This window comes from Cryobacterium sp. TMN-39-2, assembly GCF_004402745.1.
Classification (GTDB): Bacteria; Actinomycetota; Actinomycetes; order Actinomycetales; family Microbacteriaceae; genus Cryobacterium; species Cryobacterium zongtaii.
In genome coordinates this window covers 55,090-98,794 of the sequence record NZ_SOFX01000008.1, presented here as the reverse complement: position 1 = coordinate 98,794, position 43,705 = coordinate 55,090, and the positions used below count along the sequence as shown (strand labels likewise).

The 43,705-nt window shown below is 69.1% G+C and carries 47 protein-coding genes, 2 tRNA genes and 1 pseudogene (1 of these 50 cut by a window edge); 21 read left to right on the top strand and 29 right to left on the bottom strand.

The genetic code is table 11. From position 1 onward, the window contains the following. A partial coding sequence (locus E3O57_RS02085) for an amino acid adenylation domain-containing protein (protein WP_370289740.1) occupies positions 1-2,748 on the bottom strand: 2,748 nt, incomplete at its 3' end. 214 nt (positions 2,749-2,962) lie between these two features. On the opposite strand from E3O57_RS02085, the gene E3O57_RS02080 reads away from it, so the two are divergent. Then, on the top strand, positions 2,963-4,165 hold the full coding sequence (locus E3O57_RS02080) for a TerC family protein (RefSeq protein WP_103459255.1): 1,203 nt from the start codon (positions 2,963-2,965) through the stop codon (positions 4,163-4,165). A gap of 38 nt (positions 4,166-4,203) precedes the next feature. Here E3O57_RS02080 and E3O57_RS02075 read toward each other — a convergent pair whose 3' ends face one another. Then, a complete protein-coding gene (locus E3O57_RS02075; RefSeq protein ID WP_198416781.1) occupies positions 4,204-5,130 on the bottom strand; it encodes a DMT family transporter in 927 nt (308 codons plus the stop codon). On the opposite strand from E3O57_RS02075, the gene E3O57_RS02070 reads away from it, so the two are divergent. Beyond that, complete coding sequence (locus E3O57_RS02070) at positions 5,129-6,562, top strand: PLP-dependent aminotransferase family protein (protein ID WP_241990264.1); 1,434 nt, start codon at positions 5,129-5,131, stop codon at positions 6,560-6,562. The genes E3O57_RS02075 and E3O57_RS02070 overlap by 2 nt on opposite strands. Here E3O57_RS02070 and E3O57_RS02065 read toward each other — a convergent pair. Next, the gene (locus E3O57_RS02065) at positions 6,559-7,146 is read right to left on the bottom strand and encodes a hypothetical protein (RefSeq protein WP_103459252.1); all 588 of its coding nucleotides are present in this window, start codon (positions 7,144-7,146) and stop codon (positions 6,559-6,561) included. The two genes, E3O57_RS02070 and E3O57_RS02065, sit on opposite strands and share 4 nt — an antisense overlap. A 122-nt stretch (positions 7,147-7,268) precedes the next feature. Here E3O57_RS02065 and E3O57_RS02060 point away from each other — a divergent pair, with 122 nt between their 5' ends. Further along, the gene (locus E3O57_RS02060) at positions 7,269-7,571 is read left to right on the top strand and encodes a hypothetical protein (protein WP_103478957.1); all 303 of its coding nucleotides are present in this window, start codon (positions 7,269-7,271) and stop codon (positions 7,569-7,571) included. 138 nt (positions 7,572-7,709) lie between these two features. Further along, positions 7,710-7,919: a hypothetical protein gene (locus tag E3O57_RS02055; RefSeq protein WP_103459250.1), complete on the top strand. Its 210-nt coding sequence runs from the start codon at positions 7,710-7,712 to the stop codon at positions 7,917-7,919. Positions 7,920-7,951: 32 nt separating this feature from the next. Here the strand turns inward: E3O57_RS02055 and E3O57_RS02050 are convergent, their stop codons facing one another. Next, positions 7,952-8,155, bottom strand: a complete 204-nt coding sequence (locus E3O57_RS02050) for a hypothetical protein (protein WP_088457014.1) — start codon at positions 8,153-8,155, stop codon at positions 7,952-7,954. Between the two features lie 178 nt (positions 8,156-8,333). Between E3O57_RS02050 and E3O57_RS02045 the strand changes: the two genes are divergently transcribed. From E3O57_RS02045 to E3O57_RS02035, 3 genes are all read left to right on the top strand, one after another. Further along, the gene (locus tag E3O57_RS02045; protein WP_088457015.1) at positions 8,334-8,936 is read left to right on the top strand and encodes a hypothetical protein; all 603 of its coding nucleotides are present in this window, start codon (positions 8,334-8,336) and stop codon (positions 8,934-8,936) included. Between the two features lie 66 nt (positions 8,937-9,002). Continuing rightward, positions 9,003-9,890: a hypothetical protein gene (locus E3O57_RS02040; protein WP_103478956.1), complete on the top strand. Its 888-nt coding sequence runs from the start codon at positions 9,003-9,005 to the stop codon at positions 9,888-9,890. 160 nt (positions 9,891-10,050) lie between these two features. Continuing rightward, positions 10,051-10,992, top strand: a complete 942-nt coding sequence (locus E3O57_RS02035) for a S1C family serine protease (protein ID WP_241990263.1) — start codon at positions 10,051-10,053, stop codon at positions 10,990-10,992. Positions 10,993-11,015: 23 nt separating this feature from the next. On the opposite strand, the gene E3O57_RS02030 is transcribed toward E3O57_RS02035, so the two are convergent. Then, positions 11,016-11,288, bottom strand: a complete 273-nt coding sequence (locus tag E3O57_RS02030) for a DUF2277 domain-containing protein (RefSeq protein WP_103459246.1) — start codon at positions 11,286-11,288, stop codon at positions 11,016-11,018. Between the two features lie 427 nt (positions 11,289-11,715). Here E3O57_RS02030 and E3O57_RS02025 point away from each other — a divergent pair, with 427 nt between their 5' ends. After that, positions 11,716-11,985 (top strand): hypothetical protein, encoded by a 270-nt coding sequence (locus tag E3O57_RS02025; RefSeq protein ID WP_133159737.1) that lies wholly within the window; start codon positions 11,716-11,718, stop codon positions 11,983-11,985. 122 nt (positions 11,986-12,107) lie between these two features. On the opposite strand, the gene E3O57_RS19190 is transcribed toward E3O57_RS02025, so the two are convergent. The 6 genes from E3O57_RS19190 to E3O57_RS01995 all read right to left on the bottom strand — a co-directional run bounded on the left by E3O57_RS19190 (position 12,108) and on the right by E3O57_RS01995 (position 17,340). Beyond that, the gene (locus tag E3O57_RS19190; RefSeq protein ID WP_103478955.1) at positions 12,108-13,103 is read right to left on the bottom strand and encodes a Gfo/Idh/MocA family protein; all 996 of its coding nucleotides are present in this window, start codon (positions 13,101-13,103) and stop codon (positions 12,108-12,110) included. A gap of 73 nt (positions 13,104-13,176) precedes the next feature. Beyond that, positions 13,177-13,248 (bottom strand) — tRNA-Arg (locus tag E3O57_RS02015). Between the two features lie 90 nt (positions 13,249-13,338). Next, positions 13,339-14,520 (bottom strand): CHAP domain-containing protein, encoded by a 1,182-nt coding sequence (locus tag E3O57_RS02010; RefSeq protein ID WP_103478954.1) that lies wholly within the window; start codon positions 14,518-14,520, stop codon positions 13,339-13,341. A gap of 146 nt (positions 14,521-14,666) precedes the next feature. After that, entirely contained in the window at positions 14,667-15,167 is a 501-nt protein-coding gene (locus E3O57_RS02005; protein WP_088457022.1) for an HNH endonuclease, read from the bottom strand. Positions 15,168-15,533: 366 nt separating this feature from the next. Next, positions 15,534-16,211, bottom strand: a complete 678-nt coding sequence (locus tag E3O57_RS02000) for a C40 family peptidase (RefSeq protein WP_133159736.1) — start codon at positions 16,209-16,211, stop codon at positions 15,534-15,536. A 421-nt stretch (positions 16,212-16,632) separates the two neighbouring features. Further along, entirely contained in the window at positions 16,633-17,340 is a 708-nt protein-coding gene (locus tag E3O57_RS01995) for a metal-dependent transcriptional regulator (RefSeq protein WP_088457024.1), read from the bottom strand. A gap of 74 nt (positions 17,341-17,414) precedes the next feature. Here E3O57_RS01995 and serC point away from each other — a divergent pair, with 74 nt between their 5' ends. Next, on the top strand, positions 17,415-18,530 hold the full coding sequence (gene serC, locus E3O57_RS01990; protein ID WP_088457025.1) for a phosphoserine transaminase: 1,116 nt from the start codon (positions 17,415-17,417) through the stop codon (positions 18,528-18,530). 6 nt (positions 18,531-18,536) lie between these two features. After that, positions 18,537-18,707, top strand: a pseudogene (locus tag E3O57_RS19010) (DUF2530 domain-containing protein); the annotation flags it as partial. Here E3O57_RS19010 and E3O57_RS01985 read toward each other — a convergent pair. Continuing rightward, positions 18,633-19,460 carry a DUF3027 domain-containing protein gene (locus E3O57_RS01985; protein ID WP_103478953.1) on the bottom strand — a complete coding sequence of 276 codons (828 nt, stop codon included), beginning with the start codon at positions 19,458-19,460 and terminating at the stop codon, positions 18,633-18,635. The pseudogene E3O57_RS19010 and the gene E3O57_RS01985 sit on opposite strands and share 75 nt — an antisense overlap. Continuing rightward, positions 19,453-19,833: a cold-shock protein gene (locus tag E3O57_RS01980; protein WP_088457027.1), complete on the bottom strand. Its 381-nt coding sequence runs from the start codon at positions 19,831-19,833 to the stop codon at positions 19,453-19,455. Before E3O57_RS01980 ends, E3O57_RS01985 begins: the two co-directional genes overlap by 8 nt. Positions 19,834-19,927: 94 nt before the next feature. Here E3O57_RS01980 and E3O57_RS01975 point away from each other — a divergent pair, with 94 nt between their 5' ends. The 3 genes from E3O57_RS01975 to E3O57_RS01965 all read left to right on the top strand — a co-directional run bounded on the left by E3O57_RS01975 (position 19,928) and on the right by E3O57_RS01965 (position 23,791). Continuing rightward, positions 19,928-20,203: a hypothetical protein gene (locus tag E3O57_RS01975; RefSeq protein WP_088457028.1), complete on the top strand. Its 276-nt coding sequence runs from the start codon at positions 19,928-19,930 to the stop codon at positions 20,201-20,203. 5 nt (positions 20,204-20,208) lie between these two features. Then, positions 20,209-22,056, top strand: coding sequence for a helicase-associated domain-containing protein (locus tag E3O57_RS01970; protein WP_103478952.1), 1,848 nt, complete (start codon positions 20,209-20,211; stop codon positions 22,054-22,056). A 76-nt stretch (positions 22,057-22,132) separates the two neighbouring features. After that, entirely contained in the window at positions 22,133-23,791 is a 1,659-nt protein-coding gene (locus E3O57_RS01965) for a DNA repair helicase XPB (protein WP_103478951.1), read from the top strand. Positions 23,792-23,830: 39 nt separating this feature from the next. Here E3O57_RS01965 and E3O57_RS01960 read toward each other — a convergent pair whose 3' ends face one another. Both E3O57_RS01960 and folP read right to left on the bottom strand, forming a co-directional pair. Then, the gene (locus tag E3O57_RS01960) at positions 23,831-24,550 is read right to left on the bottom strand and encodes a pyrimidine reductase family protein (RefSeq protein ID WP_103478950.1); all 720 of its coding nucleotides are present in this window, start codon (positions 24,548-24,550) and stop codon (positions 23,831-23,833) included. Beyond that, entirely contained in the window at positions 24,550-25,458 is a 909-nt protein-coding gene (gene folP, locus E3O57_RS01955; protein ID WP_103478949.1) for a dihydropteroate synthase, read from the bottom strand. The genes E3O57_RS01960 and folP overlap by 1 nt, the downstream gene beginning before the upstream one ends. A gap of 238 nt (positions 25,459-25,696) precedes the next feature. Here folP and E3O57_RS01950 point away from each other — a divergent pair, with 238 nt between their 5' ends. The 3 genes from E3O57_RS01950 to E3O57_RS01940 all read left to right on the top strand — a co-directional run bounded on the left by E3O57_RS01950 (position 25,697) and on the right by E3O57_RS01940 (position 28,643). Beyond that, entirely contained in the window at positions 25,697-26,389 is a 693-nt protein-coding gene (locus E3O57_RS01950; protein WP_066597326.1) for a response regulator transcription factor, read from the top strand. A 29-nt stretch (positions 26,390-26,418) separates the two neighbouring features. After that, positions 26,419-28,200: a cell wall metabolism sensor histidine kinase WalK gene (locus E3O57_RS01945; RefSeq protein WP_103459237.1), complete on the top strand. Its 1,782-nt coding sequence runs from the start codon at positions 26,419-26,421 to the stop codon at positions 28,198-28,200. Positions 28,201-28,352: 152 nt separating this feature from the next. Beyond that, positions 28,353-28,643, top strand: a complete 291-nt coding sequence (locus E3O57_RS01940; protein WP_103478948.1) for a WXG100 family type VII secretion target — start codon at positions 28,353-28,355, stop codon at positions 28,641-28,643. An 86-nt stretch (positions 28,644-28,729) separates the two neighbouring features. On the opposite strand, the gene groL is transcribed toward E3O57_RS01940, so the two are convergent. From groL to E3O57_RS01915, 5 genes are all read right to left on the bottom strand, one after another. Beyond that, entirely contained in the window at positions 28,730-30,358 is a 1,629-nt protein-coding gene (groL, locus tag E3O57_RS01935; protein ID WP_088457035.1) for a chaperonin GroEL, read from the bottom strand. Positions 30,359-30,498: 140 nt separating this feature from the next. Further along, positions 30,499-31,464, bottom strand: coding sequence for a DUF3048 domain-containing protein (locus tag E3O57_RS01930; protein WP_133159735.1), 966 nt, complete (start codon positions 31,462-31,464; stop codon positions 30,499-30,501). Positions 31,465-31,727: 263 nt separating this feature from the next. Beyond that, positions 31,728-31,931, bottom strand: coding sequence for a cold-shock protein (locus tag E3O57_RS01925; RefSeq protein ID WP_088457037.1), 204 nt, complete (start codon positions 31,929-31,931; stop codon positions 31,728-31,730). Positions 31,932-32,155: 224 nt separating this feature from the next. Continuing rightward, the gene (locus tag E3O57_RS01920; RefSeq protein ID WP_103430959.1) at positions 32,156-32,716 is read right to left on the bottom strand and encodes a LytR C-terminal domain-containing protein; all 561 of its coding nucleotides are present in this window, start codon (positions 32,714-32,716) and stop codon (positions 32,156-32,158) included. 50 nt (positions 32,717-32,766) lie between these two features. Then, a complete protein-coding gene (locus tag E3O57_RS01915) occupies positions 32,767-33,066 on the bottom strand; it encodes a DUF3263 domain-containing protein (protein ID WP_198415021.1) in 300 nt (99 codons plus the stop codon). A 195-nt stretch (positions 33,067-33,261) separates the two neighbouring features. Between E3O57_RS01915 and msrB the strand changes: the two genes are divergently transcribed. Then, positions 33,262-33,663 carry a peptide-methionine (R)-S-oxide reductase MsrB gene (msrB, locus tag E3O57_RS01910; RefSeq protein ID WP_088457040.1) on the top strand — a complete coding sequence of 134 codons (402 nt, stop codon included), beginning with the start codon at positions 33,262-33,264 and terminating at the stop codon, positions 33,661-33,663. Positions 33,664-33,771: 108 nt separating this feature from the next. Here the strand turns inward: msrB and E3O57_RS01905 are convergent, their stop codons facing one another. Together E3O57_RS01905 and E3O57_RS01900 are read right to left on the bottom strand one after the other, a co-directional pair. Continuing rightward, complete coding sequence (locus E3O57_RS01905; RefSeq protein ID WP_103478946.1) at positions 33,772-33,978, bottom strand: helix-hairpin-helix domain-containing protein; 207 nt, start codon at positions 33,976-33,978, stop codon at positions 33,772-33,774. A 58-nt stretch (positions 33,979-34,036) separates the two neighbouring features. Next, the gene (locus tag E3O57_RS01900) at positions 34,037-35,011 is read right to left on the bottom strand and encodes an SDR family NAD(P)-dependent oxidoreductase (protein ID WP_103459233.1); all 975 of its coding nucleotides are present in this window, start codon (positions 35,009-35,011) and stop codon (positions 34,037-34,039) included. Positions 35,012-35,125: 114 nt separating this feature from the next. Here E3O57_RS01900 and E3O57_RS01895 point away from each other — a divergent pair, with 114 nt between their 5' ends. Continuing rightward, complete coding sequence (locus tag E3O57_RS01895; RefSeq protein WP_103459232.1) at positions 35,126-35,353, top strand: SHOCT domain-containing protein; 228 nt, start codon at positions 35,126-35,128, stop codon at positions 35,351-35,353. Between the two features lie 48 nt (positions 35,354-35,401). On the opposite strand, the gene E3O57_RS01890 is transcribed toward E3O57_RS01895, so the two are convergent. Next, entirely contained in the window at positions 35,402-36,025 is a 624-nt protein-coding gene (locus E3O57_RS01890) for a sugar O-acetyltransferase (RefSeq protein ID WP_240632253.1), read from the bottom strand. A gap of 32 nt (positions 36,026-36,057) precedes the next feature. After that, positions 36,058-36,456, bottom strand: a complete 399-nt coding sequence (locus E3O57_RS01885; protein ID WP_103459231.1) for a PLD nuclease N-terminal domain-containing protein — start codon at positions 36,454-36,456, stop codon at positions 36,058-36,060. Positions 36,457-36,632: 176 nt separating this feature from the next. Between E3O57_RS01885 and E3O57_RS01880 the strand changes: the two genes are divergently transcribed. Beyond that, positions 36,633-37,994, top strand: coding sequence for a chloride channel protein (locus E3O57_RS01880; protein ID WP_103478945.1), 1,362 nt, complete (start codon positions 36,633-36,635; stop codon positions 37,992-37,994). A gap of 16 nt (positions 37,995-38,010) precedes the next feature. Here E3O57_RS01880 and E3O57_RS01875 read toward each other — a convergent pair whose 3' ends face one another. The 4 genes from E3O57_RS01875 to E3O57_RS01860 form a co-directional block, all read right to left on the bottom strand. Beyond that, positions 38,011-38,538 (bottom strand): nucleoside deaminase, encoded by a 528-nt coding sequence (locus E3O57_RS01875; protein WP_241990262.1) that lies wholly within the window; start codon positions 38,536-38,538, stop codon positions 38,011-38,013. Then, positions 38,535-38,819: a hypothetical protein gene (locus E3O57_RS01870; protein ID WP_103459229.1), complete on the bottom strand. Its 285-nt coding sequence runs from the start codon at positions 38,817-38,819 to the stop codon at positions 38,535-38,537. Before E3O57_RS01870 ends, E3O57_RS01875 begins: the two co-directional genes overlap by 4 nt. An 85-nt stretch (positions 38,820-38,904) precedes the next feature. Then, a tRNA-Thr gene (locus E3O57_RS01865) sits at positions 38,905-38,980 on the bottom strand. A 103-nt stretch (positions 38,981-39,083) separates the two neighbouring features. Further along, the gene (locus E3O57_RS01860; protein WP_103459228.1) at positions 39,084-40,001 is read right to left on the bottom strand and encodes a thioredoxin domain-containing protein; all 918 of its coding nucleotides are present in this window, start codon (positions 39,999-40,001) and stop codon (positions 39,084-39,086) included. A gap of 283 nt (positions 40,002-40,284) precedes the next feature. Between E3O57_RS01860 and E3O57_RS01855 the strand changes: the two genes are divergently transcribed. Continuing rightward, a complete protein-coding gene (locus tag E3O57_RS01855) occupies positions 40,285-41,382 on the top strand; it encodes an ABC transporter ATP-binding protein (RefSeq protein ID WP_088457049.1) in 1,098 nt (365 codons plus the stop codon). Between the two features lie 153 nt (positions 41,383-41,535). Continuing rightward, positions 41,536-42,846, top strand: coding sequence for a DUF4032 domain-containing protein (locus E3O57_RS01850; RefSeq protein ID WP_103459227.1), 1,311 nt, complete (start codon positions 41,536-41,538; stop codon positions 42,844-42,846). A 329-nt stretch (positions 42,847-43,175) separates the two neighbouring features. Here E3O57_RS01850 and rlmB read toward each other — a convergent pair whose 3' ends face one another. Continuing rightward, positions 43,176-43,705 carry the final stretch of a 23S rRNA (guanosine(2251)-2'-O)-methyltransferase RlmB gene (gene rlmB, locus E3O57_RS01845; RefSeq protein ID WP_088457051.1) on the bottom strand. 568 nt of this gene lie beyond the right edge of the window, so 530 of the gene's 1,098 nt are visible here — the last part of the coding sequence; its start codon lies beyond the right edge, outside the window; the stop codon is at positions 43,176-43,178.

Here is a 43,705-nt window from a genome sequence, read left to right as displayed (position 1 = left end):
GGCCGCGGCGCCGAGGGTGCCGGCGTCGCCGATCACCACGCCCACGATGAGCACGCCGAGCAGCACCGCCACGGTGGGAATGGCGGTGAGTCCCACCGAGCCGGCGCCGTAGGCGAGCAGCCAGCGGCGGGCGTTCGCCGGCCGTTCCGCGGGCCAGGCGCGGCGGGCCGAGCCGACCCGGGTGGCCGGTGAGCCGGCCCAGCGCTCGCCTCGTGGCACCCGGCCGGAGACGGCGGAGCCCGGTTCGATCTCGGCGCCGTCGCCGATCTTGGCGCCGCCGAGCAAGGTGCTGCGGGAGCCGATCACGGCCTCCGCGCCGATGCGCACCCGGCCGATCCGCAGGGTGTCGCCGTCGAGCCAGTAGCCGGCCAGGTCCACCTCGGGTTCGATCGCGGCGCGCTCGCCGATGCTGAGCAGCCCGGTGACCGGCGGCACCGAGTGCAGGTCGACGCCGGGGGCGATGGTGGCGCCGAGCAGCCGGGCGTAGTAGCTGATCCACGGCGCCCCGGCCAGGCTGGCCGCGTCGACGAAGGTGGCCACCTGTTCGGCCAGCCAGAGTCGCAGGTGCACCGAGCCGCCGCGCGGGTAGTTGCCCGGTTTCACGCCCTTGAGCAGCAGCCGGGCGGCGGCAACGGAGATGCCCATCTTGCCCAGTGGGGTGACCAGCAGCACAAATCCGGCCAGCACCGCCCACCATGACACCGTGGGGGCGAAGGATGCGCCGGCGGCGGCGAGCAGATTGTTGGCCGCGGCCAGGTACACCAGCCACTTGGCACCCACGAGCAGGTGCAACGGCACGCTGAGGAGGCCCTGCAGCAGCCCGGTGCGGGCCGGGGTGGGCAGCACCTGCCGCGTGGCGCGGGCCACCGTCGGAGTGCGACCGTCGAGTTCGTCGGCGAGGGAGCCGATCCGCGGGTGGTCGTAGATGTCGCTGATACGGGTGTTCGGGTGGCGCTCCCGAATCGCGGACACGAATTGGGCGGCCGAGAGGGAGCCGCCGCCGTAGGCGAAGAAGTCGCTGTCGGCGTCGGCGACGGGCACACCGAGGATCGCGGCCCAATGCCCGGCGAGCCAAGCGGCGGTCGGGCTGAGCGCATCCGCGCCGGCCGTCTCGGCGCCGGCCAGGCCGGGCAGCGGCCAGGGCAGTGCGGCACGGTCGACCTTGCCGGAGGTGCGGGTGGGGATGGACTCCACGACGGTGAGCAGCGGCACGAGGGCGGCGGGCAACGCCACCCGGAGGGCCGCGGTGGCCGCGGGCAAGTCGAAGGATCCGGCCGCCTCATCGGCGAGCGCGAGGTAACCCACCAGCACCTGGTTGCCGGCCGGGGTGGTCTGCACGACAGCGGCCGCGCCGGCCACGCCGGACAGCGCCTGCAGGGCGGCGTCGATCTCGCCGAGTTCGATGCGCCGGCCGCCGAGCTTGATCTGGTCGTCGGCCCGGCCCACGAACACCAGCCCGGCGGGGTCGAAGCGCACGAGGTCGCCGCTGCGGTACGCGCGCTCCCAGCCGAGCCCGGCGTGCGGGGCGTACTTCACCGCATCCTGGGTCGCGTCGAGGTACCGGGCCAGGCCGACGCCGCCGATGATCAGTTCGCCGGTCTCGCCGGCCCGCACCCGCTGGCCGGCCGGATCCACCACGGCCAGGCTCCAGCCGTCCAGCGGCAGGCCGATGCGCACGGGGTCGCTGCCGTCGAGCAGGGCGCCGCAGGCCACGACCGTCGCCTCGGTCGGGCCGTAGGTGTTCCACACCTCACGGCCGCGGGCGCTGATGCGGGCGGCCAGCTCGGGCGGGCATGCCTCGCCGCCGAAGATCACCAGGCGCACATTCTCCAGCGCCTCCTCGGGCCAGAGTGCGGCGAGGGTGGGCACCGTGGAGACAACGGTGATGCCGTGCGCGATGAGCCAGGGGCCGAGGTCCGCGCCGCTCCGCACGAGCGAGCGCGGGGCCGGCACCAGGCAGGCGCCGTTCCGCCAGGCCAGCCACATCTCCTCGCAGGAGGCGTCGAACGCCACCGACAGGCCGGCCAGCACCCGGTCGCCGGGGCCGATGGGTTCGCCGGCCAGGAACAGGCCGGCCTCGGCGTCGACGAACGCCGCCGCCGAGCGGTGCGTCACGGCGACACCCTTGGGCACCCCGGTGGAGCCGGAGGTGAAGATGATCCAGGCGTCGTCGTGCGGGCCGGGCATCGGCTCGCCCCAGTGCGCCAGCGACGGGTCCTCCTCGGCGGCCAGGGGCCGCTCGGTGAGCACCCCGGCGTCCAGGCCGTCGCGCACCGTGAACAGACCACCGTCGCCGATGACACCCACGACCCGGGCCTCGCCGAAGACCAGCCGGGCCCGTTCCTCAGGGTCGTCGGCGTCGACGGGCACGTAGGCGGCGCCGACGGTGAGGGTGGCGAGAATCGACAGGTAGAGGTCCCGGGTGCCGGACGGGATGCGGATGCCGACCGTGTCACCGCGGCGCACCCCGGCCCGGCTCAGCCGCACGGCCTGGTCGTTGACCAGCCGCACCAGCCGCCGGTAGCTCAGGGCCCCGGCGGCGTCCTCGAGGGCCAGGGCGGTGGGGTGTTCCTCCGCGGTGGCCAGCAGGATGTCGATCAGGGTGCGCTCGGGGTGCACCAGATGACCGGCATCCAGCACGCCCTGCTCGTGGCCGGGCGTCGGCGCGGCCGGCAGCGGACGCACGATTACCGGTGCGACGGTCGAGCCGGCGGACCGGGTGCTGGGATCGGGGTGGAACGAGGTCACGCATACTCCTGTCCGGGCTCGCGAGAATCCGCGATGGCGACAGCCTAGAACGACCGGGTGACCGGCGGGTGAACACGCGTCACATGAGTACATTCTTCGGGCGCGTTCCCGTCTCCGGCGGGTTTTTCTCCGCCGCCCCTGTTCCCCCGGCGGCCTTCCCGCGTAGCCTTTTGATACCGGATGCGCCTCACGTCTTCGACCGAAAGCCGACCGAATGGATACCTCACCTCTCGTCTGGACTCTGACTGTCCTCGGAATCGTCGGGCTCCTCGCCTTCGACTACGTCTTTCACGTGCGGAAGGCCCATGCCCCCACGCTGAAGGAAGCGGCAATCTGGTCGTCGATCTACGTCGGGATCGCCATACTGTTCGGCATTGGCGTCCTGATCATCGGCGGCAGCACCCCGGGTTCTGAGTACTTCGCGGGGTACATCACCGAAAAGGCGCTCTCGGTCGACAACCTGTTCGTCTTCCTCATCATCATGACAAGCTTCCGCGTGCCCCGGGAGGACCAGCAGAAGGTGCTTTTGTTCGGCATCACGTTCTCGCTCATCGCGCGCACCGGCTTCATCTTCCTCGGCGCCGCCCTGATCAACACCTTCGCCTGGGTGTTCTATTTCTTCGGCCTGATCCTGTTGATGACGGCGGGCAACATGCTCAAACCGGAGAGCTCGGAGTCCAAGTCCGCGGACAACTTCATCGTGCGGGTCGCGCGCAAGATCTTCCACACCAGCCCCGAGTACGACGGCGACAAACTCTTCACCATCCACGACGGCAGGCGCGCACTGACCCCGATGCTCCTGGTGATGGTCGCGATCGGCGGCACCGACCTCCTCTTCGCGCTCGATTCGATCCCCGCCATCTTCGGCCTCACCCAGGATGTCTACATCGTGTTCACGGCGACGGCGTTCTCGCTCCTCGGCCTGCGTCAGCTGTACTTCCTGCTCGACGGCCTGCTGGACCGGCTGATCTACCTCTCCTTCGGGCTGGCGGCGATCCTCGCCTTCATCGGCGTGAAGCTGATCCTGCACGCCCTGCACGAGAACAACCTTCCGTTCATCAACGGCGGCGAGCCGGTGCCGGTGTTCGAGATCAGCACGGGTGTCTCTCTGACGGTCATCATCGGTGTGCTCCTGGTCACCGTGCTGGCGTCGCTGTTCAGCCCGGCGGGCCGGGCACAAGCGGCCACCGCCAACGCCCGGCGGTACGCAACCGACTACCTGGACCTCGGCTACACCGAGGACCACACCGAACGCATCCGGGTGTACACGGCGCTGCGGGAAGAGGAAGAGTCCATCCATAAACTCGGCCCGAAGTACCGGCAGGCGGTCCAGGACGACGCGGAGCTCGCCGATCTGCTCCGCCGGGCTCACCTCGAACACGACGCCTCTGTGCGCCGGGCCGCCCGCGAGGGGTGACCCCACGCCGGCCCGACCGTGCCCCGCACGACGGCCGGTCAGCGGATGCGGGCACGCACGGCGCCGGCCGCGCAGAGGACGACCGCGAGCGCGCCGATCAGCACGAGAGGGTCCAGGTCTTCGCCGAGGAGCAGCGCCGCCCACGCGATGGTGAGCACCGGTTGCAGAAGCTGGATCTGGCTCACCCGGGCGATCGGCCCGATGGCCAGGCCCCGGTACCAGGCGAAGAAGCCCAGGAACATGCTCACCCCGGCAAGGTAGGCGAAGGCCAGCCAGGCCGACGCATCGGCCGCGGGCCGGCCGGAAGCGAGTCCGGCCAGCATCAGCGGCACCATCACCGGCAGCGCCACGATCAGCGCCCAGCAGATGGTCTGCCAGGAGCCCAGCTCGCGGGCCAGCAGCGCGCCCTCTCCGTAGCCGATCGCCGCGAGCACCACGGCCGCCACCAACAACAGGTCGGCCGGCTGCAGGCTGCTGAGCCCGCCCGCGGTGAGCGCCACGAATCCGACCACGGCCACCACGCCGAGTCCGCTGGCCAGCCAAAAGCGCGGAGTGGGCCGTTCCCTGGCCCGCACGACAGCGACCACCGCGGTGGCGGCGGGGAGCAGGCCGATCACAACGGCGCCGTGCGCGGCCGGCACGCTCTGCAGGGCGAAGGAGGTGAGAATGGGGAAGCCCGCGATGACGCCGGCCCCCACCACGGCCAGCCGCCCCCATTGGCTGCCCCTGGGAAGACGCTGCCGGAGCACGGCGAGCACAGCGATGGCGAGAATGCCGGCTCCGACGGCGCGGCCGGCACCGACGAACAGCGGGTCGAGCTGGGCCACGGCCACCCGGGTGAGCGGCAGGGTGAACGAGAAGGCCAGCACGCCCAGCAGCCCGAAGACCAGGCCGGCGGCGGGCGACGCTTCCGGTGGCGATAGCGCTGGCGGCGCCGCGTCGATAGCGCTATTCTGTATTTTCATGAAAGAGGATAGCACCCGAGCGGGTTCCGCGGACAACGAATCGGCGCACCTCGCCATCGAACGCCGTCTGCGTGCCCTGGTCGCCAGCCGGCCGGCCGGCGACCGGCTGCCCTCCACCCGCACCCTGGTGCTCGACCATGCCGCCAGCCCGCTCACTGTGCAGCGCGCGCTGCAGCGGCTGGTGCTCGAGGGCCTGGTGGAGACCCGACCGGGCGCGGGTAGCTTCGTGGCGCGGCCGCATGCCGTGCACCGGGCCGACTTCGGCTGGCAGACCACGGCGCTCGGCGCGGCCCGCACCGGTGCCGACGCGATCGGCACCGCCATGACGAGCGCCGGACCGGGCATGATCGCCCTGCACTCCGGGTACCCGGCCGAGGAGCTGCTGCCCACCCGGCTGGTGCGCACCGCCCTGGTCCGCGCGGCTCGTACCGGCACCGCCGTCGACCGGGCCCCGATTTCGGGGTTGCCGGAGCTCCGCGGCTGGTTTGCGGCGGAGCTGGCACCGGTCGGCGCCTCCGCCGCCGCCCCGCCGGCCGCCGACGACGTCGTCATCACCCCGGGCGGCCAGAGCGCGCTGTCGTCGATCTTCCGGGCGCTGGCCGTTCCGGGCGACGCGATCGTGATGGAGTCCCCTACCTACTGGGGCGCCATGGCCGCCGCCCGGCAGGCCGGGTTGCGCATCGTGCCCATCTCCCGCGGCGCCGGCGCCCCCGCGGCTGCCGACCTCGACGACGCCCTGGGCGCCAGCGGGGCCCGCCTGTTCTACGCGCAGCCGCACTTCGCCAATCCCACCGGGGCGTTGTGGAGCAGCGCCGATCGCAGTGCCATCACCGCGGTCCTCCGCGCCCGCGGGGCGTACCTGATCGAGGACGACTGGGCGCATGATTTCGGCATCGAAGCGGATGTGGCCACCCTCGCCGCCGACGACGCCGACGGCCACATCGTCTACGTGCGCTCGCTCACCAAGAGTCTCTCCCCCGCCATCCGGGTGGCGGCGGTCGTGGCCCGCGGCCCCGCCCTGGCCCGGATCCAGGTGGACCGCACCGTGGACGACCTGTACGTCAGCGGGATCCTGCAGGCGGCGGCGGTCGATGTGCTCACCGACCCGGGCTGGCGCAGCCACCTCACCCGGTTGCGTGGGTCGTTGCGCGGCCGCCGCGACGAGCTGGCCCGGCAGGTGCGCGCACAGTTGGGCGCTGACGCCCTTGAGCTGGTGCCCAGGGGCGGGCTGAACCTGTGGGTGCGCGCTGCCGACGGGGTGGACGTGGCCGACCTGGCCCGGCGCAGTCGCGCCGAGGGGGTGCTATTCTCCCCCGGCGGCGACTGGTTCCCGGCCGAACCGACCGGTTCCTTCTTCAGGCTGAACTACTCCCGCGCCCGCCCAGAGCTCTTCGAGGCCGCCGTGGCGACCATCGCCGGACTGCTGCCCTAGGCCAGCCGCTCGACGGCGGCGAGCCACTCGGCCCAGAACAGTTTCCACCGCTCGGCCTCGTCGAACGACGCCACCTTGTCGTGAGTCACGCCCAGCCGCAGCCGCCCGTCGGGCAGCAGGTCGGTGGAGAACAGGATCGACCCCAGCGGCTCGTCCGCACGCGCGAGGGTGAATCGCAGTGCCTTCGACGCCGGCTTCGAGCGCAGCACCAGGTCGAGACCGGGAAACAGATCGGCGCGGCCACCCTCGTCGAGCAGCAGTTCGCGCAGCACGTCGCGGTCCAGGGCCAGCACCCGCGTGCGGCTCACGCTGAAGCTGCCGTCGGGCATCTGGCCGGGCAGCCTCAGGCCGGTGATGCGTTCGTAACCCACGGTCACGCCCTGCGCCCACCAGCCGTCCACACCGTGCGCGGCGTGCACCCAGGCGGCGATGGCGGTGTGCCCGGCCTGGCGGCCGGGGCCGTCGTCGATGAGATCGACCCACTCCTCCCACGCATGCCCGGTGTTCTCGAGGATCGCGTCGTCGGTCTGCACGGGCTCGGCCGCCCAGACCCGGGTGCGTGTGAAGGTTTCGTGTTCGGTCATCGGGACTCCTGTGCTCGGCACGACAATACTGGGTGTCTTCTGCCAGGTCCGACGCCGGGCACCCCGGGCGATGTGATGGCCGCGCGGAGTCCCTAGACTGAGAGCGAAGGGGGCATTTTCGGATGAGCAAGAACAAGAGCGACGAACCGCGCGACGAGTTCGACCGTATCCAGATACCCGAGTTTCTGGCCCGGCCTTTCGAGCGCCTCGCCGGCGGACCGGGCGTCGGCACGCCCATCCGGCCCACCCCCAGAGACCGGTCGGACGGCAACACGACTGTTGACGGCGACTCGGATGCCGATCTCCCCGAGGACCTCGAGGGCACCGAGCCGGCACCGCGTCAGTGGTGGGCCGGCTACAAGGGCAAGCTGCTGCTCTACGGCGCGGGCACCCTCGTCATGGTCTTCCTACAGTCCCGCGGCTAACCAGCACGGTACGCCGACTACATCGCCGGTAGTACCCGGGTTCATCCGTCCAGGGGATGTCTGCGTACCCGTAATTCGCGACGATGGAGGTACCGATCCCGTTCACCCGATCGGCAGCCGCCCGTCGAGAGGAACCCCATGACCACGATCCTGCACACCCGTCCCGCCCACCGGTCCCTGCGCCCCATCGTCATGACGGCGACTCTGGTCATGGTGTCGGCCGGCACCCACGGTCCCGCCGACCTGCCCGCCGGCCCGCCCGTGGCCGTCGACCGGGTGCCTGCCCACTCTCTCGACCGGATTGCACTGTGGGCGGCCCAGCCGGCCGGGATCGACCGCGCGGCGTAGACCACCGCAGAAAGGACCGTCGGGCTCCCCGATCAGGGCCCGACCAGCAGAAGTAACACCTCATAGGTCAGATAGACCGGCCAGACGATTGCCTGGAGCAGGCCCAGGATGAAGCCCCAGAACGATCCGTCCGACGTGGAGACGAAGTAGATGGCCGCTCCGACGTAAGCCAGAAGGAAGAAGAACCCCCACCCCCCGTCTCCCACCGTCACGTTGCCACGACCGTCCGATGCCATCAGATCCTCCGCTCCCGTGAGAACTCCCTGACTACCCGATGGCACACAGGGTAACCGCGCTGACCGCGAAGCGATACCGCCGCACAGCGGCCGCCGGGTCCGATCCGATCGTCAGCGAACGGCATCGGCGAGCAGGGAGCCCGCACGACGACATCGGCGTTTACGCGATAGTGAGGGGATGCAGATCTACTCCGACTACGCCGCCCATCGCTCCCGTCAGGTCGCGGTCGACGTGATCGCCGTCGCCGCCATCGCCGCTTGGATCGGGCTCGGCGCTTTCGTCTACTCGCTGGTGATCGACCTCGCCCGGTTCGGCGAGCAGATGGAGTCCGCCGGCTCCGACTTCTCGACCACGATGACTGACATCGGCGACAGGTTCGGCGGTATGCCGCTCATCGGCGGCGGCATCCGGGCACCGTTCGAGGCCGCCAGCGGCGCGGGCCAGAGCCTGGAGGCGGCCGGCCGCAGCCAGCAGGAGGCCGTGCTGAATCTCGCCGTCGGCCTGGGGTGGGGAATCGCCGTCGTGCCTGTCGCGACGATCCTGCTGTTCTGGCTCGTACCCCGCCTGCGGTTCACGCGCCGGGCGGCCACGACACGGCGGCTGGTTCGGGCAGGCATCACCGTGGACCTGCTCGCGCTGCGGGCCCTGACGAATCAGAAGCTGTCGGTGTTTGCGGCGGTCGACGCCGACCCCGTGTCCGCGTGGCGTCGGGGCGACCCCGAGGTGATGCGCTCACTCGCCGCGCTGGAGCTCAAGGCCTCGGGGGTGCGCATCCGCTGAGGCACCATCCGTGCCCGGTACCGCGTGGTGCTGGCGGCTGCCGCCGGTGCGGGCGAGGATGGTCCCATGGTCGCAATTCTCACGGATGTCGCTCGGGAACTGTACGGCCTTCGGCCCCAGGACTTCACGGCCGCGCGCAATGCCAGGGCACAGGAGCTGAAATCATCGGATGCCGCTCTCGCCAAGCAGGTCGCGGTTATGAAGAAACCCTCTCCTGCGGCCTGGGTGGTCAACCTCCTCGCCCGGGAGAACGTCGACGAACTTACTGCGCTCCTCGACCTCGGCGAACAGATGCGCACAGCGCAGGAGCATCTCGAGCGTGACGCGCTCAGGCGGCTCGGCGGCGAGCGCCGAGTCGCCATCGCCGCCCTCGCCGCTGCGGGCGCCGACCTCGCCGCCGGCCTCGGTCACCGGCCTACTGCAAGCGTCGTCGGCGAGGTCGAGCAGACCCTGCAGGCCGCAACGTCCGATCCTTCGGCCGCCGCGGCGATCGCCAGCGGACTTCTGGTCAAGCCGTTGCGGGCGGTCGGTTATGAGCCCGTCGACCTGGACGGTGCCGTGGCCGTGTCTGATCCGGAGTCGTGGCCGGAGCCTCGGGGCCGCTCCCGCGGCGCGGCACTGCCGGATCCCGTTCAACTCGCCGACGTCCGCCGCCGGAAGGAGGCCAGGCGGGAAGCGGAACGTCTGGAGCGCGACGCGGACGTCGCCGAGGCGGAAGTCGACGCCCTGGACCGTCGCGCCCACCGGCTCACGCTTCGCCGGACCAGCCTCGAAGCGGAGATTGCGGAGCTTCGGGAACAGCTGGATACGGCCTCCGCGGCGCTCGCCTCCGTCGTCGCCGACGGGAGCGCCCTGGCCGACGCCCGCGCCGAGGCGCACACCGCTGGGGAGGACTCCAGAACCCGCGCCCGCGACGCACGCGAGGTCGCCGACTCCCTCGAGGAGGGCGACTGATCCGGCCGGCGGCACCCGGCGAACCCATCGGTGTCTTCGGCACTCGCCGCCGGCACGCCGACCCTCGCGGCACGCCGTCGTCCGGCCGTCCCGAACGCCACAGTCTGCTGGCAGCGAACGGCGCCCACAGTCCAATCCGACGGACGTACGCTCTGGTGCCATGAACGATATCCCGGCGATGGATGACGACGGGCTGCTCGACGCCTACTCGAGAACCGTCACGGCCGTGGCCACGCGGGTGCTGCCCAGCGTGGCCAGTGTCTCGGTGCGCAGTTCCCAGGGAGCGGGAGCGGGCAGCGCGAGTGTCATCACCGACGACGGATTCCTCCTCACCAGCGCCCATGTCGTCGCGGGCGCCGGCACCGCTGACGTCGGGTTCGCCGACGGCACCGGGAGCCGGGTCGACGTCGTCGGCCGCGACACCCTCTCCGATCTGGCCGTGCTGCACGCACGCGATGCCACCCCGCCGCCGGTGCGGTTCGGCGACGCCGCGCGGTTGCGCGTCGGCCAGGTGGTGGTGGCCCTGGGCAATCCGCTGGGTCTGGCCGGCAGCGTCACCGCCGGCATCGTCTCGGCGCTCGGCCGGTCGCTCCCCACCCGGTCCGGGCGGGTGATCGACGAGGTGATCCAGACCGACGCAGCCCTCAACCCGGGCAACAGCGGCGGGGTGCTGGCCGACAGCACCGGGCGCATGGTCGGGGTCAACACCGCGGTGGCGGGCATCGGCGTGGGGCTGGCGGTGCCGATCAATGTGAGCACCCGGGCGATCATCACGGCGCTGATGACCACCGGGCGGATGCGGCGGGCCTGGCTGGGCATCGCCGGCGCCCAGGTGCCGCTGCCACCGACCCTGGCGGCCCGGATCGGCTCGCCGACTGGCCTACGGGTGGCGGCAGTGTCCCCGGGCAGCCCGGCAGAGGAGGCCGGGTTGCACCGCGGCGACATCGTGGTCGAACTCGCCGGGCAGCCGGTGGTCACGGCCACGGCAGTGCAGCAGCTGATGGTCGAGGCCGCGATCGACACACCCATCGAGATCACGGTCTGGCGAAACGGCGCCCTGGTCGACGCGATCACCGTGCCGCGGGAACTCCCGGAGTCCTGACCCGGCCCAACACAGCCGGTCGATCAGGCCGCGGCGAACCGCTTCGCCGAGCGAGCCCTGGCCTTGTCCGCCTCCACCTCGCGGTTCTTGGGCGGAGCGGTCGTGACCAGGTCTTCGAGCAGATGCCGCGAGATGTGGGCGATTTCCGCGACCGCCCGGTTGAAGGCCTCCTCGTTGGCCTTCGACGGCTTGGTCGACCCGCTGATCTTGCGCACGAACTGCAGCGACGCCGCATACACCTCGTCGTCGGTGGCGGCAGGTTCAAAATTGTGAAGCTGATGAATGTTCCGACACATACTTCGAGGGTACCCAGCCGGGCCCGGCCACGGAAGTGCGAGAAAGTGTTGCGCGAAGAGCGGATTGCCCACTACGGTGATGCCTACGCCATACGACGAAAGGAGCCTCGCGTGATTACTCAGAAGATTGCATTCGCATTCCGTACCACCGCCGGCTTCGTCGGCGTCTTCACCGCCTGATCGGCCAGTAGGTAACCCACCGGTCCAGACGGTGGTGACGCTCTCGAAGCCCGACCAGGCAGCATCCGCACTCGGTGCATCCCGCACCCTCTGCATCCGTCTGCCCGGGTCACTCACCCCGTGAGCGGCGCGCACTTCGCGCGTCGCCCTCGTGCCGCCGTGCGCGGCCACCCTTCATTCGGCGACCCCGAACGCTCTTCCAGAGCGCCCGGATTCGCGAACCGTCCTCGTTAAGGAACGCATCATCATGAATACCCAACTGGCGCCCGATCCGGGCCGCCACGATCACCCACCCCAACCCGTTCGTTCGCCCGAGGCGCACCCGGTGCGCCGCGTAGGCCTGATCGATCGCGCTGCCATGCACCTCGGTGTCGCGCTGATCCGCTGGGGTCGCCGGCCCGTCAGGGCTCGTCGCCGGGAACGTCCCGCTCTCGCTCCCGAGTCGATCGCAGCCCGCCGGGAATTGGACCGGGTTCGAGACGAGCATCTGGTCCTGAAGCTGACCCAGTTCCGGTGACCGGTGCCCCCACGTCGCACCCCGACCGCGTTATGCGGGTGCCGCGCCGGTATGCGGGTGGCGCGCCACCCGCATACCGGCGCCTGACCCGCCTCACGCGTCGGTACCGGCTTCGGATGCGCTCAGCCGCGCGGTGCCGCGTCCAGTCCAGCCCGCCACTGCGCGAGCAGGCGCGCGACGCTGCGGCTGTGCGCCCACGGCACCTCGGGCGCCTCGGTCCGCCCGTCCAGCAGGGCCAGCGACACGGCATCGGCCTCTGTCGCGAACGGGTCCACCGTCGGCACCTCCACCAGTCGGTCACGGCCATCCGCCCGCACGAGGAACGACGCGGCCGAGTCGCTGCGGCTGCCGAACACATCGGCCAGCTCGATGACCCCGGCGCTCCCGCTGAGCCTCGCCGACCGCGGCAGCTCGGCGACGATGGAGCACTCCGCCTCCGCGGAGAATCCCGCCGCGGCAATGGTCGCGCTGGCGTGTTCGTCCACGCCGGTGTCGCCGACCTCGCCCGTGGCGACGGTGACCGTCAGGTCTGCCGGGTCAACGCCGGCAGCAGCGGCGAGTGCCACCGCGAGCGATACGGGGTAGCCGCCCACGTCGAGGATCGCCCCGCCGGCCAGCTCCGGATCGAACAGGCGTCCCGATCGCTGCCCCGCCGCGAAGCCGAACGAGGCGACCAGCTGCAACGAAGTGCCGACCTCCCGGTTGGCGACGGCGGCGTCCAGGGCCCGCGCGAACGGTCCGAACCGGTGCTTGTACGCCTCGACGAACGGCAGTCCGGAGGCCGCGGCCTGGTCCAGGACCCGTTCGACCTCCGCCACGGTCGGCGCCACCGGCTTCTCGCACAGCACAGCCTTGCCGGCCCGCAGCGCGGCCACGGCGAGGTCCGCGTGGGTCGTGTTCACCGTGGAGATGTACACGGCGTCGATGTCGTCCCGGGAGAGGAGTTCCTCGTAGGTTCCGGTGACGGGCGCCCCGTACGTCGCCGCGAACGCGGCCGCCCGCTCGGGGTTGGTGCTACCGACTGCGTGCAGAGTGCCGTGCGCCGAGCCGGGCAGAGCCCGGGCGAACCAGCCGCCGATATCGCCAGGTCCTAGGATTGCCCACCGCGTAGTCTTCATTCCTCGAAGGTACCAACCTTCGGCGACGAACTTTTCCCGGTGAGGGAGCTGAATCTGTTGCGTCGGTGCGGGGTGCCCCTGGAGGGACTCGAACCCCCAACCCTTTCCTTAGGACGGAACTGCTCTTCCATTGAGCTACAGAGGCTGACCGGGAAAGTTTAGCCGTTATCCGCGCCGGTTGAGCGCAGGTACGCCGGGCTGCCCTCGTTCGGAGGCGGGCACGCCGCGACAGGAACTAGGTCGGCGGGTAGAGGTAGACCGGGACCTCGCTGACCGGCACTGTACGCGTGTGATAAGCGTGCGAGCCGTTCCAGTTGTATTCCTCGAGCACAACGGTGCCGTCCCCCGGCACCGACTGCACATAGGCGACGTGGTTGTAGGTGAACCAGGCCACGGCACCCACGACGGGCGCCTTGCTGCTGGCCCAACCCTTGTTCGCCCAGGCATTGGCCCAGGCGGATGCGTTGCCGCCGCCGGGAGTCATCGTCGACCAGGTCCACTTGAACGGGCCGGTGGCGCCGGCGTCGCGGTTGAGCCGCCAGGCCACGAAGTCCACGCACTCGCGGTAGTAGTAGCCGAGCGGGGAGAACCCGCCGCCCTGGGATTCGGTGGCGGCGTCCCGCCAGGGGTAGTCGTCACCCTCGGCCCGGATGCCGACCACGGCGTATTCGGCCGCGGAGCTGCGGGTCTCTTCGGCAACCTGCTGCTGCTCGAGGTCCGCCGCGATGTTCGCCTCGATCTCGTCGAGTTCGGCCTGGCTCGTGGCGGTGAAGCTGTCGGCCGAAATAGTCACGGCGGCAGCGGCGGCGCCCACGGTGACGGCCTGGGTGTCCCCGGAGGCCTTGGCACTGAGAGCGGTCGAGCCGCCCTGCGGGGTGAACGCGTAAGCGGGCAGCGCGGCAGTGAGGAAAATGGCCGGGATCGCCAGCAGGGTAACCATCTTGGCGAACTGCTTGCGGCGCTTGACGGGCCGCCGGGCGGGACCGGTGCGGGCGCCGGCGGGTGCCGTGGACGGTGCGGAGAACGGCCGGAACCGGGCCGGGCGGACCGCACGCGGCGGAACGGTGTCGTCCTGCGCTGACGACTCGTCGGCCGAGGTGCTCGCGCTGCCGACGATGACAGCGAGGTCCGCTGACACCGACCGGATCGAAACCGGCGGTACGGGAACCGCGGTGACGGCGATCGTCTCGGCGGAAACGACAGCGGACTCGGCGGTGACGTCGACGGACTCAGCGGAAACCACAACCGACTCGGCGGAAACGATGACGGCCTCGGCGGGCACGACAACGGCCTCGGAAGAAACGACGATGGCTGAGGTGCCGGATGCCTCAGCGGCTGCGCGCTGGGCCCGGGCCTCGCGGCGCGTGGGTAACGCGCCGACGCCCTCAGGCGAGCCGGCGGGGCCGGAATGAGTCACAGATAATCCTCTAAACAGCCACTACCGGAAGGGGGACTTTTCAACTGTAGGCGATGCGTGGTCGGCTGTCACGTTGAGCGTTACGTTTTCGTGACAATTGCACTATAAAGGGGTGCACATCCACAAAGTCGAGCCGAGCGATGAGACTACGCGGCGGCCGGTGCGAGGAACTCGTCCCACTGCGGCAACGGTCGTTCCACGCCACTGACCACCCAGGTGGTGCCCTGCGGCATCCGGGGGTCGAAGCGCAGGTCCCAGCCCATTTCGGCGGGTGTGCGGTCGCTCTTGAGGTTGTTGCAGCGCAGGCAGCAGGCCACGAGGTTGTCCCAGGTGTCGCGACCGCCGCGTGACCGCGGCTGCACGTGGTCAATGGTGCTGGCGTTTTTGCCGCAGTAGCCGCAGCGGTGGTCGTCGCGCCGCAGCACTCCGCGCCTGCTGACCGGCACGGCCCGCGACCGCGGCAGGCGCACGTAACGGGTGAGCAGGATGACGCTGGGCCGCTCCCACGACTCCGTCGCCGCCCAGACCGGGTGTCCCTGGTCCGCCTGAATGATTGTTGCCTTCTGGTTCATGACGAGCACGAGTGCCCGCTTGAACGACACGACCGCGAGAGGTTCATATCCCGCGTTGAGGACCAGTGTGCGCATGCGCTCCCTTTCGAAAAAGGCTGGACGGCTTCCAGCCATTCGAACTGCTGTCTGGCGTCGACGGGGAGGAGATGCGGGCAAACAAAAGGGGCGTCGTCATCATGACAACGCCCCATGGGCTTCGGTGTGCTCGGGGCACACGACACCCAGACAGATTTGACTGCTGTGCCGCAGCGCGAAGTGTCCGCGCACATCCATGGTGTGGATCGTGCGTAGCTTGCGCATTGGCTCTCCCAAAATCCCGCAGAACATCAGGGCATCAGGTTAACCCACAAATGGTGCGCTACGAAAACGTGTCGCACCATTTGTGCTATGCGTAACCCAGTGTTTACCCGGGCGGTCTCAGGAGCGGCCAGATCAAACGGCTCAGATGCCCAATCGCACGATGTAATAGTCAGCGGTCCAGATCGGCTGCACCCGCACCGCCGCCCCTTCGTACGGCGCGTGCAGGATGTTGCCGTTGCCGGCGTAGAACCCGTCGTGGCCGTCCATGATCACCAGGTCGCCCGGCTGGGCATCCGCCAGGTCGATCCGGGTGCCGGCCGCGCCCTGTCCGGTGGAAGAGTGCGGCAGGGAGATGCCGAACTGCGCATATACGTACATCACGAAGCCGGAGCAGTCGAACCCGGCCGGGGTGGCACCCCCGTAAACGTAGGGAACGCCCTGATATTGCAACGCAACGCTGTAGACCGACGAGAGGCTGAAACTCGGGTAGGCCGAGCTGGCCAGGTAGTCGGCCGCCGACGGGCCGGTGAACGACTCCGCATAGGTGGTCATTGAGGTCGCCGCGGCCGCTCGCGCGGCCTCGGCGGCCTCGGCGGCTTCGGCGGCTTCGGCGGCGTCGATCTCAGCCTGCGGCGTGGCCGCGAAGGCGTCCTGGGCGACCGAGACCGAAGCGGCACCGTCATCGACGGCCACCCCCTGGGCGCCCGCCTGGGTCAGCTCGGTGGCATCCGTGGCCGCAAAGTTACCCGCGGGGTCCGCCGGGGCGAACGCGTAGGCCGGCAGCGCCATGGTGGCGACGAGGCCGGTTGCCAGGGTCATCATCACGACCGGACCCACTGTGCTGCGGAGTCTGGATCGCCTGACGGGCGCCCCCGGCCTCATGACGATGCGCGGCCCCACCTCGGATTGTGTCGCGCGCATCGGATCGGCGGGAGCGGGGCGGATGGCCACAGCAGTGGCACGTCGACCGCGGCTGGACAGTCTTCTTTTTAACAGAGTCAATTCGGACCTCCGGCGCCTCGACAACACTAGGAAGTTGCCCCGTCCAGGTGCGAGTGAACGCGTGAATTTCCGCAGCAAGCGACGGGAAGGGTAGAGACGTCTTGCGCGGGCCCGACGATCGGTCTCTGATCTGTGGGCAGGTCGAGGCTACGTGACCGAATCCGGTTTGTCACCCAAAATGGACGATTTCTAACGAATTGGTAACAGGACGGTGAATGTCGCCGGAAATCCGGTCCGGCTAGGAGCCCGTGACGGGGGTGGTCACGAAGATGTGACCGGCGACCTCGTTTGGTAGCTCCAGGCCAGCGCCGAAGCCCTCCACCTGCACCAGAACGTAGGAGCCCACGGCGGAGAACACACCGGTGTTGCCGGGCAGAACACCGGACTGCTTGAGCTGAGCGAGGAGAACCGGGTCGAACTGCACGGGCTCCCCCAGCCGACGGATGACGGCGGTCACGGGGGCCTCCGACGCCGCGACGACGTCGAGCAGGTTGGTGACGCCCGCCATGAACGCCACGGCCGGGGAGTCGCCCAGTTCGTCGAGGCCGGGAATCGGGTTTCCGTACGGGGATTCGGTGGGGTGACCGAGGATTTCGAGGATCTTGCGCTCGACCTGTTCGCTCATCACGTGCTCCCAGCGGCAGGCTTCGTCGTGGACGAACTCCCACTCGAGACCGATGACGTCGCTGAGCAGGCGTTCCGCGAGGCGGTGCTTGCGCATCACATGCACGGCCTTGGTACGGCCGGTGAGAGTGAGCTCGAGGTGCCGGTCGCCGGAGACGACGACGAGACCATCGCGCTCCATCCGGGCGACGGTCTGGGACACCGTCGGTCCGGAGTGACCCAACCGCTCGGAGATGCGGGCTCGGAGGGGAACGATGTTCTCCTCCTCGAGGTCGAGGATGGTGCGGAGATACATTTCGGTCGTGTCGATAAGGTCAGTCATCCGCAGCCTCCCGCTCGGCCATATGTGCAACGCCACAACACTACCCGTGCGAGGCGGGCAACTAGAATCCTGTTATGCCGGACCTACAGATCCCCACAGAATTGCTGCCCGCCGATGGACGTTTTGGCTGCGGCCCGTCCAAGATCCGTCAGGAGCAGCTGGACTACCTGTCCGGCGCCGGCGCGAGCATCCTGGGTACCTCCCACCGCCAGGCACCGGTGAAGAACCTGGTCGGGCGCGTCCGCACCGGCCTCACCGACCTGTTCCGCGCCCCGGAGGGCTACGAGCTCGTCATGGGCAACGGCGGCTCGACCGCGTTCTGGGACGCCGCCGCGTTCTCGCTCATCGAGACCCGCGCCCAGAACCTCGTTTTCGGTGAGTTCGGTGGCAAGTTCGCCGCCGCCGCCGCCGCGCCGTTCCTCACGGCTCCCGACGTCATCAAGGCCGCCCCCGGCTCGCGCGCCACCGCCGTACCCACCGAGGGCATCGACGTGTACGCCTGGCCGCAGAACGAAACGTCTACCGGCGTGATGGCCCCGGTCACCCGGGTGCACGGAGACGCTGGTGCCCTGACCGTCATCGACGCCACCAGCGCCGCCGCCGGCATCGACTTCGAAGCCGACCAGGCCGATGTCTACTACTTCGCTCCGCAGAAGAACCTCGCCTCTGACGGCGGCATCTGGCTGGCGCTGTTTTCCCCCGCGGCCATTGAGCGCGTCGAACGCATCGCCGCCAGCGGGCGGTACATCCCCGAATTCCTCAGCCTCAAGAACGCCATCGACAACTCCCGTCTCAAGCAGACGCTCAACACGCCCGCCGTGTCGACGCTGCTGCTGATGGAGAACCAGCTCGACTGGATCAACGGCAACGGCGGCTTGGCCTGGGCGTCGGCGCGCACCGCGGAGTCCTCCTCGGTGCTCTACGACTGGGCCGCGACCGTGGACTACGCGACGCCGTTCGTGACCGACCCGAGCCACCGCTCACAGGTCGTCGCCACGATCGACTTCGACGACGCGATCGATGCCGCGGCCATTGCCAAAATCCTGCGTGCCAACGGCATCGTCGACACCGAGCCGTACCGCAAGCTCGGTCGCAACCAGTTGCGTGTCGCCACCTTCACGGCCATCGACCCGGCGGACGTGCGCAAGCTCGTCTCGTCGATCGAATACGTAGTGGCCAACCTGGGTTAGTCGCCCATGCGTTTCTGGCTCAGAGACAGCGAACGGCGGCCCGACCCGCTGCCCGCCCGCGCGAATGCGCGGAAAGCGGTGGCAGCGGGTTCGGTCGGCTGGCTAGTGCTGCTGGTGCTGGCCGTCGTCTTCCGAGCTGAACTGAACGACGCCGGCCTGGGCTGGTGGCTGTGGTGCGCCGTCATCGGTCTGGGCCTCGGCCTCTGCGGACTCGGCTTCGTGCTGTTCAGACGCCGCTAGCGCCTCGTCCACGTCGATCCCGTCGAGAACGTCGACGCCGTTGTCGACGGCGTCGTCGGACTCTGCGCTCTCGTCGTCGTCGTCACTGTCGTCGTCGTCGTCGTCGTCACTGTCGTCGTCATCATCATCATGATCGTCGTCGTCGTCGCTGTCGTCGTCGTCCTCGGACTCGGCGAGCCCGGCGGCAGCCAGCTCCTCGGCGACCTTGGAGTCAGCGAGCCGGTCGCTCCACGGCACCCATTCCGGAGCGAGCAGGGCATCGTCGCCGGGCATGAGTTCGGTTTCCAGCACCTGCGGCTCGGAGTCGCCGTCGACGCGGGACAGGCTGACCGTCCAGCGCCAGCCCGGGTAACCGGTCATCAGGCAGTCGAAGAGCAGCGACAGCACGTGCTCACCCTCGACGATGTAACCGAGCGGTTCACCGATCGTGTCGGCCGGGGTGATCAGTTCGAGAGCAGACCTGGCCTGGTCGACGGCGGCCACGAGCACCTCATCGGCCTCGAAGACCTCGTCGTCGGCAACCTCGTCGGCGTCCTCGGCGGGACCGTCCCCTGTCGCACCCGCCCGGCCGTCGTCGACGACAGTGGTCTCGTCGGCCGTGGGTTCGTTGACGGGAGCCTCAGCCGCCGGGGTGTCGGTCGGAACGACCGGCGGGGCCTGGGGCGGGGTGGGGTCGAAAGGATTAAGCATCCAGTTCCTCGGCGACCTTGCGCAGCACGGCCGCGATCTTCTTGCTGTGCGCGGAGTCGGGGTACCGACCGCGGCGGAGGCTCGAGCCGATACCGTCGAGCAACTTCACCAGGTCCTCGACGATGATGGCCATGTCGTCAGCCGGCTTGCGGCTGAGCTTGGCCAGGCTCGGCGGAGCCTCGATCACGCGCACGGACAGCGCCTGAGCGCCGCGCTTGCCGTCGGCGATGCCGAACTCGAGCTTCATCCCGGCCTTCACCGTCACTCCGGCGGGCACTGCGGAAGCGTGCAGGAAGACCTCGTGGCCTTCATCGGACGTGATGAAGCCAAAGCCCTTCTCCTCGTCGTAGAACTTGACTTTGCCGGTGGGCATCTGAACCTCGCTGTGATTTTGAGGCGCGCAGAATACGCGCCGCTTCACTCAGCATATTCCGTTGTAGCTGACTATGCCCCGTATCCTTAGGTCTGTGACCACTCAAACTCCCCACGACCCCGGCCGGCTCGAGAAGATCCTGGCCTACATGGTTGCGGGTGTGGTCGGGCTGTCCATCCTGGCCTTCCTCGCCGTGATTCTCGGCACCGCGGCCGGGGCCGGCGACAACGACGGATTCAGCAAGGGCGTCTGGCCCGCCGTGCTCACTCTGCCCCTCTTCGGTCTTCCCCTCGGCTTCCTGTTGATCATCGCCCTGATGGTCGTCAGCGGAGTCCGCCGTGCTCGCGAGGCTCGACAGAAACTGGAGTAACCGACATGCTGACGCTCGCCTCACGCCTCCGCGCACTGAACGACGCAGCACTGCGCCGCACTATCGTGCTCCGATCGATTCCCCCGCACGGCATCCACGACTTCTTCGACCTCGCCGAAGCGATCCTCGAGCCCGCAGCGATCCAGTCGACGCTCGCGCACCTGGACCGCAGCACCCTCGCCGTTCTGGCCGTGGCCGGCGAACTGGGCGCCGCCCCGATGGGCGAACTTGTCGAACGACTGGCCGACCTCGGGCACGACACCCTGAACGCCGACGACATCTCCGCTCGCGTCGACCGCCTCGACGAGCTGATGCTCCTGGTGCGCACCGACGACACCGTGCGGCCGTATGCAGCCGTCGCCGAACGGCTTCGGTCCTGGCCGGAGGAGGGTCTGCCCAGCGCCGCCGAGCTGGCCGGGGTGCCCGCCCCCACCCCACTGGCCCCGCTCTCGGCCACCGACAGCCGTTTCACCGAGCGACTGGCCGCCGAGCGTGCCTTCACCGCCGTCTCCTCGATCGCCGAACTCCTCACCGAACTCAGCCAGGAGCCGGCCCGCGAACTCAGTCGGGGCGGCCTCGGCCTGCCTGACACCAAACGTCTTTCCGTCGCCATGCGGGTCGACCTGGACGCCGTTGCCCCGCTTGTGGGCATCGCCGCCCGCGCCGAACTGGTCACCCTGGGCTCCGGTTACTGGTCGGAGTCCGCCGAGGGAGTGGCCTGGCTGCTCGAGAACGCACCGGCCCGCTGGGGCGTGCTGGCCGCATCCTGGCTGGCTGCCCTGCCCGCCGACGTCCGCCAGATCGTCGCCGAGCGGCCCGGCGTGGCCTGGGGCGATGCCCTGCACCGTTTTGTGGCCTGGCTGTACCCGGCCGGCGGCACCTGGATGGATGACCGCATCGCCGACTTCGCCCACGAGGGCGAGCTGATCGGCATCACCGCTCGCCAGTCCACCAGCCCGGCCGGCGCCTCAGTGCTCCGCGGCGACATCGACGCCGCCATCGCCACCATCGCCGCGTCGCTGCCCGCCGAGGTGGGTACCGTCTACCTTCAGCACGATCTCTCGATCGTGGCGCCCGGCCCGTTGTCAGCCTCGATCGACACCCGGTTGCGCACCTTCGCGGATGTCGAGAGCCGCGAGCTGGCGTCCAGCTACCGGTTGAGCGGTGCGTCGGTCAACCGCGCCCTCGCGACCGGCGACGACGCAGACTCCATCCTGCACTTCCTGGCCACGATCTCGCTCACCGGTGTCCCGCAGCCGGTGGACTACCTCATCCGTGACGCCGCCAGCCGGTATGGGACGGTGCGGGTGGGCCGCATCGACCCGGAGGACCCGGCCGGGCCCAGCTACATCGCGTCCGAGGACACCGCGGTGCTCGGCGCCATCGCCGTCGACCAGACGTTCACGGCGCTCGCGCTGACAACGGTCTCCCCCAGCCGCCTCACCAGCCCCCATCCCGCCGACACCGTGTTCTGGGCGCTCACCGATGCCCGCTACCCCGTCGCCGCCGAGAACGCGGCAGGTGAGGTGGTGCATCCGCGCCGGCACCCCGTCCTCCGTTCGAGCCGGGTGGAGATACCGGACCCCACGGTCGCGCTCGTCGAGGAGTTGCGCGCCACCGACGGCGGCGAGGCGAAGGCCGCGCACGCCTGGCTGGCCCGGCAATTGGATTCCGCCATCAAGCACCGGCAGACGGTGCTGGTGAGCGTGCAGATGCCCGGCGGCGACGTGGTGGACTACCTCCTCGAACCGGCCAGCGTCGGCGGCGGCCGGTTCCGCGCCCGGGACCGTCGGGCCGATATCGAGCGCACACTGCCACTCTCCAGCGTCGTCAGCATCGTCCCCGCTCCCTGACCCGGCGGGGCCGGTCGGGCGCACCCCCGTACGCGGGTAGGCACGGTCACAGCCCACGGGCGTAGCATTGTTGCTTATGTCCGATGGCCCGCTGATCGTCCAAAGTGACCGCACGGTTCTGCTCGAAGTCGCGCACCCTCTGGCCGAGGATGCCCGGCACGACCTGGCCGTGTTCGCCGAACTGGAACGCGCGCCGGAACACATCCACACCTACCGCATCACCCGGCTCGGCCTCTGGAACGCCCGCGCCGCCGGGCATGACGCGGCCAACATGCTGGCCACGCTCGAGAAATACTCCAAGTTCGCGATTCCGCAGACCGTCACGGTCGACCTTGAAGAGACCGTGGGCCGCTACGGCCGCCTGGTCATCGACCGGGACCGCGAGGGCCAGCTGGTGCTGCGCAGTCTTGACGCGCCGGTGCTCACCGAGGTGGCCGGTGCGCGGCGCATCGCCCCGCTGCTGATCGGCCAGCCCACCCCGGACTCGTTCCTGGTGGCGCCGTGGGCGCGCGGGCAGCTCAAGCAGGAGCTGGTGAAGCTCGGCTGGCCCGCCGAGGACCTCGCCGGCTATACCCCGGGCACCCCGCACGACATCGCGCTGCTGGAAGACGGTTGGGCGCTGCGTGACTACCAGCACAAGGCCGTGGCGAACTTCTTCGAGGCCGGCTCCGGCGTCGTGGTGCTGCCCTGCGGCGCGGGCAAGACCCTCGTGGGCGCCGGCGCGATGGCCACCGCCAAGACCAACACCCTGATCCTGGTCACCAACACGGTCTCTGCCCGGCAGTGGCGCGACGAGTTGCAGAAGCGCACCACCCTCACGGCGGAGGAGATCGGCGAGTACTCCGGCCAGGTCAAGGAGGTCAAGCCCGTCACCATCGCGACCTACCAAATCCTCACCGCCAAGCGGAAGGGCGAGTACGCGCACCTCGAGCTGCTCGACGCCATGGACTGGGGCCTGGTGATCTACGACGAGGTACACCTGCTGCCCGCCCCGGTGTTCAAGCTCACCGCCGAGTTGCAGGCCCGGCGCCGGCTCGGCCTGACCGCCACCCTGGTACGCGAGGACGGCCGCGAGGGCGACGTCTTCAGCCTGATCGGGCCCAAGCGGTTCGACGCCCCGTGGAAGGAGATCGAGGCCCAGGGCTTCATCTCCCCCGCCGCCTGCTTCGAGGTACGTATCGACCTGCCCCACAGCGAGCGGCTCCGTTACGCCGCTGCGCCCGACGACGAGCGCTACCGGATGGCCGCCACCGCGCCGGCGAAGCTGGACATCGTCAAGGAGCTGGTGGCAATGCACCCCGGCGAACGCATCCTTGTGATCGGCCAGTACCTCGACCAGATCGACGAGCTCGCCGAGGCCCTGCAGGCGCCCAAGCTCACCGGGGCCACGCCGGTGGATGAACGCGAACGGCTGTACCAGGCGTTCAGGGTGGGAGAGGAGAACCTGCTCGTGGTGTCGAAGGTGGCCAACTTCTCGATCGACCTGCCCGAGGCCTCCGTCGCCATCCAGGTATCCGGATCCTACGGGTCCCGGCAGGAGGAGGCCCAACGCCTCGGCCGGCTGCTGCGCCCGAAGGAGTCCGGCCTCACCGCCAGCTTCTACACTCTCGTCGCCCGCGACACCGTCGATCAGGACTTCGCCCAGAACCGCCAACGCTTCCTGGCCGAGCAGGGCTACTCGTACACGATCCTCGACGCGCACTCCCTCACCCGTCCCACCGTGGCCGCGAACTGAGAGAAAAGCCCCAGAACGCGCGAGTTTTAGGGGCTCAGCTCACAGTTCGCGGGCGCGAAGGTAGCGCAGCAGCAGGGTGTCGCCGGCCGGGAGGGCGTGGGCCAGGCGCATCCGGCGCGGCGATGCGTCCGGCGCGCCGGCGATGCGCGCTGCCCGGCCGGACTCCAGCAGCGGGGCCAGGGTGAGGCAGAGCTCGTCCACGGCATCCGCGGCCAGGAGTGAGCCGAACAGGCTCGGGCCGCCCTCGCAGAGCACCTGCGGGTAGCCCCGCGCGGTGAGGGTGCGCACCATCAACGCATGGTCGACGGATGCCTCCCCGCAGACCCACACGTCGGCCACCGCGGCGAGCGCCGCCCGGCGTTGGGCGGGGGCCTGGGCGTGGGTGATCACGATCGGCCGGGTGGCGGCGGCGGTGAACACCGGGTGCGCCGGGTCCAGGTCGAGACGGCCGGACACCAACGCCACCGGCGGGTGCTCCGGCAGCGCGTGGGCAACTCGCCAGGCCACCGCCTCGTCGGTGAACCGGATGCCGCCGTAGCCCTCGGCGCGCACGGTGCCCGCACCGACGAGGATCACGTCGGAGAGCATCCGCACGGTGTCGAAAACCAACTTGTCGGCGTCGTCGCCGAGCCCGCCGCTCAGGCCGTCGTGGGTGGCGGCGCCGTCCAGGCTGCTGATGAAGTTCACCCGCAGGTGCGGGGCGGACCTGTCGTGCACCGTGTAACGGGCCAGCACGTCGCCGGGATCGATGGCGCTCATCAGGTGAGGTTGTGGCGCAGGTACGCCGGTTCGCGCCAGCCGAGAATAGCTTCGGTCATCCGCACGGCGTCCACCGCGGCCGACACGTTGTGCACCCGCACGATGCGGGCGCCCTGCATGATGCAGTAGACGACGGCGGCGAGGGTGCCCTCCACCCGCTGGTCGCGGCCCCGGTTGAGGGTCTCTCCGATGAAGTCCTTGTTCGAGACCGCCACCAGCGTGGGCAGGCCGAGCGTGGTGATCTCCGCCAACCGGCGGGTCAGCTCGAGGGAGTGCCGGGTGTTCTTGTTCAGGTCGTGCCCGGGATCGATCACCAGCCGGTCGGCCGGCATCCCGTGGTCGAGGGCGCGCTGCACCCTGGCCTGCAGGAAGCCGGACACCTCGGCGGCGACGTCGGTGTACTGCGGCGCCGGGTACGGCGTGCGGGGCCGGGCCAGGCTGTGCGTGATCACCAGAGTGGCGTCGCTGTCCGCGACGACCTCGGCCATCCGCGGGTCGTGCACACCGGTGGTGTCGTTGATCACGTGCGCGCCGGCGTTGATGCTGGCCCTGGCCACGTCGGGGTCGAAGGTGTCGACGGAGATCACGACGCCGGTGCCCCGCAGGGCGGCGACGACGGGTACCACCCGGTCGATCTCCTCCGCGACCGGAACGGCCGGACCCGGGGCGAACTTGGCCCCGCCGATGTCGACCCAGTCGGCGCCGTCGTCGATGGCCCGATGTGCCGCCGCCACGGCCTGATCGAGCGCGAAGGTGGCGCCCTGATCATAGAAGGAGTCCGGCGTGCGGTTGATCACCGCCATTACCGCCACCTCACGCGCGAAGTCGAAGTCACGCCCGTTGATGCGGCGCCGGGGCACGTCCAGCCGGGGCCGGATGACCCCGGTCGGGTCGGTCGAGCTGACCATCTGACTCCTTGTGGTGCTGGGCCGCGGTGCGACGGCGACGGGTGTGCGTTCAGGCGGCGCCCGGTGACGGATCGAGCAGGTCTTCCCAGGCTATGCTCTCATCCGCCAGTCGGCGCTGGTCCACCCTGACGCGCCGCGGAAGACAACCTCGACATGCCGAAAGCGTTGTCACCGGATCATCCGCGCACATACCGCCCACTCACAGGAAAGCGCCAGCTAACGCGCAGATACTAGGGGCATGACTGACGGCCCCCGCATCCTTATCGTTGACGACGAACCCAATATCCGGGATCTCCTCACCACCAGCCTCCGCTTCGCCGGGTTCGCCGTGCGCGCCGTGGGAAACGGTGCCCAGGCGATTTCCGCCGTGCTTGAGGAAGAGCCCGATCTGATCATCCTCGACGTGATGCTGCCCGACATGAACGGCTTCGGCGTCACCAAACGCCTCCGTTCGGCCGGTTACACCGCGCCGATCCTCTTCCTCACGGCCAAGGACGACACCGAAGACAAGATCACCGGCCTCACCGTCGGCGGCGACGACTACGTCACCAAGCCGTTCAGCCTCGACGAGATCGTGGCACGGATCAAGGCCATCCTGCGCCGCACCATGCACGCCGACGAAGACGCGGTCATCCGTGCCGGCGAGCTCACCATGGACCAGGACACCCACGAAGTCCTCGTCGGCGACCAGCCCATCGAGCTCAGCCCCACCGAGTTCAAGCTGCTGCGCTACCTGATGCTCAACCCGAACCGGGTGCTCTCCAAGGCGCAGATCCTCGACCACGTCTGGGAATACGACTTCAACGGCGATGCGGGCATCGTGGAGTCCTACATCTCCTACCTGCGCCGCAAGGTGGACATGCACTCCAGCGAGCCGCTGATCCAGACCAAGCGCGGCTTCGGCTACATGCTCAAGGCCGCCAAGGCATAGACCCAGTTTCCCCTCCTTAGACTGGAACCATGCATGTGGCCCTGATGGACCGTTGGAGCCGGATTTCGCTCCGCTCCAAGATCACCGGTGTGACCGTACTGATGCTGACCCTTGGCCTGCTCGTCTCCGGGGTGGGCACCATGGTCATCCTGCGCAACTACGTCGTGCAGCAGGTGGATGCCAGCCTGCAGACCGAGGCGCAGACCACCCTGATGGACTATCGCAACTCGATGGCCAACGGCAGCGCCGCCGGGGTGGATTCCGACTACTTTGTCGCGATCTATGACCAGAACGGTGTTCTGAAGGACCGCACCTGGCGGGACCGCCCGCGCTCCAGCCTGCCCGCGGTGACCATGGCGTTGGACCTGCCCAGCGTGATCGCCATGAACGGCGCCGTGCAGAAGCTGTCCGACGCGGAAGGCTCCACCGAGTTCCACGCGGTGGCGGTGCCGTTCGTGATCAACTCCACCGGCACCTACGGCACCCTGCTGATGGCCGTGTCCCTGCAATCAGCGCAGAACACCGTCAACACGTACCTCAGCATCTTCCTCGGCTTCGGGGTGGGGGTGGTGCTGGTGGGCGCCATGCTCACCCGGCTGCTCGTCACCACGACCTTCGCGCCGCTGCGCGAGGCCGAGCGTACGGCAGCGGCCATCGCCGACGGCGACTTCAGCCAACGGCTGGGCGGGGCCACCCCCAATACCGAGGTCGGCCGGCTCAACCGGTCCCTCAACACCATGCTCAGCCGTATCGACCGGGCCTTCAAGGACCGGGCCCGCACGATCGACCAGATGCGCCGCTTCGTCGGCGACGCGAGCCACGAGCTGCGCACACCACTGGTCTCGGTACGCGGCTACGCCGAGCTCTACCGGATGGGCGCACTGCAGACCCCCGAAGACGTGGCCCAGGCCATGGAGCGCATCGAGAAGGAGGCGATCCGCATGGGCGGTCTCGTCGAGGACCTGCTCGAGCTCGCCAGGCTGGATGAGACCAAACCCCTCGTCCTCACCCGAGTGGACCTGCTGCCCCTCGCCCACGACGCCGCGCTGGACGCGATGGCCTCCTCCCCCGGCCGTCAGGTCACGGTACTGACCAGCCATCCCACCGAGTTCGACGCGGAAGCCCCGGCGTCGTCCATCGATTTGGCGCACTCCACCGGCGAGGTCGCACCAGCCCCGCTGACGCCTTCGCCGACCCCTGCCGCCGAGGGGACACCGGCCAAGCCCGCGGCAGTCAAAGCCGCCGCGACCAAGGGTGCGGCCGCCAAGGGCGAAACGTCAGGCACCGGCACCATCTCGTTCGCCGGCGCCACCCTCGCCCGCCTCCGCACGCGCAGGCCCAGGCGCACGGATGCGGCTACACCCGCCGCCGAGACCCCCGAGGTCGTGGAGGCCCCACCTGAGCTGGACGCGGTGATCATGGCCGAAGAGAACAAGGTGCGCCAGGTCATCACCAACCTGATGGGCAACGCCCTCCGGTTCAGCCCGGCCGACAGCCCGGTGGAACTCGAGGTCTCCGTCGACCGCCGCAACCAGCGGGCCTCTATCTCGATCATCGACCACGGCGAGGGCATCCCGCCACAGATCCGCGACAAGATCTTCCAGCGCTTCTGGCGGGCCGACACCTCCCGCGCCAGGGAAACCGGCGGCAGCGGACTCGGCCTGGCGATCGTGGCGTCCATCGTGGCCAGCCACAACGGCTCGATCGAGGTCGTCGAGACCCCGGGCGGCGGAGCCACCTTCAGGGTCTGGTTCCCGCTGGCCGAGTCGCCCGCCGCCCCGCAGGCGCTCACGTCGCCGACCCTGGACTGACCGGCGCCGGCGGCCGGGCCCGCTCCTCCCCAGCCCGGTGGGGCGGCGGGTTGTCCTCAGGGCCGCCTCGGGCCCTGCGGCGGCTTCCCGCACGCCGTAGCGTCGCCCGCGGGCGTCACCCCGACGCCCACACGAGCGGACGGAGCCTCTTGATGACCCAGTTCCAGGTCGACAGCGATGCATTGATCACCACCACCGGCGCGGCACGCGCCACCATAGCCCGCATCCAGGCCGAGGTGGCGGCGCTACTCGGTCAACTCACCGGGCTGGAGGGTTCCTGGACCGGGCAGGCGTCGGCCCAGTTCCAGGGGGCCGTCGCGGCGTGGCGCACCACGCAGCTGCACGTCGAGCAGAGCGCGGATGCGCTCAATCAGGCGCTCGGGCAGGCCGGCCAGCAGTACGCCGAGGTGGAGCAGGCCAACGCCCGGCTGTTCGCCCGGTAGCCCGACACCGGATACGACAAAGGCTGGGCGCCTCCCGAAGGAGACGCCCAGCCTGAGGTGGTGCGTTTGTGCAGGGGCTGCGGGACTTAGAAGTCCATGCCACCAGAGGGGTCGCCGGCCGGAGCCGAGTTCTTCTCGGGCTTGTCGGCGACAACGGCCTCGGTGGTGAGGAACAGTCCGGCGATCGACGATGCGTTCAGCAGCGCGGAGCGGGTGACCTTCACCGGGTCATTGATGCCGGCAGCGATCATGTCGACGTACTCACCGGTCGCGGCGTTGAGGCCGAATCCGACGGGCAGGTTGCGCACCTTGTCGGCGACAACGCCCGGCTCCATGCCGGCGTTGAGCGCGATCTGCTTGAGCGGAGCGTCGATGGCAACGCGCACGATGTTCGCGCCGGTTGCCTCGTCGCCGACGAGGTCAAGAATTGCCTTGCCCTCGAATGCGGTCTTGCCGGCCTGGATCAGCGCAACGCCACCACCGGCGACGATGCCCTCTTCGACGGCTGCCTTCGCGTTACGAACGGCGTCCTCGATGCGGTGCTTGCGCTCCTTGAGCTCAACCTCCGTCGCGGCGCCGGCCTTGATGACGGCAACGCCACCGGCGAGCTTGGCCAGGCGCTCCTGCAGCTTCTCACGGTCGTAGTCCGAGTCGGTGTTCTCGATCTCGTTGCGGATCTGCTGAACACGACCGGCGATGGCCTCGGCGTCGCCGGCACCCTCGACGATGGTGGTCTCGTCCTTGGTGATGACGACCTTGCGGGCGTTACCGAGCAGGTCGAGGGTGACGTTCTCGAGCTTGAGGCCGACCTCCTCGGAGATGACCTGGCCACCGGTGAGGATGGCGATGTCCTGCAGCTGCGCCTTGCGGCGGTCGCCGAATCCGGGGGCCTTGACGGCAACCGACTTGAAGATGCCACGGATCTTGTTCACGACGAGCGTGGCCAGGGCCTCGCCGTCAACGTCCTCGGCAATGATGAGCAGCTGCTTGCCGCTCTGGATGACCTTGTCGACGATCGGCAGCAGGTCCTTGATGTTGGAGACCTTGGAGTTGACGATCAGGATGTACGGGTCTTCGAAGACCGCTTCCTGACGGTCGGGGTCGGTGACGAAGTACGCCGACAGGAAGCCCTTGTCGAAGCGCATGCCCTCGGTGAGCTCCAGCTCGGTGCCGAAGGTGTTCGACTCCTCAACGGTGACAACACCTTCCTTGCCGACCTTGTCGATGGCCTCGGCGATGATCGCGCCGATTTCGGCGTCACCGGCAGAGATGGAGGCCGTGGCCGCGATCTCTTCCTTGGTCTCGATCTCCTTGGCGCTGGCGATGAGCTCGGCGATGACCGCAGCGGTCGCCTTCTCGATGCCACGCTTGAGGCTGATCGGGTCGGCGCCGGCCGCGACGTTGCGCAGGCCTTCGCGAACCAGGGCCTGAGCGAGGACGGTGGCGGTGGTGGTACCGTCGCCGGCGACGTCGTCGGTCTTCTTGGCGACCTCCTTGACGAGCTCCGCACCGATCTTCTCGTACGGGTCGTCGAGCTCGATCTCCTTGGCGATGGACACGCCGTCGTTGGTGATCGTGGGGGCGCCCCACTTCTTCTCCAGCACGACGTTGCGTCCGCGCGGGCCGAGGGTCACCTTGACCGTGTCAGCGAGGATGTTGAGGCCGCGCTCAAGGCCGCGACGGGCCTCTTCATTGAAAGCAATGATCTTTGCCATATGTGTTTCTCGTCCCTCCCGGACGTTACCAAAACGATGATGGGTTAGCACTCCGAACAGCAGAGTGCTAAACCGATTCTGGCACTCTGGGGTCGAGAGTGCAAGTGAACGGCGGGGGCCGGTGCCGGGTTCCGGCCCACCTACGGCACCAGTTCCACGCTGCCGTCGTCGGCGGGTACCAGTTCGATCCAGGTGTTGCCCGGAGCGAGCTCGATCGTGGCCCCGACAGCGTCGGCCAGCCGGATCGGCGCGGCCGCGGCATCCTTGAACCAGGTGGCGGGCATCGTCGAACCGCCGGTCGACACCCACGCCGTGCCCGACCCGGTCAAGATGGTGCGGGGCACGTCGCTGCCGCGATCGACCTCCACCCGAAGCACCACGACGTTGGTGGCGTTGAGCTGGGCACCGGTGCTGTCCAGGTCGGCAGCGCCGTCCTGGCTGCGCAGGTACCCGGTGGCCGCCGGGTCCCAGGCCCAGGCCCTCCCGCCGGATTCGGAGAACCGGGTGACGATGGTGGTGGTCGGATCGCCGGCGAGGGACGCTGTGGCCTCCGCGGCGCTGTCGGCGTAGTCGAACTGGCCGGTCGGCGGCGCGAGGTCGGAGTGCAGGGTGACGGTCTCGTCCGCGGCGAGCACCACGTCGTGCGGCGAATCCCGGTCGTCGGCCCGGACGAACAGGCCTCCGGCGTCGTCGTCGAAGACCACGTTCAGCAGCGGAGAGGCCCTCATCGCGGCGACGAACTGCGGCTGGCCGCCGGAATACGCCACGATGCCGCCGAACGAGCTCAGGATCTCCGGGTCCATCGGACGAATGGAACGCACCGGGCCGACAGCATCCGGCACGTCGGAGTGCCAGAGGGCGACGTAGCGGGTGAGGCCGCCCTCGACCAGCTCTTCAAAGACCAGGTCGGCGCGCTCGAGACCGAGTTGCGGCCTCGCGGCCGGGTGGTTGTCGATCTTCACGGCCAGGGACGGATGCTCGGCACGGGACGGGTCCACCGGTGTGCCGCGCAGCGGCATGATGCCCGGTTGCGGTGTCGGGTCCGCCGACGCCGTCGCTTCGGGCACCGGCGCAGAGCAGCCGACCAGCCCCAAGCTCAGTCCCAAGCCCAGCCCCAAGCACAGGCCCGCGCCGATCAGGGCCGCGCCGCCAGGCGTCCGCCGTCCGGATTGGATTCGACGGGCAGCAGCAGGGAACATCCGAAACGCAGTCACGCCACACACCCTAGCCCGCCCGGTATGTCTGCCCGGCGGTCACGGTGGTGGCGTGACTGACACTCGGTGGTCGACCGATCATCCGATGATCAGTGGTCGAGCACGTGCGTCGTGTTCTCAGCTGGTTGAGGCTGGCTGCGTTCGACGCCGGGCGGTTAGGCCGGGCGAACCGACTCGGCCTGCGGACCCTTGGCTCCGGTACCGAGTTCGAAGATGACGTGCTGGCCTTCCTCGAGAACCTTGTAGCCGTGCATGTCTATGGCGGAGTAGTGAACGAAGACGTCCTGCCCACCTCCATCGACGGTGATGAAGCCGAAACCCTTTTCAGCGTTGAACCATTTGACGGTTCCGTTCGCCATGTGAAACTCCCCTGTTGCAGTGTTGTGTTTCGGCACTCACCCGTTGGTGCTACCGGGCCTGGCGCAGAAGCTGCGTCCACCGTCTCGAAACGAGCACTCTCGGGTAGAGAGCGCTCAGCCGAGAAAATGAGCGACCACTGCAGACACTAGTGACGGGAGTGAAACTCAATAGGGGGTTGACTGGGAAGGGCAACCCCAGTAGGGCAGGGAGTCGTCAGGCCGGGTCAGCCGGCGGGCATCGCGTAGTCGCTGCCCACGACGACGGTGAGGGTGGCATCCGAGCCCGCGAAGTCATCCGCCAGCAGCACCTCGGAACCGGGCAGCAGAGCCGCCACACCGCGTGCAGCGCCCTCCAGGGCCGCGTCCGCGTAGTAGACGGTCGTCGTGACGACGTCCTCGGTGTCGGCGTCGCTGGTGCTGCCGACGGTCCAGCCGCCGGTCGTGAGCAGGTCGCCAACCGACCGGGCCACCCCGCTCGTCGGAGTCCCATTGAGCACCGTGACACTCGCACTGGGGTCAGTGGTTGGCTCGGCGGTGGGCACCGGCTCCGGCGTGGGCTCCGCGGGCGTGGTCTCGGCCTCGATGCCGGGGATGGTGATATTCAGCCGGTTGTTCAGGACCGTCAGACCGATCGCGCCGACCCCGATGAGGAGGGCGGTCGCGGCGAGGGCCCACCAGACGGCAACCCAGCGACGCCCCTTCTTGGCTGGTGCGCGGTGCGCCCCCACGCGGTCGAGCTTGTGCGGGAGGTCATCGAAGCGGTCTTTCGGGTACGAAGTGGGCATCGTCTGTCTGGTTCGATCCTCGTTTGGCTGAACACACGGTAGGAGGTTCCCTACTCGATGGGGCGGATGGCTCGGGCCGACCGCGCCTGCGACCGTGCGTCACGCATCCGTTGCAGTCGGTTGACCAGCATGGGATCGTGGGCGAGGGCAAGCGGGGAGTCGAGCAGGGCACCCAACAATTGATAGTACCGGGCGGCCGACAGACCGAATTCGGAGCGAATGGCCTGTTCCTTGGCACCGGGGTGTGACCACAGTCGCCGCTCGAACGCGAGCAGGTTTTCGTCACGAGGGCTGAGCCCGACGGAGCCCTCGGCGCCCCGCGTGCTCTCGTCGTGCCCGCTGGTCGCCATACGCGTCATCCTATTTGGCACGGACTGGGTTTTCGCTGACCGGTCCCGCCTGTCGCGCAACACGGACCCGCTAGCGTCGAGGGTGGGAATCGGCTGGGGAATCACCGGGTGCGCCGCTTGCGGGAATGCCGGGGACCCCGGCCGAGTTTACGCTGGAGGCAGTTCTCTGCCGAGACTGGATCGAAAGGACGCACCATGGACTACGAGGTCACCAAGTCTGACGCCGAATGGAAGGCGGAGCTCACCGCCGAGCAGTACGCCGTGTTGCGCGGGGCGGCCACCGAACGCGCCTGGACCGGTGAGCTCCTCGACGAGGGCCGTTCGGGCGTCTACACCTGCGGCGCCTGCAATGCCGAGCTGTTCAAGAGCGGCACGAAGTTCGACTCCGGCTGCGGCTGGCCGAGCTTCTACGAGTCCGTGCGGCCAGAGGCCGTGGAGCTCATCGAAGACCGGTCGCTCGGCGTGGTGCGCACCGAGGTGCGCTGCGCAGCGTGCGGTTCGCACCTGGGCCACGTGTTCGACGATGGTTTCGGCACCCCCACCGGAGACCGGTACTGCATGAACTCGATCTCGCTCAACTTCACCCCCGTCGACTAGTCCGGCGCCGGCCTCCGCGGCCGCGACTGTTACCCGTGCGGACAAAGGCACCCGGCACACCGGGTGCACTTGTCCGTAGCGGGACCAGTTGCGTGGTCACCGGGCACCTCAGCCTTCGCGCAGCGGACGCAGCCGCGCCAGCGCCTTCGGGCCCATCCCGTGCAGTCGGGCGAGGACGTCAAGGTCCGTCGCACGCAGGTCGTCGACGGTCAGGATGCCGGCGGCCACGAGCGCGCGCCGCGCTGGAGCAGGGATCCCCTGAGCCAGCCAGACCGCCTCATCCGCATCCGCACTGCCAGAACCGTCCTGAGCCATGTCTCCAACCTATGATTCGGGTTCCGGAGCCGCAACTGTTCCCCGTACGGTGCAGAGCTCAGGCGAAGGCATTCACTCCGGTGAGCTCGGCCGAGAACGCCCAGAGCCGGGCCGCCGCATCCGGATCGATAGCGTGGGAGTCGACCCCGCTGATCCGGGCCGTGGAGCTGTCGGGCTCGGTGGGTTCGGCGATGTCACAGTCTTCGCAGTAAACACCGCCCATCCCGTCGAGCATCGGCGACGTGGCCGCCCAGGTGGAGGTGGCGGCACCCTGCTCCGGTGATTTGAACAGCGGATTGACGGTGCCATTCTCGGTCATCCAACCCGCGGCGACCATCTCCTCCCGGGGCAGGTGCCGCTGCAACTCGGTCATGATGCCGCCGGGGTGCACCGCGAACGCGCGCACGCCACGGGTGGCGCCGAGAGCATCCAGGTGCACCGCGAAGAGGCTGTTGGCGGTCTTCGCCTGTCCGTACGCCTGCCACTTGTCGTAGCCGGTGCTGAAGTCGGGGTCGTCGAAGCGGATGCCGCTGAGCTTGTGGCCCGTCGAGGAGAGGGCAACGACCCGAGCACCACCCTCGGCCGTAAGCGCGGGCCAGAGCAGGTTGGTGAGCACGTAGTGGCCGAGGTGGTTGGTGGCGAACTGGGATTCCCAGTCGTCTCCGACCCTGGCCTCGGCGGACGCCATGATGGCGGCGTTGTTGATCAGGATGTCGAGGCTGCGTCCGGTGGCCACGAACCGTTCGGCGAACGCGCGCACGCTGACCAGATCGGCCAGGTCGAGGGCCTCGACCGCCACGGCGTTCAGGCCGCGCGCAGCCAGGGCGGCCCAGGCCACCTCCGGACGCCGGGCCGGCACGATCACCTGGGCGCCGGCCGCGGCGAGCGCGGCGACGGTTTCGATGCCGAGGCCGGAGTAGCCGCCGGTGACGATCGCCGTCTTACCGCTCAGGTCGACACCCGCGAGCACCTCGGTCGCGGTGGACTGGGCGGTGAATCCGGTGGACAGGGCGTGCTGGGGCGTGAGGGTCATCGCTCCAGCGTACGCTCGCCCACTGCGGGATCCTGCGAGGTCAGCAGACCGGGGCCGGCCGGCACGGATAGACTTCCCCCGACCGGCCGGGAAGGCCGGCATTGGGGGGAACTGATGCTCAGCAATCTGACTGGTTGGCACGCGCTCATCATCCTGGGCGCGCTCAGCGCGATGGTCCTGGTCGCCCTCGCGATCGTGTTCTTGGCCATTCACGTGGCGCGCCGTCGGCAGGTGGGCGATCACGCTGACCGGTTGGCGCAGCTGGAGCAGTTGCATGCCAAGGGACTGTTGTCCGACGCCGAATACGCAACTAAGCGCCAGGATATCCTCGGGCGGCTCTGACGCGCCGGGTACTGCGGTCCCGCATACGCTCCCGGTCGACGCCGTAGGTCAGGCCACGCCAAGGCCGACCCGGTCGCCCGGCCCGATCTCGCGGACCACGCGGGCCGGGTTGCCGGCGGCGATGACCCCGGCCGGCACGTCCTTGGTGACGACGGAGCCGGCGCCGATGATGCTGCCCGCGCCGATGGTCACGCCTGGGCAGACCACGACGTTGCCGCCCAGCCAGACGTCGTCCTCGATGGTGATCGGCGAGACACGCTCGAAGCCGGCGCGGCGTTCCGCAACGTCCACGGCGTGAGTCGGGGTGTACAGGCGGGCGCTGGGTCCGACCAGCACGTTGGCGCCGATGGTGATCTCGCCACCGCCCAAAGCGAGGAAGTCCGCATTGATGAAGGTGTTGGCGCCCACGTGCAGCCGGGACCCGTAGTCGAGGTACAGCGGCGGCCGGAAGTCCGCGCCGGCTCCCACGCTGCCGAGCAGCTCAGTGAACAGCGCATGCGCCGCGGGCTGGTCGTCGTCGTAGAGCGCGGTGATCTGCCGGCAGGTGCGTTGAGTGCTTGTCGTCATCTCGGCGAGTTCGGGACCGGAGCGATACCGGTACCAGTCCCCCGCCACCATCTTGTCGAATTCGGAGCGAGCAGAATCCTGGGGTGTTTTGTTGTCTGTAACCACAAACCCAAGCGTAGCCCGTTGCCGGGTCGGCGTCAGACCGACGACTCACGCCCCTCCGCCAGCCGGCGTCGTTCGGCCAGCTCGGCCTCAAGGCGACGGATGCGGGCCTGTTCGGCGTGGAAGTCGATCTCGCGGTCGAGAGCGGCCAGTTCCTCTTCGGTGCTCGACACCCGGCGTGCGGGCAGCACAGCGGATGCCCCGGCCGATGCGGGCCCCCGGCGCGGCGCGCTTCTGCTCGACCGCGCGGCCGGGGCGGGATACTCCCGGCCGATCGCGAACCAGAGCAGGCTGCCGATCACCGGGAGAAAGATCACCAACAGCACCCACAGGACCTTGGGCAGGTGTTTCACCTGACCGTCCTGCCGGGTGATGATGTCCACGAGGGCGGAGACGATGAGAACCAGGAGCACAGCGGAGAACAGCGCATACATGCCGGTCAGCCTAGTGAACGGGGCGCTCGACCGACCAGCCCCCATTTACGGCCGGATGCTGCGACCGGTCAAACCCGCCCCCGGCCGGGTCCGTGGGGCCTTGCGTTGTCGATTCGTCCGGGCCAGCGTGGACTGGGACGCCGGCACGCCCGCACCCGATCGAGGAGGACCGCGACATGGACGCGCACCCCGACCCGTCGGCGCCGGCGAAACCATCGCCCGATCCACTGGCGGTGATCCGCTCCCGCGGCTACCTGCGCATCCTGTTGCTGGCCGGGCTCATCGGGGTGCCGGTGTCGATCGCCGCCTACGGCTTCCTCGCGCTGGTCGACTGGCTGCAGGAGTACCTGTTCACCGAACTGCCCGGTGTTCTGGGCTTCGCCGACGTGCCGCTCTGGTGGCCGTTTCCACTGTTGGCCCTGTCGGGACTGTTGGTGGGTCTGTGCATCCAGCGACTGCCGGGCACCAGCGGGCATCCGCCGTCTGAGGGGTTCAAGGCCGGCGGCTTCCCGCAACCCCGGGAGCTGCCCGGAGTGGTGCTTGCTGCTCTGGCCACCCTGGCTCTCGGCGCCGTGCTCGGTCCGGAGGCGCCGCTGATCGCGCTCGGGGGCGGCTTGGGCGCCCTGGCGATTCGGCTGATCAAGAAAGACTCACCGCCGTCGGCCGTGGCGGTGGTCGCCTCCGCGGGCAGTTTCGCGGCGGTGAGCACCCTCCTCGGCTCGCCGCTGCTCGGCGCCTTCCTCTTGATGGAGGCATCCGGGCTGGCCGGCGCGATGCTGGGGGTGGGCCTGCTGCCCGGTCTGCTCGCCTCCGGCATCGGCTCCCTGGTCTTCGTGGGCCTGGACTCCTGGACCGGCCTGGGCACGTTCTCCCTCGCACTCCCCGACCTGCCGTCGTTTTCCACCCCCACCGCGGCCATGTTCCTCTGGGCGCTGGGGATCGGGTTCGCCTGCCCGCTGTTGGCGTGGGGCATCCGGGCCCTGGCCCGCATCGTGCGCCCGTACGTGCACGCCCATCGGCTCCTGGTGACCCCGGTGCTCGGCCTGGCGATCGCGGGCCTGGCGGTGCTGTTCGCGCAGGTGACCGGGGAGGACACCGGCGAAGTGCTCTTCTCCGGCCAGTCGGCCTTGCCGTCGCTGATCAATGACGGGGCCTCCTGGCCGCTCGGCGCCGTCGGGCTGCTGATCCTGTGCAAAGCGCTCGCCTACGGCCTGTCGCTGAGCGCGTTCCGCGGCGGTCCGGTGTTCCCGGCCATGTTCGTCGGTGCCGCTTTGGGGATCGCGGCCTCGCACCTGCCCGGCATGGCGCTGGTGCCGGCGGTGGGGGTGGGCATCGGCGCCATGTGCGTGTCGATGCTGCGCCTGCCGCTGACCAGTGTGCTGCTGGCCACGGTGTTGCTCAGCAGCGACGCGTATGCCGTGATGCCGCTGGTGATCGTGGCGGTGGTCGTCGCGCACGTGATCACCGGCCGGTTACCCGAGCCGCCGGGCCGGCGGCTGAGCGGCGCGCTCCCCTCCGCCAGCCCGTCGACGGTCTGACCCGGCCTGCCCGCCGTCAGGGTGCGGCGTCCCAGAATCCCGCGTGTACTGAGGCCGCTGCGTCGATCAAGGCGGGGCCGGCGACGATCACGGTGTTGCCGCCGCGGGCGAACACCTCCCGGCAGGGCAGGTCGAGCGTCGCTTCGCCGCCTTGTTCCGGCACCATCTCGCCGAGCATCTGCTCGGGCAGCGCGTAGGCGACCCGGCCGATTCCGGCCCAGTAGATGGCGCCGGAACACATCACGCACGGTTCGGTGCTCGTATAGAGCGTGCTCGCGCGCAGGTCGTCCTTCGAGAGCCGGGCACTGGCCAGGCGAACGAGGTTGGTCTCGGCATGGCCGGTCGGGTCGCCCGCGGTGACCACGCTGTTCTGGCCCTCGATGATCGTGCCGTCACGGGCCACCAGGATGGCGCCGAACGGGTGATTACCGTTCGCGCGCGCCAGACGAGCCACGTCGATGGCCCGGGCGAGGTGCGTCTCGTCGGCTGCCGAGATCAGGGTCGGGTCGGCGACGGTCTCGCTGTCCGGACGGAATCCGATCACAGGGCGACGTCCTCCACGGTCTCGGTGAGCAGGGCGCGCGGATTGCGCATCAGAGCAGCCCCCGGACCCTTCCAGAGTTCCTCGAGCGCGACCTTCATCTTCTCGGCATCGGTGCGGGAGCCGAAGTCAAGATCGATCCGGACCGCCGAACGGTCGTCGACCGGGCGCATGACCCGGAAGCTGCTGACGCCGGCGGTCTTGCGGCCGAGCGGATCAGAGTCGAACATCTGCTTCCACGCGTCGTAGTCCCCGACGGAGTGTTCGATGTGCAGGGTGAACATGGGAATCCTCGATTCCGCCGGCACTGAGGCTGGCCGGCACGCGGACATCGTAGCCCGGGCAGTGCCGTCGAGAAGTGCCGAAAGATGGGGCCGGCCACGGGACTTGAACCCGTAACCCCCACTTTACAAGAGTGGTGCGCTACCAATTGCGCCAGGCCGGCATGAGGCGATCGAACTGCCTCGAGCATTCATCCTAAATCACCCGGCGACCGGATGCCGACGCAATCGTGCATCGGCGCGGCATCCGGCCCGGGAAACGACCGGTTACCCGGCCGGCGTCGGAGTGGGCGTCGGCGTCGCGGTGGAGTACGCCTCGCTGGCGGCCTGCAGCACGAAGGCCGCGAACTCCTTGGCGTCGTCGAGGGCGCCGACGTACTGTTTGCCGTTCACCAGCACCGTCGGGGTTCCGGTGATCGCTTCGAGGGAGGACGAGTTCGGGATCGGTCCGCTCAGAGCCCGATCCGTGGAGGCGAGAACCCAGGACTTGAAGGTGGTCTCGTCGATGCACTCGTTGATTGCGGTGAGGTTCTCCGACACACCCGAGCTCTTCACGATCTCCTTGATCTCGTCGTCACTGAGGCCGGCGGTGCCTTCGACGGGCTGGGCCGCAAAGAGCGCCGAGTTGAACGCCAGGAAGTCGTCCGGCGCGGAATCCGCCACGCACGCGGCCGCGTTCGCGGCACGCAGTGAGTACTGCGTTCCGGCAGACTTGCTGGTCAGGATCGAGATCGGGTGGATCTCGACGGTGGCGGCGCCGGAGTCGACCCACTGAGAGATCTGCTCGGCATTGGTGGTCTCGAAGGTGCCGCAGAACGGGCAGAGGTAGTCGACGTAGACGCGGATGTCGGCGATGGTCCCGGTGGCGTCCGGGGTGGACGGCACCGGCTCGGCATCCGGCTGCAGCGCGGGGGTGGTCACCGCGGTCAGGCCCTCGCCGACCAGGAGACCGTCACTGGCCATGTTGCGCGGGCCCGGTCCGGCCGGCTGAACGGAGTTGACGATGATCAGGACGATGGCCGTCACGACGGCGATGGCGGCCAGGGCGATACCGCCCTGCAGGAACACCCGGTTGCGGCGATCCCGCTTCTTCTGCTCGACTCGAATCTGTGCTGCCTTCGTGCGCGCTGCGTCGCGTCGCTGATTCTTCGAGGGACGGGGGTCGCCTGGGCCGCCAGTTGTCATGGATGATCGCTCCGAGTTGAGGGGGTGCGCTCGCGGTTGTGCGCGGTAGCACTCCAAATAGTAGGACCCCAGTCTGGGAAATAACCAACCGGCAGCTCACAGCGGGCTCACTGCGGGCTCACCGGGTCCCTCCGGCGCGCGGTGAGCTGTCAATTCAGCGGTCACCCATCCCGGGCATGCCATACTAGAGAGGTCTTGCGCTGGCGCTACGTCGGCCGGACATAAATCCCATCACAACGGATCGTCCGGCACGTACCTGCCGGTGAAGGAGAATAACGAAATAATGGCTTCAGTAACCTTTGACAAGGCCACCCGTCTGTACCCGGGTTCCACCCGCCCCGCGGTCGATCACCTCGACCTGTCGGTCGCCGATGGTGAGTTCCTCGTCCTGGTCGGCCCGTCCGGCTGTGGAAAGTCCACCTCGCTGCGCATGCTCGCCGGCCTCGAAGAGGTCAACGACGGCGACATCTTCATCGGCGAGCGCAACGTCACCGACGTTCCCCCGAAGGACCGTGACATCGCCATGGTCTTCCAGAACTACGCCCTGTACCCGCACATGACCGTCGCAGAGAACATGGGCTTCGCGCTCAAGATCGCCGGCGTCAACAAGGACGAGCGCGCCACCCGCGTTCTCGAAGCCGCCAAGCTGCTCGACCTCGAGCCTTACCTCAGCCGCAAGCCGAAGGCCCTCTCCGGTGGCCAGCGTCAGCGTGTTGCCATGGGTCGCGCCATCGTGCGTCAGCCTCAGGTGTTCCTCATGGACGAGCCGCTGTCGAACCTCGACGCCAAGCTGCGCGTGCAGACCCGCACCCAGATCGCGTCGCTGCAGCGTCGCCTGGGCGTCACCACCGTCTACGTCACCCACGACCAGACCGAGGCGCTCACCATGGGTGACCGCATCGCTGTCCTCAAGGATGGCGTCCTGCAGCAGGTCGGCACCCCGCGCGACCTGTACGCCAAGCCGAACAACGTCTTCGTTGCCGGCTTCATCGGCAGCCCGGCCATGAACCTGTTCCTGGCCGACGCCGTCGACGGCGGCATCAAGTTCGGCACCGCGACGGTCCCCGTATCCCGCGAGACGCTGTCCGGAGCCAACGGCCCCAAGGTCACCATCGGAGTGCGCCCCGAGGACATCCAGCTGTCGACCACGATGGGCGAAGGCCTCGCCGTTGACGTCGACCTGGTCGAGGAGCTCGGCGCCGACGGTTACCTGTACGGCCACTCCACCGTCGAGGGCAAGCGCACCGACATCGTCGCCCGCGTCGATGGCCGTTCGCACCCGTCGGCCGGCGACACCGTCTACCTGACCACGACGCCGAACCACCTGCACGTGTTCAACGCAGAGTCCGGTCTCCGTCTCGGCGGCGCCGTCACCGACTAAGCACTGATCGACAAACTCGACCGCCGGCAGTTTCGGCGGTCGAGTTTGTCATATCGGCGCCCGGGTTCCCCGGCGCCTTTTCCTCGTCTTCGTGCCGATTCCGGCCGGGGCGGCTTGCGGCCCTGACGGGCCTTTTCGATAGTTAGGCTCCTCATGAGCGGTTCTCTCAACATCACCTCCGCCACGGCCGATCCGGCCCTGCTCGATCTCCCCTGGAACGTTCCGCTGGATGCCTGGCCGAACGAGAACATCGCCTCGCTGCCCAAGGGCCTCTCCCGGCACCTGGTGCGCTTCGCCCACCTCAGTGGCCGTGTCGTGGCCATCAAGGAGACCACCAGTGAGATGGCCAAGCGCGAGTACGAGATGCTCCGCACCCTGCAGAGCCTGGAAATTCCCTGCGTCGAACCACTCGCGGTGATCACCAACCGCACCGACGAAGACGGTGACCCGCTCAACTCGGTGCTGGTGACCCGGCACCTCAAGTTCTCGCTGCCCTACCGGGCGCTGTACTCCCAGGCCCTGCGCCCGGATACGGCCACCCGCCTCGTCGATGCCCTCGCCCTGCTGCTGGTGCGCGTGCACATGGTTGGCCTGTTCTGGGGTGACGTGTCGCTGTCCAACACCCTCTTCCGCCGGGACGCCGGGGCGTTCGCGGCCTACCTCGTCGACGCCGAGACCGGGCAGCTCTACCCCGGCGGCCTGTCGAACGGGCAGCGCGAGAACGACCTCGAAATCGCTCGGGTGAACATCGCCGGCGAACTGATGGACCTCGAGGCCGGCGGCCGCGTGGCCGACGAGCTCGACCCTGTGAACGTGAGCAACGGCATCGTCGCGGCCTACCGGCTGCTGTGGAAGGAACTCACCGGATCCGAGTCCTTCGCCAGCAGCGAGCGCTGGCGCATCACCGAGCGCGTGGAACGCCTCAACCACCTCGGTTTCGACATCGAGGAACTCGCGATCAAGACCGACGAGAACGGCACGACAGTGCGCATCCAGCCCAAGGTCGTCGACGCCGGCCACCACCAGCGCCGGCTGCTGCGCCTGACCGGCCTCGACGCCGAGGAGAACCAGGCCCGCCGCCTGCTCAACGACCTCGACTCCTACGGGGTCGCCTACGGCAACCCCGATGCCGACGAGGAGATGATGGCGCACGAGTGGCTGGTGCGGGTCTTCGAGCCCGTCGTGCGCGCCATCCCGCGTGAGCTCAAGGGCAAGCTCGAGCCCGCCGAGGTGTTCCACCAGCTGCTGGACCACCGCTGGTACATGGCGCAGAACGCGAACCGGGACATCCCGCTGGCCGAGGCCGTCACCTCGTACGTTCAGGATGTGCTGCGTCACCGCCGCGACGAAGCCACCGTCATCGACCCGCCCACCACGCCGATCGAGGTGCAGGAAGGCGACGACGACGACCTCGAGTCTGACGAGGTCGGCGCCGACGCCGACGATTGGCGCCTGAACGTTTAACACAGCCCCATGAGTTGCGCCAGAATGCCCCTTCGGCAGGTCCGAAGGGGCATTTTGCGCGTTCTGGCGACACTTGGATGCGCCGACTTGCGCCCAAAGACCCCTTCGGATGCTCCCTAGGGACACTTTGCGGCAACTCACGCATCTGGGCCCACGAAGTGGCGCCCGCAGGGTCTCCGGGACGGGACGCGCGGCACCCACCGAAGCACCCGCATCCATAATCAGCACGCCCTGAACCGGGCCACAGCACCTCCACCACCAACAAGAAACGGCGCAGACCGACCCCGAAGGGACGATCTACGCCGTTCTCAGGCGAGCAACCTGGCGGGTTAGGCCTCCGCCGCCGCGGCAGCCTTGGCGACCTTGGCCGCGAGGGCCTCGGCCCGCAGCTTGGAGATCTCGTACAGGGTGACACCGGCGGCGATTCCGGCGTTCAGCGATTCGGTGTTCGCGTTGATCGGGATCGACACGATGGCGTCGCAGGTCTCGGTGACGAGGCGGGACAGGCCCTTGCCCTCGCTGCCGACGACCACGACGATGGGACGCTCGGCATAGCCGAGGCCCAGCTCGGGCAGCTCGGTGTCGCCGCCGCCGTCGAGGCCGATCACGAGCATGCCGCGCTCCTTGAGCGCCTTGAGCGTCTGGGTGAGGTTGGGAGCCATGGCCACGGGCAGACGGGCGGCCGCACCGGCCGAGGTCTTCCAGGCCGACGCGGTCACGCCGACGGAACGGCGCTGCGGCACGATGACGCCGTGGCCGCCGAACGCCGCGGTGGAGCGGATGATCGCACCCAGGTTGCGCGGGTCGGTGATGCCGTCCAGCGCCACGAACAGCGGCTTGTGGCCGCGGCTGATGGTGA

What these genes read in the sequence shown, in the direction of transcription:
- E3O57_RS01860 (WP_103459228.1), bottom strand. Translation starts at nt 40,001, where the DNA reads ATGACAACTGGCGGCCCAGGCGACCCCCGTCCCTCGAAGAATCAGCGA.
- E3O57_RS01880 (WP_103478945.1), top strand. Translation starts at nt 36,633, where the DNA reads ATGGACGCGCACCCCGACCCGTCGGCGCCGGCGAAACCATCGCCCGAT.
- E3O57_RS02005 (WP_088457022.1), bottom strand. Translation starts at nt 15,167, where the DNA reads ATGCGCACACTGGTCCTCAACGCGGGATATGAACCTCTCGCGGTCGTG.
- E3O57_RS01870 (WP_103459229.1), bottom strand. Translation starts at nt 38,819, where the DNA reads ATGTTCACCCTGCACATCGAACACTCCGTCGGGGACTACGACGCGTGG.
- E3O57_RS02080 (WP_103459255.1), top strand. Translation starts at nt 2,963, where the DNA reads ATGGATACCTCACCTCTCGTCTGGACTCTGACTGTCCTCGGAATCGTC.
- E3O57_RS19190 (WP_103478955.1), bottom strand. Translation starts at nt 13,103, where the DNA reads ATGAAGACTACGCGGTGGGCAATCCTAGGACCTGGCGATATCGGCGGC.
- E3O57_RS01895 (WP_103459232.1), top strand. Translation starts at nt 35,126, where the DNA reads ATGCTCAGCAATCTGACTGGTTGGCACGCGCTCATCATCCTGGGCGCG.
- groL (WP_088457035.1), bottom strand. Translation starts at nt 30,358, where the DNA reads ATGGCAAAGATCATTGCTTTCAATGAAGAGGCCCGTCGCGGCCTTGAG.
- E3O57_RS02030 (WP_103459246.1), bottom strand. Translation starts at nt 11,288, where the DNA reads ATGTGTCGGAACATTCATCAGCTTCACAATTTTGAACCTGCCGCCACC.
- E3O57_RS01920 (WP_103430959.1), bottom strand. Translation starts at nt 32,716, where the DNA reads ATGCCCACTTCGTACCCGAAAGACCGCTTCGATGACCTCCCGCACAAG.
- E3O57_RS01900 (WP_103459233.1), bottom strand. Translation starts at nt 35,011, where the DNA reads ATGACCCTCACGCCCCAGCACGCCCTGTCCACCGGATTCACCGCCCAG.
- E3O57_RS02070 (WP_241990264.1), top strand. Translation starts at nt 5,129, where the DNA reads ATGAAAGAGGATAGCACCCGAGCGGGTTCCGCGGACAACGAATCGGCG.
- E3O57_RS02000 (WP_133159736.1), bottom strand. Translation starts at nt 16,211, where the DNA reads ATGACCCTGGCAACCGGCCTCGTCGCCACCATGGCGCTGCCGGCCTAC.
- E3O57_RS01965 (WP_103478951.1), top strand. Translation starts at nt 22,133, where the DNA reads ATGTCCGATGGCCCGCTGATCGTCCAAAGTGACCGCACGGTTCTGCTC.
- E3O57_RS01980 (WP_088457027.1), bottom strand. Translation starts at nt 19,833, where the DNA reads ATGCCCACCGGCAAAGTCAAGTTCTACGACGAGGAGAAGGGCTTTGGC.
- E3O57_RS02050 (WP_088457014.1), bottom strand. Translation starts at nt 8,155, where the DNA reads ATGGCATCGGACGGTCGTGGCAACGTGACGGTGGGAGACGGGGGGTGG.
- msrB (WP_088457040.1), top strand. Translation starts at nt 33,262, where the DNA reads ATGGACTACGAGGTCACCAAGTCTGACGCCGAATGGAAGGCGGAGCTC.
- E3O57_RS01970 (WP_103478952.1), top strand. Translation starts at nt 20,209, where the DNA reads ATGCTGACGCTCGCCTCACGCCTCCGCGCACTGAACGACGCAGCACTG.
- E3O57_RS02025 (WP_133159737.1), top strand. Translation starts at nt 11,716, where the DNA reads ATGAATACCCAACTGGCGCCCGATCCGGGCCGCCACGATCACCCACCC.
- E3O57_RS01950 (WP_066597326.1), top strand. Translation starts at nt 25,697, where the DNA reads ATGACTGACGGCCCCCGCATCCTTATCGTTGACGACGAACCCAATATC.
- E3O57_RS01960 (WP_103478950.1), bottom strand. Translation starts at nt 24,550, where the DNA reads ATGAGCGCCATCGATCCCGGCGACGTGCTGGCCCGTTACACGGTGCAC.
- E3O57_RS01885 (WP_103459231.1), bottom strand. Translation starts at nt 36,456, where the DNA reads ATGTATGCGCTGTTCTCCGCTGTGCTCCTGGTTCTCATCGTCTCCGCC.
- E3O57_RS02075 (WP_198416781.1), bottom strand. Translation starts at nt 5,130, where the DNA reads ATGAAAATACAGAATAGCGCTATCGACGCGGCGCCGCCAGCGCTATCG.
- E3O57_RS02065 (WP_103459252.1), bottom strand. Translation starts at nt 7,146, where the DNA reads ATGACCGAACACGAAACCTTCACACGCACCCGGGTCTGGGCGGCCGAG.
- E3O57_RS02040 (WP_103478956.1), top strand. Translation starts at nt 9,003, where the DNA reads ATGGTCGCAATTCTCACGGATGTCGCTCGGGAACTGTACGGCCTTCGG.
- E3O57_RS01850 (WP_103459227.1), top strand. Translation starts at nt 41,536, where the DNA reads ATGAGCGGTTCTCTCAACATCACCTCCGCCACGGCCGATCCGGCCCTG.
- E3O57_RS01925 (WP_088457037.1), bottom strand. Translation starts at nt 31,931, where the DNA reads ATGGCGAACGGAACCGTCAAATGGTTCAACGCTGAAAAGGGTTTCGGC.
- E3O57_RS01945 (WP_103459237.1), top strand. Translation starts at nt 26,419, where the DNA reads ATGCATGTGGCCCTGATGGACCGTTGGAGCCGGATTTCGCTCCGCTCC.
- E3O57_RS02055 (WP_103459250.1), top strand. Translation starts at nt 7,710, where the DNA reads ATGACCACGATCCTGCACACCCGTCCCGCCCACCGGTCCCTGCGCCCC.
- folP (WP_103478949.1), bottom strand. Translation starts at nt 25,458, where the DNA reads ATGGTCAGCTCGACCGACCCGACCGGGGTCATCCGGCCCCGGCTGGAC.
- E3O57_RS01855 (WP_088457049.1), top strand. Translation starts at nt 40,285, where the DNA reads ATGGCTTCAGTAACCTTTGACAAGGCCACCCGTCTGTACCCGGGTTCC.
- E3O57_RS01995 (WP_088457024.1), bottom strand. Translation starts at nt 17,340, where the DNA reads ATGACTGACCTTATCGACACGACCGAAATGTATCTCCGCACCATCCTC.
- E3O57_RS02060 (WP_103478957.1), top strand. Translation starts at nt 7,269, where the DNA reads ATGAGCAAGAACAAGAGCGACGAACCGCGCGACGAGTTCGACCGTATC.
- E3O57_RS01940 (WP_103478948.1), top strand. Translation starts at nt 28,353, where the DNA reads ATGACCCAGTTCCAGGTCGACAGCGATGCATTGATCACCACCACCGGC.
- E3O57_RS01915 (WP_198415021.1), bottom strand. Translation starts at nt 33,066, where the DNA reads ATGGCGACCAGCGGGCACGACGAGAGCACGCGGGGCGCCGAGGGCTCC.
- serC (WP_088457025.1), top strand. Translation starts at nt 17,415, where the DNA reads ATGCCGGACCTACAGATCCCCACAGAATTGCTGCCCGCCGATGGACGT.
- E3O57_RS02045 (WP_088457015.1), top strand. Translation starts at nt 8,334, where the DNA reads ATGCAGATCTACTCCGACTACGCCGCCCATCGCTCCCGTCAGGTCGCG.
- E3O57_RS01985 (WP_103478953.1), bottom strand. Translation starts at nt 19,460, where the DNA reads ATGCTTAATCCTTTCGACCCCACCCCGCCCCAGGCCCCGCCGGTCGTT.
- E3O57_RS02035 (WP_241990263.1), top strand. Translation starts at nt 10,051, where the DNA reads ATGAACGATATCCCGGCGATGGATGACGACGGGCTGCTCGACGCCTAC.
- E3O57_RS01905 (WP_103478946.1), bottom strand. Translation starts at nt 33,978, where the DNA reads ATGGCTCAGGACGGTTCTGGCAGTGCGGATGCGGATGAGGCGGTCTGG.